40 protein-coding genes and 1 pseudogene (1 of these 41 running past the window's edge) are annotated in these 57,671 nt (G+C 67.0%); 8 read left to right on the forward strand and 33 right to left on the reverse strand.

Going from position 1 to position 57,671, the window contains the following annotated elements:
* Nucleotides 1–402 precede the first annotated feature (402 nt).
* Nucleotides 403–2,339: pseudogene (locus PNO31109_RS04680) on the forward strand (EAL domain-containing protein).
* Between the two features lie 68 nt (nt 2,340–2,407).
* Here PNO31109_RS04680 and PNO31109_RS04685 read toward each other — a convergent pair.
* From PNO31109_RS04685 to PNO31109_RS04695, 3 genes are all read right to left on the reverse strand, one after another.
* A complete protein-coding gene (locus PNO31109_RS04685; RefSeq protein WP_150554468.1) occupies nt 2,408–2,974 on the reverse strand; it encodes a winged helix-turn-helix transcriptional regulator in 567 nt (188 codons plus the stop codon).
* 224 nt (nt 2,975–3,198) lie between these two features.
* Nucleotides 3,199–4,743: a DHA2 family efflux MFS transporter permease subunit gene (locus PNO31109_RS04690; protein ID WP_241014142.1), complete on the reverse strand. Its 1,545-nt coding sequence runs from the start codon at nt 4,741–4,743 to the stop codon at nt 3,199–3,201.
* A gap of 152 nt (nt 4,744–4,895) precedes the next feature.
* Entirely contained in the window at nt 4,896–6,026 is a 1,131-nt protein-coding gene (locus PNO31109_RS04695) for an HlyD family secretion protein (RefSeq protein ID WP_244958127.1), read from the reverse strand.
* Nucleotides 6,027–6,218: 192 nt separating this feature from the next.
* On the opposite strand from PNO31109_RS04695, the gene PNO31109_RS04700 reads away from it, so the two are divergent.
* A complete protein-coding gene (locus PNO31109_RS04700) occupies nt 6,219–7,769 on the forward strand; it encodes an efflux transporter outer membrane subunit (RefSeq protein WP_150554471.1) in 1,551 nt (516 codons plus the stop codon).
* Between the two features lie 154 nt (nt 7,770–7,923).
* On the opposite strand, the gene PNO31109_RS04705 is transcribed toward PNO31109_RS04700, so the two are convergent.
* On the reverse strand, nt 7,924–8,958 hold the full coding sequence (locus PNO31109_RS04705) for a DNA-binding protein (protein WP_150554472.1): 1,035 nt from the start codon (nt 8,956–8,958) through the stop codon (nt 7,924–7,926).
* Nucleotides 8,959–9,072: 114 nt separating this feature from the next.
* Here PNO31109_RS04705 and PNO31109_RS04710 point away from each other — a divergent pair, with 114 nt between their 5' ends.
* Both PNO31109_RS04710 and PNO31109_RS04715 read left to right on the forward strand, forming a co-directional pair.
* Nucleotides 9,073–10,293: a site-specific integrase gene (locus PNO31109_RS04710; RefSeq protein WP_150554473.1), complete on the forward strand. Its 1,221-nt coding sequence runs from the start codon at nt 9,073–9,075 to the stop codon at nt 10,291–10,293.
* A gap of 253 nt (nt 10,294–10,546) precedes the next feature.
* A complete protein-coding gene (locus PNO31109_RS04715) occupies nt 10,547–11,680 on the forward strand; it encodes an NAD(P)H-dependent flavin oxidoreductase (RefSeq protein WP_150554474.1) in 1,134 nt (377 codons plus the stop codon).
* Nucleotides 11,681–11,816: 136 nt separating this feature from the next.
* On the opposite strand, the gene PNO31109_RS04720 is transcribed toward PNO31109_RS04715, so the two are convergent.
* From PNO31109_RS04720 to PNO31109_RS04755, 8 genes are all read right to left on the reverse strand, one after another.
* Nucleotides 11,817–12,542 carry an ABC transporter ATP-binding protein gene (locus tag PNO31109_RS04720; RefSeq protein WP_150554475.1) on the reverse strand — a complete coding sequence of 242 codons (726 nt, stop codon included), beginning with the start codon at nt 12,540–12,542 and terminating at the stop codon, nt 11,817–11,819.
* Between the two features lie 63 nt (nt 12,543–12,605).
* On the reverse strand, nt 12,606–14,594 hold the full coding sequence (locus PNO31109_RS04725; protein WP_241014135.1) for a branched-chain amino acid ABC transporter ATP-binding protein/permease: 1,989 nt from the start codon (nt 14,592–14,594) through the stop codon (nt 12,606–12,608).
* A 2-nt stretch (nt 14,595–14,596) separates the two neighbouring features.
* Nucleotides 14,597–15,475 carry a branched-chain amino acid ABC transporter permease gene (locus tag PNO31109_RS04730; RefSeq protein ID WP_150554476.1) on the reverse strand — a complete coding sequence of 293 codons (879 nt, stop codon included), beginning with the start codon at nt 15,473–15,475 and terminating at the stop codon, nt 14,597–14,599.
* A gap of 219 nt (nt 15,476–15,694) precedes the next feature.
* Nucleotides 15,695–16,912: an ABC transporter substrate-binding protein gene (locus PNO31109_RS04735; protein WP_150554477.1), complete on the reverse strand. Its 1,218-nt coding sequence runs from the start codon at nt 16,910–16,912 to the stop codon at nt 15,695–15,697.
* A 391-nt stretch (nt 16,913–17,303) separates the two neighbouring features.
* Nucleotides 17,304–20,777 (reverse strand): DNA translocase FtsK, encoded by a 3,474-nt coding sequence (locus PNO31109_RS04740; protein ID WP_370749777.1) that lies wholly within the window; start codon nt 20,775–20,777, stop codon nt 17,304–17,306.
* 286 nt (nt 20,778–21,063) lie between these two features.
* Entirely contained in the window at nt 21,064–22,077 is a 1,014-nt protein-coding gene (locus PNO31109_RS04745; RefSeq protein ID WP_150554479.1) for a WaaZ-like lipopolysaccharide core biosynthesis protein, read from the reverse strand.
* A gap of 452 nt (nt 22,078–22,529) precedes the next feature.
* Nucleotides 22,530–25,547 carry a putative bifunctional diguanylate cyclase/phosphodiesterase gene (locus PNO31109_RS04750; protein WP_150554480.1) on the reverse strand — a complete coding sequence of 1,006 codons (3,018 nt, stop codon included), beginning with the start codon at nt 25,545–25,547 and terminating at the stop codon, nt 22,530–22,532.
* A 219-nt stretch (nt 25,548–25,766) separates the two neighbouring features.
* Nucleotides 25,767–26,642, reverse strand: a complete 876-nt coding sequence (locus PNO31109_RS04755; RefSeq protein WP_150554481.1) for an N-acyl amino acid synthase FeeM domain-containing protein — start codon at nt 26,640–26,642, stop codon at nt 25,767–25,769.
* A 372-nt stretch (nt 26,643–27,014) separates the two neighbouring features.
* Here PNO31109_RS04755 and PNO31109_RS04760 point away from each other — a divergent pair, with 372 nt between their 5' ends.
* Both PNO31109_RS04760 and PNO31109_RS04765 read left to right on the forward strand, forming a co-directional pair.
* Nucleotides 27,015–27,503: a MarR family winged helix-turn-helix transcriptional regulator gene (locus PNO31109_RS04760; protein ID WP_150554482.1), complete on the forward strand. Its 489-nt coding sequence runs from the start codon at nt 27,015–27,017 to the stop codon at nt 27,501–27,503.
* A 136-nt stretch (nt 27,504–27,639) separates the two neighbouring features.
* Nucleotides 27,640–29,178 (forward strand): DHA2 family efflux MFS transporter permease subunit, encoded by a 1,539-nt coding sequence (locus tag PNO31109_RS04765; RefSeq protein WP_150554483.1) that lies wholly within the window; start codon nt 27,640–27,642, stop codon nt 29,176–29,178.
* Between the two features lie 73 nt (nt 29,179–29,251).
* Here the strand turns inward: PNO31109_RS04765 and PNO31109_RS04770 are convergent, their stop codons facing one another.
* Nucleotides 29,252–29,653: a hypothetical protein gene (locus tag PNO31109_RS04770; RefSeq protein WP_150554542.1), complete on the reverse strand. Its 402-nt coding sequence runs from the start codon at nt 29,651–29,653 to the stop codon at nt 29,252–29,254.
* Between the two features lie 254 nt (nt 29,654–29,907).
* Between PNO31109_RS04770 and PNO31109_RS04775 the strand changes: the two genes are divergently transcribed.
* A complete protein-coding gene (locus PNO31109_RS04775) occupies nt 29,908–32,598 on the forward strand; it encodes an autotransporter family protein (protein ID WP_150554484.1) in 2,691 nt (896 codons plus the stop codon).
* Nucleotides 32,599–32,623: 25 nt separating this feature from the next.
* Here PNO31109_RS04775 and PNO31109_RS04780 read toward each other — a convergent pair whose 3' ends face one another.
* The 11 genes from PNO31109_RS04780 to PNO31109_RS04830 form a co-directional block, all read right to left on the reverse strand.
* On the reverse strand, nt 32,624–33,883 hold the full coding sequence (locus PNO31109_RS04780; protein ID WP_174966271.1) for a GGDEF domain-containing protein: 1,260 nt from the start codon (nt 33,881–33,883) through the stop codon (nt 32,624–32,626).
* A 403-nt stretch (nt 33,884–34,286) separates the two neighbouring features.
* Nucleotides 34,287–35,135: an IclR family transcriptional regulator gene (locus PNO31109_RS04785; protein ID WP_150554486.1), complete on the reverse strand. Its 849-nt coding sequence runs from the start codon at nt 35,133–35,135 to the stop codon at nt 34,287–34,289.
* A gap of 283 nt (nt 35,136–35,418) precedes the next feature.
* Complete coding sequence (locus PNO31109_RS04790; protein ID WP_370749797.1) at nt 35,419–37,044, reverse strand: AMP-binding protein; 1,626 nt, start codon at nt 37,042–37,044, stop codon at nt 35,419–35,421.
* Between the two features lie 71 nt (nt 37,045–37,115).
* Nucleotides 37,116–38,873: an ABC transporter permease subunit gene (locus PNO31109_RS04795; RefSeq protein ID WP_150554488.1), complete on the reverse strand. Its 1,758-nt coding sequence runs from the start codon at nt 38,871–38,873 to the stop codon at nt 37,116–37,118.
* Nucleotides 38,874–38,932: 59 nt separating this feature from the next.
* Nucleotides 38,933–40,027, reverse strand: a complete 1,095-nt coding sequence (locus tag PNO31109_RS04800) for an ABC transporter ATP-binding protein (RefSeq protein ID WP_150554489.1) — start codon at nt 40,025–40,027, stop codon at nt 38,933–38,935.
* A gap of 35 nt (nt 40,028–40,062) precedes the next feature.
* A complete protein-coding gene (locus tag PNO31109_RS04805; RefSeq protein WP_150554490.1) occupies nt 40,063–41,145 on the reverse strand; it encodes an ABC transporter substrate-binding protein in 1,083 nt (360 codons plus the stop codon).
* A 122-nt stretch (nt 41,146–41,267) separates the two neighbouring features.
* Nucleotides 41,268–42,068: an enoyl-CoA hydratase/isomerase family protein gene (locus PNO31109_RS04810; RefSeq protein ID WP_150554491.1), complete on the reverse strand. Its 801-nt coding sequence runs from the start codon at nt 42,066–42,068 to the stop codon at nt 41,268–41,270.
* Between the two features lie 523 nt (nt 42,069–42,591).
* Nucleotides 42,592–43,017: a F0F1 ATP synthase subunit epsilon gene (locus tag PNO31109_RS04815; protein WP_150554492.1), complete on the reverse strand. Its 426-nt coding sequence runs from the start codon at nt 43,015–43,017 to the stop codon at nt 42,592–42,594.
* 118 nt (nt 43,018–43,135) lie between these two features.
* Nucleotides 43,136–44,188: an Ldh family oxidoreductase gene (locus PNO31109_RS04820; RefSeq protein ID WP_150554493.1), complete on the reverse strand. Its 1,053-nt coding sequence runs from the start codon at nt 44,186–44,188 to the stop codon at nt 43,136–43,138.
* A 26-nt stretch (nt 44,189–44,214) separates the two neighbouring features.
* A complete protein-coding gene (locus tag PNO31109_RS04825) occupies nt 44,215–45,705 on the reverse strand; it encodes a DASS family sodium-coupled anion symporter (protein WP_150554494.1) in 1,491 nt (496 codons plus the stop codon).
* Nucleotides 45,706–46,020: 315 nt separating this feature from the next.
* Entirely contained in the window at nt 46,021–46,533 is a 513-nt protein-coding gene (locus PNO31109_RS04830) for a hypothetical protein (protein WP_150554495.1), read from the reverse strand.
* Nucleotides 46,534–47,090: 557 nt separating this feature from the next.
* On the opposite strand from PNO31109_RS04830, the gene gor reads away from it, so the two are divergent.
* Nucleotides 47,091–48,452 carry a glutathione-disulfide reductase gene (gene gor / locus PNO31109_RS04835; protein ID WP_150554496.1) on the forward strand — a complete coding sequence of 454 codons (1,362 nt, stop codon included), beginning with the start codon at nt 47,091–47,093 and terminating at the stop codon, nt 48,450–48,452.
* 75 nt (nt 48,453–48,527) lie between these two features.
* On the opposite strand, the gene PNO31109_RS04840 is transcribed toward gor, so the two are convergent.
* The 9 genes from PNO31109_RS04840 to PNO31109_RS04880 all read right to left on the reverse strand — a co-directional run.
* Nucleotides 48,528–49,289: a phytanoyl-CoA dioxygenase family protein gene (locus PNO31109_RS04840; protein WP_150554497.1), complete on the reverse strand. Its 762-nt coding sequence runs from the start codon at nt 49,287–49,289 to the stop codon at nt 48,528–48,530.
* 84 nt (nt 49,290–49,373) lie between these two features.
* Complete coding sequence (locus PNO31109_RS04845; RefSeq protein ID WP_150554498.1) at nt 49,374–49,730, reverse strand: hypothetical protein; 357 nt, start codon at nt 49,728–49,730, stop codon at nt 49,374–49,376.
* Between the two features lie 183 nt (nt 49,731–49,913).
* On the reverse strand, nt 49,914–50,159 hold the full coding sequence (locus PNO31109_RS04850) for a hypothetical protein (RefSeq protein WP_150554499.1): 246 nt from the start codon (nt 50,157–50,159) through the stop codon (nt 49,914–49,916).
* A gap of 97 nt (nt 50,160–50,256) precedes the next feature.
* Nucleotides 50,257–50,499: a formate dehydrogenase subunit delta gene (locus PNO31109_RS04855; protein ID WP_150554500.1), complete on the reverse strand. Its 243-nt coding sequence runs from the start codon at nt 50,497–50,499 to the stop codon at nt 50,257–50,259.
* 76 nt (nt 50,500–50,575) lie between these two features.
* The gene (fdhD, locus tag PNO31109_RS04860; RefSeq protein ID WP_370749784.1) at nt 50,576–51,532 is read right to left on the reverse strand and encodes a formate dehydrogenase accessory sulfurtransferase FdhD; all 957 of its coding nucleotides are present in this window, start codon (nt 51,530–51,532) and stop codon (nt 50,576–50,578) included.
* A gap of 24 nt (nt 51,533–51,556) precedes the next feature.
* Nucleotides 51,557–54,442 (reverse strand): formate dehydrogenase subunit alpha, encoded by a 2,886-nt coding sequence (gene fdhF / locus PNO31109_RS04865; RefSeq protein WP_150554501.1) that lies wholly within the window; start codon nt 54,440–54,442, stop codon nt 51,557–51,559.
* A 29-nt stretch (nt 54,443–54,471) separates the two neighbouring features.
* The gene (locus PNO31109_RS04870) at nt 54,472–56,112 is read right to left on the reverse strand and encodes a formate dehydrogenase beta subunit (RefSeq protein ID WP_150554502.1); all 1,641 of its coding nucleotides are present in this window, start codon (nt 56,110–56,112) and stop codon (nt 54,472–54,474) included.
* Complete coding sequence (locus tag PNO31109_RS04875; RefSeq protein ID WP_150554503.1) at nt 56,105–56,587, reverse strand: NAD(P)H-dependent oxidoreductase subunit E; 483 nt, start codon at nt 56,585–56,587, stop codon at nt 56,105–56,107. Before PNO31109_RS04875 ends, PNO31109_RS04870 begins: the two co-directional genes overlap by 8 nt.
* A 259-nt stretch (nt 56,588–56,846) precedes the next feature.
* A protein-coding gene (locus PNO31109_RS04880) for a substrate-binding domain-containing protein (RefSeq protein WP_150554504.1) crosses the window boundary here: on the reverse strand, nt 56,847–57,671 show its 3' portion. The gene runs 249 nt beyond the window's last position; only the last 825 of its 1,074 coding nucleotides appear in the window; its start codon lies beyond the right edge, outside the window; the stop codon is at nt 56,847–56,849.

The raw sequence follows: 57,671 nt of genomic DNA on the forward strand, positions 1-57,671 counted from the left end.
TTGAACGCGGCGCAAGGAAATCCCGCGGAAATCGGGCAAAATCGAGGGCTGCCAGATACCGCCATATAGGCTCCCGCCGCCCGTCTGTCGCGAGCGCGAAAGCGCAACGCGCTGTGGATCACCCGGGTTCCCCCGGAGCACCGTGCGGGTGCGTTGCGCACGCGACGCCGCCTGATTCGTCCCTGGCCGGGGACGCCGACGGAGGGCGGATATGAACGGATTATTCACTATGGCATGGGCAGTGTCGAGCGTCGGCGAGGCATGCACGGACATTGGCCGGTCCAATGCGCTCGCCCGGCCGGCAAGCCCAGCCCCCTTGTCGGAAAAATTCCGACACCACGCTCAACTATTGGCTGCCCATGCCGATAACCAGTTAAGCGGCACTTTTCGGTCGGTTTTCATATGTCCAGTACGTACAGTGGTTGGCTCGTCGCGTTATCGCTTGCGGTAGCGGTACTGGCGTCGTTTACGGCGCTGGACCTCTCGGGTCGCATCTATCTCCTGATTCACCGCGGCATGCGCCACGCCTGGCTCGCCGTGGGTGCCGCCGCCATGGGAATCGGCATCTGGTCGATGCACTTCATCGGCATGATGGCCCTCTCGCTCTCCCCGTCCGGGACGCGGCTCGACAACGCCTCGGCCGTGCCGCTCGGCTACGACCCGACCCTCACGGCCGCCTCGCTCGCCATCGCCATGGGGATTTCGTGGGGCGCGCTGTGGCTCGTCGCGAGCGAACGCTTCACCCGATGGCGCCTCGCCATCGCAGGCGTCACGCTGGGCATCGGCATTGCCGCCATGCACTACACCGGCATGGCGGCCATGAAAATGAACCCGGCCATCGAATACGATCCGCGCCTGTTCGCGGCGTCGGTGGCCATTGCGATTGTCGCGGCCACCGCCGCTCTGTGGATCGCCCGAACGCTGCGCGACGGCAGCCTGCGCTACGTCCTGGCCAAGCGCGTGGGCGCCGCGCTCGTCATGGGCCTGGCAATCACGACCATGCACTACACGGGCATGGCCGCCGCCAACTTCGCACCGGGCGCCATCTGCGGCGCGGCCGCCGGCGTCAGCTCGCCGTGGCTCGCATGTTGATCAACTCCCGTCGCGACCAGCGTCGCTTTGCCGTGCTGTTCATGGATCTGGACGGCTTCAAGACGATCAACGATTCGCTGGGCCACAACGTGGGCGACGACGTGCTGCGCGCCTTCGCAAAGCGCCTGCGCAAGAACGTGAACGGCGACGACGTGGTCGCACGCCTGGGCGGCGACGAATTCGTCGTGCTGCTCGGGGCGCTGTCCTCGCCCCAGGTCGCCGGTCGCGTGGCGCAGCGTCTGCTCGACGACATGCGCGACGGCTTGCGCGTGGGCGACCAGTCGCTGCACGTCATGCCCAGCATCGGGGTGGCGGTGTTCCCGGACGATGGCGAGAGCATCGACGTGCTGCTCAAGCACGCCGACACCGCAATGTACGAAGCCAAGCGCGCCGGGCGCGGCACGTTCCGCTACTTCGAGCCGCGCATGAACGCCGCCGCGCAGCGCACCTGGGAGATTCAGCAGGCGCTGCACGACGCCGAGCAGGCGCAATACTTCTCGCTGCACTTTCAGCCGAAATATCGCGGCGACACGGAAGCGCTGGCCGGCGCCGAAGCGCTGCTGCGCCTCACGCATCCGACCTTCGGCGAGCTCCAGCCAGTCGACTTCATCCCGGTGGCCGAGCGTACCGGGCAAATCGTGCAAATCGGTTACTGGGTGGTGCGCGAGACCTGCCAGCACATCAAGACATGGGATGCCGCAGGGCTTCCGCCCGTAAAGGTCGCGATCAACCTCTCGCCGCGCCAGCTGGCGCAGTCGTCGCTGGTGGAGAACATCGTGACGATCGTCAACGAGGCCGGCGTCGCCTGCGACCGGCTCATGTTCGAGATCACCGAGACGGTGGCGATGTTCGACGCGCAACACACCATCGACGTGATTCGCGCGTTCCAGGACCACGGTTTCGAAGTGGCGATCGACGACTTCGGCACCGGCTACTCCAGCCTCGCCTACCTGCAGCGCTTTCGTGTGAAGCAGTTGAAGATGGACCGGTTCTTTACCAATGGCCTCGACACTTGCGGCCAGGAGGGCAGTGCCGTGGTGTCGGCCATCATCGCGCTGGCCCACTCGCTCGACATGGATGTCGTGGCCGAAGGCGTCGAGACGGCCTCACAGCGCGAAGCGCTCAAGACCCTCGATTGCGACGAACTGCAGGGTTTCCTGCTCGGCAAACCGCTCACCGGCGACGCCTTCGCCCGGCTGCTCGCCTCACTGCCAGGCGTGCCGGGCGCCGCCGCCGCGCTGGCGTAATGGTGCGGCAGGCCGGCCAAAACCGACTGAAACCTGCCGACATCTGCCGGCACCTGCCGAAACGGCATTTAGCGCCCCGCACCTCCCGGCGCTTGGGCGACACGTCCGCCATCGGTGCCATCGAAGCTGCCGGGCGCCTGTCCCGTCGCAAATGCCGCGGCCTGCGCAAGACGTTTGCGCATCGCTTCGCTCGCGGCGGGCCCGGCCGACGGGATATGGCGCTTCGGGTCCAGCCGCACGCCCGTCACGGCGTCGACGACCACCGGCTCGACAGCCTGGCCGGTCTCGCGATCCACCAGTTGCGCCGACACCCCCTCCGGCGCGAAATGCCGGTTGCCCCACGCCAGCAACGCCCACAACACCGGGCGGAAATCGCGCCCCGCGTCGGTCAGCACGTATTCGAAGCGCGGCGGCCGGTCGCAATACTGGCGACGCTCGAGCAGCCCTTCCTCCACCAGCGCATTCAGACGTCGCGTGAGCATGTTGGGCGCAATGTCGAGACGGCGCTGGAAGTCGTCGAAGCGCGTCGTGCCATAGCCGGCTTCGCGCAAAATCAGAATGCTCCACCACTCGCCCACTCGCTCGAGGCTGCGCGCGATGGGGCACTGCATGTCGCGAAACGTTTTTCGTTGCATCAGGAATTCCTCCGCTCGAGAGCAGTCGGCGGGGCCGCCCCACCCTTGCTATTACCATGCAAGTGAGCATAAGCGCGTCGCCGAGGACAGGCAAGCCCATGTCGGTCGCCATCGCACCGCATCCCGAGCAGGCGAATTGAATGCGACCCTCCCCTCAACAAAATCAAACACTTAAAAATCATTCCTGACACAACGCATTTAAAGTGAATTCTGCTGCCAACGGCTCAATGGGCGTCCGCGCCGGGGGCCTTGGGCGGTGCAACCCGATGCATGAGCGGCACCATCAGCGTCACACACACGAAGATTGCCCCCAGCCCACCATAGATGTCGCCAAAGGTGATCGTCTGCGCCTCGCGCAATGTCAACAGCCACAGTTGGCGAAGCGCCGCCGTGTGCGCGTCGGCGACATCGAGCCCGGCGGCATTCATGCGCGCGCCTACGCCCGCCAGCCATGCGCCGAGCGCGGCACTGCCCTCGCCCATGCGCTCGGCAAGACGGAAAAAGTGCAGATTGGTCCGGTCATTGAGCACGGTCGTGCATACGGCGATCCCGATCGCTCCGCCCAGGTTTCGCATCAGATTGAAGAGTCCCGAGGCAAGACGCAGCCGCGCCGGCGGCAAGCCGCCCAGCGTCAGCGTAACGATCGGGGCGACCGCGAACTGCTGCGCCGCTCCGCGCAACGCCTGCGGCAGCAGAAGCTGCGCCGCTCCCCAGTCGTGCGTCATCGGCGCGAACTGCCACATCGACAGGGCGAACGCGCCAATGCCGGCCATCATCAACACCCGCAGATCGACGCGATTCGCGAGCATGGCGTACACCGGAATCGACAGTAGCTGGAAGATGCCGGTCGAGAACACGGCGAGGCCGATCTCGAAAGCCGAGAAGCCCCGCACGCGCCCGAGAAACAGCGGCGTGAGGTAGATCGTCGCGAAAATCCCGATCCCGGTGGCAAACGAGAAGAAGCAGCCGAGAGCGAAGTTGCGGTCCTTCAGCGCCCGCAGGTCGACCACCGGCCGGGAGTAAGCGAGGCTGCGCCACACGAACGCGATGCCGCACAGGCCGGCGAGCCACGCCGTCGTGCGGATGGTATCGTCGCCGAACCAGTCCCAGCGCGGCCCCTCTTCCAGCGTATATTCAAGGCAACCAAGGCAGACGGCCATCAGCGCCATGCCGAGATAGTCGGCCCCGCGCAGCAGCGACCAGTCAGGACGGTCGATGCGCACGAGCAGCGGCACGGTGACCGTCACGAAGATGCCGGGCACGAGATTCACGAAGAAGAGCCAGTGCCATGAGTAGTTGTCCGTGATCCAGCCGCCGATGGTCGGCCCGAGCGTTGGCGCCAGCGAAGACAACCCGCCGACCACGGCTGCCGCCAGCACCCGTTGCGGCCCGGTGAAGAACGCAAACGCCGTGGTGAACACCAGCGGGATCATCGAACCGCCAAGGAACCCTTGCAGCGCGCGAAACGCAATCATGCTCTGGATATTCCACGCGGCGCCGCACAACAGGCTCGCGACCGTGAAGCCCGCGGCCGACGCGGCAAAGATCCAGCGCGTCGACATCACGCGCGAGAGCCAGCCCGACAGAGGAATCACGATGATTTCGGCAATCAGGTAGCTCGTCTGCACCCACGCCGTTTCGTCGGCACCGGCGGACAACCCGCCGCCAATGTCCCGAAGCGACGCGGACACGATCTGGATGTCGAGCAGCGCGATGAACATGCCGACGACCATGGTGGCAAAGGCGACGACCTTCGCCTGCGTCGACATGGCGCCGGCCGAGAAGCCGTCGCGCGGCGCGGATGGGCTCACCGAATGCGAATCGTTGGCCGGCGGGTTCGGTTGACCCGGCAACTCCGGGGGCAGGGTCGCGGGCGCGCTCGCCGCCGTCGCAGCGCCCACGGCGCCCGATGATGAAGCGCTCATCGCGCGGCCACCCTGGCAGGCGCAGACGCAGTCGGTGCGGCCGGTACGACCGGTTTGGCCGGTTTGGCCGGTTTGGCCGGTGGGGCCGATTCGTCACGGCCGCCTGCACGCGAATCCACTTCCGCGGTGACCGACAGACCCGGGCGCAGCGTGCCGAGCCGTGCGTCGGCATCGTCGAGTTGCACCCGCACGGGCACGCGCTGGACGATCTTCGTGAAATTGCCGGTGGCGTTTTCGGGCGGCAGCACACTGAACTGCGCCCCGGTCGCCGGGGCGAGGCTCGCCACGCGGCCGTGGAACACCCGTCCGGGCAACACGTCGGCCTCGATCCTTACCGGCATGCCGGGACGCAAACGCGCGAGCTGCCCTTCCTTGAAGTTCGCATCGACCCAGAGGCCGTGCGCCGGCACGACGGATAGCAGTTGCGTGCCCGCGGGCGCGTAGGCGCCCACCCTCGCCCGACGGTTGCCGACAGTGCCGTCGACCGGCGCTCGCAACACCGTGTCTTCAAGATTAAGCCGGGCAATGTCGCGCTCGGCCACTGCCTGGGCCAGGGCCGCCTGTGCCTGCCGCTTCTGTGCGGCGATCACGTCGAGCTGACGCTGCGCCGCCACCGCGCCGGCTTCGGCCCGGTCGCGATAGGCCACGACCTGCTTGTAATCGGCGTCCGCCTTCTGCGCGCTTTGCACCGATACGGCGGACTTGGCAACGAGATCCTGATAGCGCACCTGATCGTCGTGCGCGCGACGTGCGTCGGCCGCCACTGCCGCCACGCTCGCGCGCGCCTGCGCGATCACCGCCGTCTGCAGCCTCGCGGCCGCGTCGAGATTGGCGAGCAACGCCTGCTGCGCCGCGACGGCACCCTCCGCCTTGGCGAGCGCTGCGCGGTAATCGCGATCGTCGAGCCGCACCAGTACGTCACCCGCCTTCACCGACTGGTTGTCGGTGACGAGCACCTGGGCGATGTAGCCCGGCACTTTTGGCGCCAGCATCGTCACGTCACCGCCCACATAGGCGTCGTCGGTCGATTCGAGATACCGCGCCGTGGTCCACCAGTAGACGCCATAGCCAAGGACGGCCAGCGCGGCCACGACCGCAACGCCGCGCAGCGCGACGCGACGCGACATGGCGCGCCTGGCGGCAGTGCCGCCCGCCGGGGCGACGCCCGGGGTGGAGGAGCTTGGAGATGTCATGAGATCAATCCTTCTTCAGGGAGGGGGTAATGCGTCGCAAGAGGGGTTGCTTTCATAATGGAAGTGAGTATAGAGTCGTAACTATTATGTTGCAAGTTACTTGATTCAGTTACTTAATTCACTGCCATGCAAATTACGCACTCGACATCTGCCACCCCCCGCCCACCTCTTGTGCGCCGCGCATGGCTGGCGTTGGCCGCGGCGACACTGACCGGATGCGCGGTCGGCCCGGATTACACGCCACCGAAGGCAGAGTTGCCGGAGCATTTCGCCAACGGCGCGCGACTGGCACAGCTCGATATGGCCCCGGCGGCACGTCGCCCCGGGCAGCAGGACCCGCAGCCCCCTGCCGCGCTCGACGCGTGGTGGATACGTTTTCAGGACCCCGTGCTCACCAGCATCGTCGAACAGGCGTTGGCCCAGAATCTCGATCTGCAAGCCGCCATGGCACGGGTCGCACAGGCGCGGGCACAGGCGCGCGCCGCGGGCGCGCAGCCGCTGCCCTCACTCGCGCTCGGCGGCAGCGTGACGCGCGAGCATCAGTCATTGGAAAGGCCGCTGGGTTCGGTAGCGCGCACGGTGCCGGGCTATCAGCGCAACTTCACGAACTACGACATCGGCGCAGGCGCGAGTTGGGAACTGGACCTGTTCGGTGGGCTCGCGCGCACCGCGCAAGCAGCGGCGGCGACGGCACAGGCGGCCGAAGCGCAGCGTGACGGGGTGCGGGTGAGCGTCGTGGCCGAGGCTGCGGATGCCTATTTCCGGGTGCGGGCGGCACAGCGGCGCCTTGCCATCGCGCAGGACCAAATCGAGACCGATACGCGACTCATGGAAATCGTGCGGCTGCGACTCAAGGACGGCCTGGCCACCGCACGCGAACTCGCACAATCGGAAGCCCTTCTGGCGCAAGCCCGCACGACGTTGCCACCATTGCGCATCGAGCGCGAGACCCAGCTCAACCGGCTCGATGTCCTGATGGGCGCCGCACCGGGCACCTATGCGAGACGCATGAGCGAAGGCACGCAGCGCGACGACACGCTAGGCCGCGCCATCATCGTCCCCGCGATCGCGGACGCGGGCGCGCCCGTCGATCTGTTGCGCCGCCGCCCCGACGTGGTGGCCGCCGAGCGCCGGCTCGCCGCGTCGAACGCACGCATTGGCGCGTCGCTGGCCGAGTACTACCCGAAGCTTTCGCTCTCGGGGGCCTTGGGATTCGAGACGCTGGCCGGCGGGCGCGTGCCCAGCGCAGCAACATTCCAGCCGCTCGCCACATTGGGGCTGCGTTGGCGGCTTTTCGACTTCGGCCGGATCGACGCCGAGCTCGCGCAGGCGCGAGGCGCCAATGCCGAGGCGCTCGCACAATACCGGCTGGCGATGCTACGTGCGACGGAAGACGTGGAAAACGCGATCGTGGCGCTCGTCGAGCTGGAGCAGCAGCGCAAGGATCTGATGAATGCCGTGCAGGCGCAGACGCGGGCGCGAGACAGCGCGCAGGAGGCTTACACCGGCGGCGCGGTAAGCCTTTATGAAGTGCTCGACGCGGACCGTCAGTTGCTGGCGGTGCGCGACGCCGATGCGCGTGCGCAAACCGACAACGCTCGCGCGGCGGTGGCCACGTTCCGGGCCTTGGGCGGTGGCTGGGAAGTCTCGACGCAGGCGCTGGCGCAATCGCGATGAATCGCGCCTCGGAGCGCGTTCGCACCGAAGGCCCCGCCCTCGACGTGCGAATTCGGTGCTTTGGCCCGGGCGCCATATCGAGTCCGGGGCCCAGGCGGGGTCGCGAAAGCCGCCGGGGCGCCACGCCGCTCCCGGCACACAACCTTCCGGGGGGTCATATCCGCCGCGCTTTCCGAAGGATCGAGGCCGCGCCGGGACCGGCGCTGCCGACGCGGCGCTTGCGACTGACCGCCATGTTGCGGCCGGCCGCCGCTGCCGCAGGCGACGCGAGCATCGACTGATACGTCGCGGCCAGCGCCTCCTGCGCGCTCACCTGCTCCCGCAGTCGCGCGATGACGGCATCCTGCAACGCTTTGGCCGAGCGCATCTCGTGTTGCGCTTCGGTCATGGCAGCCAACCCGGCCTGCGTCTCCTGCAATTCCCGTTGCAACTGCCTTCGCTCTTGCTGGAGCGATTTGACGGATTCGCGCGCCGCGTCCAGTTCCAGCATCCAGCGACGTTCGCTGGCGTCGGCGCGTTCGACCAGCTTTGCTCGCTCGGCGTCCCATTGCGCGCGGTGTTTCGCATGCGCCTCCTGCGCGGCCTGTGCCGCATCGCGTGCGGCGGCGAGCGCCTGGCGCGACGCCACGGCGTCCGCTTGCGCGTCGATCAGCAGCGCCTGCGCCCGACGCGCCTGGGCTTGCGCCTCGTCGCGCGCCTGCCGCGCATCTGCCGCCGCCGTCTCGGCAGACGTCACCCGTTCGTGCAACACCGCCCGCGCCTGTTCCAACGCTTCGCGCTGCGCCGCGAGCTCAGCGCCTCGCGCATCAAGCTCGGCCCGTTGTGCGGCCGCCTGCGCTTCCAGGGCCTTGTGCCCCTCGTGCAGCGCCAACGTCCAGAGATCGAGCGCGGCCCGAGCCACCGGCTCCGGCATCGCCGCGCCATCGGGAAGCGTCGCGCCCCCACGCGCCGCGCACCCCATGCCCTGCAGTCGGGCGCCCAGGCCCGCAAACCAGGCATCGAGATAGGGACTGACGGTATTGGGCGAGCCGCGCCCCAATTGCTGACGGATCCGCTCGATGGTCGGACGCTGCCCGGCCATCAGCAGCGCATCGGCCGCCGTCCAGACGTCCTGCTCCGTGATGCCTCGGCCGCCCTGTCGCGGCGACGACATCTGCGGATTCGAATTCGACGAAGGAAGCTGAGCCATGAACGAAAACTCCTTGATAGCGGGGCCGTTGCCAAATAACCCACGATAATGGAAGATTATCGCAAGCTATTTTGATAATACGTTATATTTTTTACATTTTACATATGAAATCATATGTTCGGTAAGCAAAATACGCCGAATGCGCTCTCGCGGGGATATCGGGCGCGAGATGCCTCGTCTCCAAGCATCACGCAGTCGCGCCCGCCCCGGCTTCTCGACCCGGCATCGCTCGATGCCGACGCCCGGGCCGCGGCGCAAGCACTCGTGCGCGAAGGCGAGTCGGTCAATACGCAGCAGAGCTATCGATCCGCCATGCGGTATTGGATGGGCTGGTATCGTCTGCGATATGGCCAGACGCTCGTCACGCCGCTATCGCCGGCGGCCATCGTGCAATTCGTCGTCGACCACGCGCAGCGTCAGGGCAAAGGTCACGGCAAAGGTCAGGGGCAAGACGAGCTGACGACCGAAATGCCGGCCGAGCTCGATGCCGAACTCGTCGCACAAGGGCTTAAAGCGCGCCCCGGACCGCCCTCGCTGGCAACGCTGCTGCACCGGCTGAGTGTCATCGGCAAGCTGCATACGTCGCGAGGTCTGCCCAATCCCTGTGCGGAGCCCGCCGTCCGCGAGCTGCTCGCGAAGACGCGCCGCGCGTATGCCAGACGCGGTGTCCGAACGGCCCAGAAGGACGCCATCACGCGCGAGCCGCTGCGCGCCATGCTTGCCACCTGCGACAACTCGCTGCGGGGCAAGCGCGACCGCGCATTGCTACTGTTCGCCTGGGCCAGCGGCGGGCGCCGTCGCTCGGAAGTCGTGCGCGCGACATGCGAGAACGTGCGGCGCACGGGGCCGGATCGCTACGTCTACACGCTGGCCTGGTCGAAAACGAACCAGCAAGGCGCAGACCTGCCGGAAAACGAGAAGCCGGTGACCGGCGCCGCGGGCGTCGCGCTCACCGACTGGCTCACGTCTGCCGGTATCACGCAGGGCGCCATCTTCCGCCGCGTGCGGCGTGGCGGGCATGTGGGCGAAGCGTTGACCGAAGCGGCGGTGCGCGACATCGTTCGCGAGCGCTGCGCGCTTGCCGGGCTCGAAGGCAACTTCTCGGCGCACTCGCTGCGGGCGGGCTTCGTGACGGAAGCGGCACGGCAGCAGGTGCCACTGGCCGAAACCATGGCGATGACGGGCCACACGAGCGTGGCCACGGTCATCGGCTACTTCCGGCGTGCCGACATGCAGCGCTCGCGCGCCGCCGACCTGATGGGAGAGGACGTCGGCTGCGGCGCGCACGCAGGGGCCGACGCCACTCACGGCGGCAGCCCCACTCGCATGGGATAACGCACGGGCCGACAAACCAATGACGGGACGCACGACGGCAGAACGGCAGAACGCCGGAACGACTCCCCGCCCTCGAGGGAACGACAGGACCGAGACCGCGCCTGAGCCGGGTGACGCCGATCGCTGGCCTGCATAAAGATGCATATTAGTGGTATCTTTTGGTGCGTTGCGCACGTATGCCATAGTGAACATACTGCGTGCTGTGACTGCTGCGGTTCCCCCCGTTTCCGAACACACCAAGGTGCAGATCGTCATGTCCAATTCCCATGCCGCCCAATCGCGCAATCGCGCCCTCATCGAGCGTTTCGGCTTGCTCGCCCCGATCATTCAGGCCCCGATGGCCGGCACGTCGACGCCCGCGCTGGCCGCTGCCGTCTCCAACGCCGGCGGTCTCGGCTCGATCGGTGTGGCGGCCATGGGCGCGGAAGCCGCGCGCAAGGCCATCCGGGACACGCGCGCGCTGACCAGCAAGCCGTTCAACGTCAATGTGTTCTGCCACGCGCCGGCCAGGCTCGACGCGGCGCGCGACGCCGCATGGCTTGCCTACCTGGCACCGGAATTCGCGCGCTTCGACGCGACGCCGCCGGCAACGCTCAGCGAAATCTACAAAAGCTTCGTGGTCGACGAGGCAATGTTCGCGGTGCTTCTGGAGGAGCGTCCGGCCGTGGTGAGCTTCCATTTCGGGCTGCCGTCGCAGGAGAAGATCGACGCCCTACACGCGGCCGGCATCACGCTCTTTGCCACGGCGACCAATCTCGCCGAAGCCAGGGCCGTCGAAGCGGCCCGGGTCGACGCCATCGTTGCACAAGGCTACGAGGCCGGCGGTCACCGCGGCCGCTTCGAAGATCTTGGCGATGGCGTGCCGAGCGACGACGAACAGCTCGGCACGCTCGCGCTCGTGCGGTTGATCGTCACGCACACGTCGGTGCCGGTGATCGCGGCGGGCGGCATCATGGACGGTGCCGGTATCGCAGCCGCGCTCGCGCTTGGCGCGCAGGCGGCACAACTCGGCACGGCGTTCGTGGCCTGTCCCGAATCGTCGGCAGACGCCGCCTACCGCGAGCGCATGACGAGCGCGCAGCAGCCCCGCACCGCCCTCATTCGCGCGATTTCGGGACGTCCCGCCCGCGGCTTCGTGAATCGCCTCTACGAACTGGAACAGGCGGCCGGTCGCCCCGCACTGCCCGCCTATCCCGTGACTTACGATGCGGGCAAGGCGCTCAACGCTGCGGCCAAGGCCAAGGGCAACGGCGACTACGGCGCGCAATGGGCCGGACAGGCCGCGCCGCTTGCCCGCGCCATGCCGGCGGCCGAGCTCGTCGGCGTGCTACGCACCGAGCTGCGCGAAGCGTTCGGCTCGCTGCGCGAACTTGCCGCCACGTTCTGACCGGCCGGACGACGGGCCGCAGCGCGGTGCGAGGGGACAAGGCTCGACGCGCGCACCTCCCTTGCCCCGGAAGCACGACGGGCAGCCATGAGGCTGCCCGTCGTCATTGGCGGGCCGCTCGCGCGCCCGTGACATCTCAGTGACCGCCGCCGCCCAGATACGCCGCGCGCACGGCATCGTCGTTGCGCAGGCGCTCGGCCGGGCCGTGCACGGAAATGCGCCCGTTCTCTAGCACATAGCCGTAGTCCGCAACGCCAAGCGCTGCCGCGGCGAACTGCTCGACGAGCAGCATCGTCACGCCCTCCGCCTTGAGATTGCCGATGATGCGGAACACTTCGTCGACGAGAATCGGTGCGAGCCCCATCGACGGCTCGTCGAGCAGCACGATGTCCGGGCGCAGCATGACCGCGCGCGCCATGGCGAGCATCTGCTGTTCGCCGCCGGAGAGCGTGCCCGCCAGTTGATTGCGGCGCTCCTTGAGCCGCGGAAACAGGTCCATCGCGCGCTCGAGGTCCGCGGCCACGTCGCCGCGGGGACGGCTGCCCGTCAGGCGAGCAAAGGCCCCCAGCCGAAGATTGTCCGTCACCGACATCGTCGCGAACACACGCCGGCCTTCGGGTGAATGCGCCAGCCCGAGCTTGGCGATGCGATGCGAATCGAGCCCGTCGATGCGCTTGTCGCCCAGCGTGATTTCGCCCGACGTCGGCTTGATCATGCCCGACACCGCGCGCATGGTGGTGGTCTTGCCCGCCCCGTTCGAGCCGATGAGCGTGACGACCTGACCGCTCGGCACATCGATGTCGATGCCGTGCAGCACCTGCACCTTGCCGTAGCCGGCCTGCAGATTACGAATGGAAAGCATAGTGGTTCCGTTTGTTCGTCGTTGCCGCGCGAGGCAGCGCGAGGCGAGCCGTCGCGCGTGTCGTCAGTGCGCGGTCGATGCGCCACCCAGATACGCTTCGATCACCTTCGGATCGGCCTGAATCTGCGCCGGCAGCCCTTCGGCGATCTTCTGCCCGAAGTCGAGCACGGACACCGTCTGGCACGTGCTCATCACCACGTCCATGTGGTGCTCGATCAGAATGACCGTGATGCCATGGTCGCGGATCTTGCGGATGATCGCGAGCAGCTCCCGTATATCGGGCGCCGTAAGACCGGCGGCCGGCTCGTCGAGCAGCAACAGGCGCGGATCGAGCGCCAGCGCGCGGGCGATTTCGAGCAGACGCTGCTTGCCGTAGGGCAGATTGCGCGCCTCCTCGTCGGCAAGCGCCGTCAGCCCCACGAACTCCAGCAGTCGCATGGCGCGCGCGCGAGCGCCGTCCTCCTCACGCTTGTAGCGCGGCAGCCGCAGCGAGACGTCGACCAGCGTCGAATCGAAGGTGTGATGCAGGCCCACGAGCACGTTCTCGAGCGCCGTCATTTCGCCAAAGAGCTGCACGTTCTGGAACGTGCGCGCCACGCCCGATAGCGCAATGTCCGACGACGTGCGCCCGGCCAGCGACTGTCCGGCGAACTCGATGCTGCCCGCCGTCGGCACGTAGATGCCCGTGAGCACGTTCATCATCGTGCTCTTGCCGGAGCCGTTCGGGCCGATCAGCCCGTGGATCGTGCCGCGCCTGACGGTGAGGTCCACCTGGTTGAGCGCCTTCAGGCCATCGAACTGCATCAGCAACTGGCGCACCTTGAGCAGCTCTTCCGGCCCGCTCGCCGCTGCGGCGAGCACCGGATCGGCGCCGCCGGCGCTCGCTTCGTCGACCTGGGTCGCCGACACGGTCACCGTGCGGCGGCGATGCAGGATGCGTGAGCGCAGAAAGCCGATAATGCCGTCGGGCAGGTAATACACGACGAAGAGGATCATCAGGCCGAAGATCGTCAGGCGCCAGTCCGTGATGCTCTCGCGCCACCACGTGACGCCGGCCAGAGCAATCGTGCCGACGATCGGCACGGCTGCCTTGGCGAGCGTTGTGCGCGCCTTGGCGATTGCCGCAACGGCGACGACCGCCGTCACCGCCGCGATCACCGTCGCGACGATGCGAAAGACGCCGATGTCGTCGAGCAGCTGCGGCAGCAGCACGATGATGGCCGCGCCCAGCAGCGAGCCGCTGCGCGTCTTGCGCCCGCCCATGATGACCGCGAGCAGGAACAGGATCGTGAGCTCGAAGTTGTACGTATTGGGCGAGATGTACTGCTCCGAGTAGGCGTAGAGGCTGCCCGCCAGGCCGGCAAACCCGGCGCTGATCACGAACGCATACACCTTGTAGCGGTACACCGACACGCCCATGCAGTCGGAGGCGACCGGCGAATCGCGCAGCGCTTCGAATGCGCGCCCGAGGTGCGACTTCAGGATACGGTGCGCCACGAGCATGCTCAGCAGCAGCAACACGGCGACGAGCCAGTAGTACTCGACTTCATCGATCGGATGCCCGCCGATGAGCGGCTTCGTCAGCTTGATGCCCAGCGGCCCGGCCGTGAGGAAGTCCATTTCGTTGATGAGGATCTGGATGATGGTGCCGAACGCCAGCGTCACCATGGCCAGATAGGGGCCGATCACGCGCAGCGCCGGCAAGGCGAGCACCGCGCCGAACGCCGCCGTGATCAGAATGGCGGCGGGCAGCGCCAGCCACAGCGTGAGACCCAGTTTCGCGAAGAATACGCCCGCCACGTAGGCGCCGATGCCGAACAGGCCCGCGTGGCCCAACGACACCTGCCCGGTGTAGCCCACGACGATATCCAGCCCGAAAAGCAGGATCGCGTAGATCATGATCGTCTCGATCATGTGGATGTAGTATGGATTGCCGACGGCTAGCGGGAAGCCGAACAGCGCCACGATCGCGAGGATCGCGGCGAGTTTCGTGCCCACACGCAGGCCGCCGAGATCGCGGTCCGCGCGAGCGGTGGAGGTCTGTGCGGTCATGGTTACACCTTCTTGATGGCGGTCTTGCCGAACAGGCCCGCCGGCTTCACGGCCAGCACAAGCAGCAGCAGCACGAGACCCGGCACGTCCTTGTACCCGGTCGAGAGATAGAACGCAGTGGTGGTTTCGGCCACGCCGAGGATCACGCCGCCGACGAGCACGCCCATGCCGCTCGAGAGCCCGCCGATGATTGCCACGGCAAATGCCTTCAAGCCGAGCACCGCGCCCATCGTGGCGCCCGTGAGGGTGAGCGGCGCCACGAGCACGCCGGCGAACGCGGCGGCCATCGACGAGAGCGCATACGAGAACGTAATCACCAGGCTGGTGTTGATGCCCATCAGGCCGGCGGCGTCGCGGTCGTTGGCGGTCGCCACGACGGCCTTGCCGTATATCGAACGCCGGTTGAAGAACTCGACGGCGGCCATCATGAGCAGTGCGCCGGCGACCACGAGCAACTCCATCGGCAGCACGTTGGCGCCGACGAGCTTGACCGGCGCTTCGGGAAGCGGTGACGGAAACTTCAGATCGTCGCGGCCCCACACGTTCTCCGCGACGTTGCGAAAGATGATGCCCAGCGCAATGGTGGACATGATCCAGCCGAACTCGGACTTGATTCTCAGCGCCGGTTTGACGCCGATGCGCTCGACCAGCGCGCCTTGCACCAGCCCGAACAGGCAGACGATGGGAACCATCAGCCAGTAGTTCAGACCGAGGGTGTCGACCAGTGTGAGGCCGACCAGCGCGCCGAGCATGAGCGCTTCGCCCTGGCCGAAGTTCAGGGTGCCGGACGTCGCGAAAGTCAGTTGGTAACCGAAGGCGATCACGGCGTAGATCATCCCCAGCGCGATACCGCTGTAGATGAGTTGAATCAGGATGGTCATGCGTTCCTCTCTCGCGAGTGCGAGCCTACGAGCGATGCACGGGAGGCATTCGGGACGCTCGCCTTGCGCCGGTCCCGCGTGCCGGCGCAAGGCGTCGGGTATCGATACGGCGCGTGCGCCGCGCCGCGCTGCGCCGTCATTGGCGCGCGGGACGCGAACGACACGCGCCGTCGTTCACCCGTCATGGCTGCAGGATGCAGCGCTGGATGGAAATGCGGCTTACTTGCTGGCCGTCTTCTCGCGGACCTTGCTGCCGGCCTTCAGATCGCTGTCGTAGGCGTACACCACGCGACCGCCCTTCACTTCGCCGAACACCGGAATGTTGGCGGTGATGGCATCGTGATCGTCATGCGTGAAGGGGTGGTCGTAAGTCGTGACCACGCCCTCGACCGGCGTCTTCAGGTCTTCCAGCGCAGCGCGCACCTTCGGGCCGTCCGTGCTGCCGGCCTGCTTGATCGCCGCGGCGAGCAGGTAGATCGAGTCGTAGCCCTGCGCCGCCGAGACCGCCGAGTCGATACGGTTGTTCTTCGGCTTGAACATGGCCAGATAAGCATCGATGAACGCCTTGCGCTTGGGCGTGTTCGGCTCCTGGATGAACGTCTGGGGCATGCGCGCACCCTCGCCGTTCACGCCCGAGTTGTCGATGTAGTTGGCCATCGCGAGCGTCCAGCTGCCGACGATCGGCAGCTTCCAGCCGAGCTTGGCCATGCCGTTGGCGATCTGCGCCAGTTCCGGGCCGATGCCGTAGGTGAGGATCACGTCGGCGCCGGCCTGCTTGGCCTTGAGCAACTGCGCCGTCATGTCGACGTCCTTGATGTTGAACTTCTCGACGGCGACCGGCGTGATCCCCTTCGACTTGAGCGCCTTTTCAAGATCCTCGCGGCCGAGCTGACCGTAGTTGGTCGAGTCCGCCAGGATCGCCGGCTTCTTGAAGCCGCGACGCGTGATCGCCTCCTCCACGATCATCGGCGCCTGGATGCTGTCCTTGGCCGAGTTGCGGAAAACGTAGTTGTCAGGGTACTGGGGCGGCTTGAATTGCTCGGTAATGACGGTGCCCGTGGCCACGTTGTTGAACACCGGAATCTTGGCGTCCTGGTAGAAGCGCTGCGAGGCGAGCGCCACGCCGGTATTGATGTAGCCGACCGTGGCGACCACCTTTTCCTTGTTGATCAGTTCCTGCGCGACTTGCACGCCGCGCTCGTTCTTGGCTTCTTCGTCGCGCTCGACGAGCACGATCTGACGGCCCAGCACGCCGCCGGCCTTGTTGATTTCCGCGGCGGCCAGACGCACGCCATCGCGCATGGAAACGCCCATCGACGACGAGCCGCCGGTAAACGGGCCGGACACGCCGATCTTGATCGGATCGGCCGCGATGGCCATGGAGGCAGACAGCGCGAATGCCACGGCGCCCGCCATGAGCTTGAATCGGAATTGCATAAGGGTCTCCTTCGGTGCGATGCGTTTCGATATGACGCTTTTTTACTGCGATTTCCTGGTGTCGCAGGCCCTGCCGTGGGATGCGCGACTCACGGGTTGTCTTCCCCGTCTGCACCGCCCCGGTCTTGTAATTCGTGTCAGGGCGATACCATCAAGCACGCGTCGAACGACCAACCTAGCGCGCCGATTATGTGATCGCTGAGTTTCGCCCGCAAAGGCGGGAATACCCCTATCGGCACGGGGGTTTGCGGCCCGTCATCGCGCATTGGCGCGGGTTTGCGGAGGGTTTTGGCGGCGCGCGCCATGTATGGCGCGTGTCCGGAGATCGGCACGGAGTGCCAAAGAGTTCGACTTGAAATGCGGGTCGTAAGGGAGATGTAAGCGACGGCGATTAGTCGCCCGGCGCGATCACTTCGCGGGCGCCGTTACGGCCCATCGGGCTGACCAGCCCGGCGGTTTCCATCTGTTCGATGAGACGCGCGGCCCGGTTGTAGCCGATGCGCAATTGACGCTGCACCGCCGAGATCGACGCACGCCGCGAACCAAGCACGAACGCCGCCGCTTCGTCATAGAGCGGATCGGCTTCGGCGTCGCCTGGCGACTCGCCGAACAGATCGCCCGGGGCCGCCTCGGCCGGATCGCCGGCGAGGATCGCTTCGTCGTACTCGGGCTCGCCGTATTGCTGCCAGTGCTGCACCACGCGATGCACTTCGTCATCGGCCACGAACGCGCCATGCACGCGCTGCGGATAGCCCGTGCCCGGCGGCAGAAACAGCATGTCGCCCTGGCCGAGCAGCGACTCCGCACCCATCTGATCGAGGATGGTGCGCGAGTCGATCTTCGACGAGACCTGGAACGCCACGCGCGTCGGAATGTTCGCCTTGATGAGGCCGGTGATCACGTCGACCGACGGGCGTTGCGTCGCGAGAATCAGATGAATGCCGGCCGCGCGGGCCTTCTGTGCAAGCCGTGCGATGAGTTCCTCGATCTTCTTGCCTGCCACCATCATGAGGTCGGCCAGCTCGTCGATCACCACCACGATGAAAGGCAGGCGATCGAGCGGCTCCGGGGCGTCGGGCGTGAGCGAGAACGGGTTGCCGATCTTCTTGCCGGCGGCCCGCGCCGCGTCGATCTTCTCGTTGTAGCCAGCCAGATTGCGCACGCCGAGCGCCGACATCAGCCGGTAGCGCTTTTCCATCTCGCCAACGCACCAGTTCAGTGCGTGCGCGGCCTGCTTCATGTCCGTGACGACCGGCGCGAGCAAATGCGGAATGCCGCCGTAGACCGACAGTTCCAGCATCTTCGGGTCGATCATGATAAGGCGCACGTCGTCTGGCGTGGCCTTGTACAGCAGCGACAGGATCATGGCGTTGACCGCCACCGACTTGCCCGAGCCGGTCGTGCCGGCCACCAGCAAGTGCGGTGCCCGGGCAAGATCGGCCACGATGGGCTCGCCCGTGATGTCCTTGCCCATCGCCAGCGCCAGGCGCGAGCGGTGCGAGTCGAACGCCGGCGCGGTCAGGATCTCGGACAGGCGAATCATCTGGCGCTGCGCGTTCGGCAATTCGAGGCCCATACAGGTCTTGCCTGGGATCGTCTCGACCACGCGAATCGAGGTGACGCCCAGCGCCCGGGCCAGATCCTTCATGAGACCGACGACCTGCGCGCCCCGCACGCCCACTGCAGGCTCGACTTCAAAACGCGTGATGACCGGGCCGGCCGACGCACCTACCACCGTCACCGGGACCTTGAACTCGGCGAGCCGCTGCTCGATCAGTTGTCCGACGGCGGCGAGCGTCTCGTCGGATACGACGTTCGCCACGTCTTGCGACGTCGCCGGACTGAGCAGGTCGAGCGACGGAAGGTCGTAGGCGATCGGCTCGCGCGGCGTTGGCAGCTCGCGCGGTGCGTCGGCGGTAAAAGCGGCTTCGCGTGGCGCCGTCGTCGGCAATGCGCCATACGCTGCGGCGTCCGGTTCGGCGCGAGCCCAGGTGCCGTCGGCGCGCAAAACGTAGTGCGGTTTGGTGGTCGATCCGCTGGCTTGCCCCGCGGGTTCATCCGACTCGGACGCGCGCCCGGGCGCGGTCTCCGGTGCGCACACGGTCGCCGCCGCCACCGTCGCCGGCTCTTGCACTTGCACGCTCGCCAGCACATCGGCGAACAGGAAGGGGCGGCGCGCGGCACCAGCCGGTTGTCCGGGCGGCGGCGCGATCAACACCATTGGCGGAACGTCCAGCACCTCCGCGCGCGCCCGCGATTCGGTCTGCGCCGCTTCGCGCAACTGGGGCGTCTCGTCCACGGCGGGCGCCGGCGGTGCTGCGTGCGCAGCGACATGGTCGGCCGCCTTCGCGATGGCGCTGCCGCCCACGACGGTCACCGGCGCTTCCATTGCGGAGGACCACTCGCGCAAGTCACGAAGCAGTGCTTCGGCTTCCTCGCGCAAGGCGGCGAGCGCCTGCATCCTCGCCTGTTGCGCGACGCGCGCGGCTTCCTGCTCGGCGAGCATTGCCGGCGTGGGCGTTGATGGCGCAGCGTCAGGCGGCTCGTCGGGCGTTGCCTTCGGGGACAAATCGAGCGGCGAGAATTCCGCGACGTCGGACGTGAGCGGCGATGCGGCGTCCATCGCGGACCACGAGGCTGCGCCCCGGATCGGTGGCGCCTCGGGCGAACTCATGCCGTCACTTGCCACGCCCGGCATGCCGCCATCAGCGGCCAAGAGAGTATCGCGAGAAGCCGCGGCGACGACCGATGAGTGCGTCGCGACGGGCGACGCGCCACGCGGGGGCACATCCTCCAGCCCCAGCTGCGGTTGGCGGAACGGGCTGTGGACGATCGTGCCGCGCAGGTGGGCCGGGGCCACCCCGACCGGGCGGCGATGACCGGGGGCGCCGTCAGCAGTCGACGTCAAATGCAGAGCGCCGCCGGATGCCGGCTGCGTGGCGTCACCGACTGCCGCGACCGAGGGCTTCTGCGCCGTCAGCGAAGATGTGCGCTGGGCGGTCGGTGCGGGCATGGCACGAGGGCCGGAAGCACTGGAAGCACTGGAAAGGCTGGAAGCCGCGGACGCGCCGCGTCGCGCTGCCGGACCGCGCGCGTCTTGCGCGCGCAGACTCGGCTCGGCACGGACCCACTCGGGCGCCGTGATCGTATCGCCACGCGCGGTGCGCAACACATAGGCGCCACGCGGCAGTACGGCGCGCGCGCCTGCCGTGGCATGGGGCGAAGCGGCAGCCGCTGTTGCCGCGCCGACCGCCGGCGCAGCCGCACGTCCGACAGCGGGCTCCCTCCTCGCCACACGCGCCGCGCCGGCGCGCATGAACGAAGGTTCGGCGCGCGGTGCGCCTCGCGTAGCGAGCGGCGGCGGCTGCATCGCATCGAGCCGCGCGCGCTCTTCGTCGGTGAGCTTCCAGCGCGGCTGCGCGGCAAGCCCGCGCCGGCGGGGCGTTGCCCCTTCGGTCAGATGCCCCGCGTTGTGATGACCCTGCCCCAACGTTGGTGTGAACCGCTCGCCGCGTTCGCCACGCTCGTGTGGCCCGCCGAACGACAGTTGCGACATTTGCGACAGTCCCCGCACCGGTTCACCGGCACTGCCGGCAAAACGCGTCTCGTAAGGGGATTCGTCGTCATCGTCCGCCGTGGGCTTCGCACGCGCGAACATGCCCCACCACGTGGTGCCAAAGACGAGCGGAAGAGAAAAGAGAAGGACAACGCCGGCGAGGCCCATGGCGAGCGTGCCGCCGAGCGCCAATTGCAGGCCGTGGGCGAGCGACTGGCCGACGCTGCCGCCGGCGGTGTTGCCTTCGCCGCCCGTCAATGCGGCCAGCGTGGCGCTCGACACCATCGTGAGCGGCACGCCAAGCAACATGCGCAGGGTGCCGGGGCCGAAGAGTCGAATCTCACCGCCAAGCAGACCCCGGACGCCAGGCCAGCACAATGCCAGCAACCAAAACGTCGACAGTCCGAACCAGCCAAACCCCATAATCGCTCGTGCTTCAGGAAAACCCGGAGTGCGATTGTAGCAGGTAGGCCACCGCCGGGCGGTCCGAATGGCGCGATCTGACGCGGTCTGGCGCGGTCTGGCGAGATTTGGCGCGCTCCACGACTGACGGACCAACGCAGCGGCCGGCGGCAGACCGAGACCTGGCGCGTCGTCAGTGCGTGCCGGTCGGGCGCAGCATGGGCGACGCGGTGCCATCCGCACCCTGGACCATTGCGGGCGACACGGCTTCGCCGGGCACCACGAGGCTCAGATTGCGGCGGCGCAACGAACGCCAGTCGACCTTCGGGAAGATGTCCTCACCCAGCGCGCTCACGCGCGACAGGTTCTCGACGCGCACGCCGCGCGCGCGCAGCACCTCGGCGGCATGCCGGAACGACGGCTCGATCAGGCTCGCGAATTCGGCATCGAGACGCGTTGGCGCCCGCGTCTGCATCGTCTCGTAGAAACGCGGCGTGTGCGCCGCGTCGCGCAGATCGACCCCGTGCAGATACAGCTCGGTAAAACCGAGCCATGTGGCCACTTGCAGCGCGAAGTAGGCTACCGTGCCACCGTGAAAGAAGCCGTTGTCGATGTCGAAGCTGAACCCGAGACGCCCGTGCTCGCCGAAGAACGCCGCGCTCGCCGCCACGCGCGCGTTGGCGCGCAGCGACGCGGGCGTGCGCGCGGCTTCGAGGCCGCGTTTGAAGATGTCGTCCACCAGATAGAACCGACAGCCGAACGCCGACGGCGGATACCTCTCCAGCAGCCGCGCCAGTACCACCGGCGTGACGAACAGCACGAGATCGCGCGCGATGATGCGGCGCGCCAGGTCGGGGCGCTGCCTCACGAAGCCTGCGTCGAGAATGCAGTAATAGTCGAACTTGACGGGCGCGCGATCAATGAGCGCAATGGCCCCGTTCACGCCCATGACGTGATGCATCGGCAGCGCTTCATAGTCGATGTCCGCCACCGACGGTCCGCTCGCAATGATATGGCACGGCGTCTGACGCAGGCGTTGCAGGTCCGCGCGCCGCGCCAGCGGCACGGGGCGTCCGCGCCAGGTGAAGCGCTCGATGGCCCCCACGCCATCGCGCTCGATTCGCGCATGCGGCCACAGCCGCTCGTTGTGCCGCCACTTCGCCGTATGGCTGTAGCGATACGCGAGTTTCAAAATAGACGAAATCATTGTCGTTCTTTTGGTTAGGTGTTCCGGTCGCGCCGCAGGCGCCTTCCGGATGCCCGCGGTCCTAACCCCGTTGCTCGTCGCGTGTCTGTGTTTGGCCGAGCGGCCGCGGGCCGGTGCATCGCCGCGTTCCCCCTGAACCCGGCTGCAGCCCACGGCGCATGGGGACATGGCCCCATCACGTCGATGGTCAGATTCTGCCCCTTGGCATGCCGAGGGACAAGATTTATTCCAAATGGAAATCTTACGTCAGGTTACGCTCCGATGTCGGGGCAGGACATGGGGCTTGACATGAAAAAGCCCCATTCGCGGGGCTTTGCGGGCATTGCACCCGTCAGAATCGATAGTGGCGGCCGGACATCGAGAAAGAGAGCATTGCGAAAAATGCGGACAATACAGCCGAACGTTGCGCATTCCCGAGCATGGCGGCGGAGTGCGCCGGGCGCCGGCTCCCCTCAATGCAGGGCCGCCCTGCCCCCCGCCCGCGGATAGAACGCCTGACCGAGCTGCACGAGCAGCGACGCGAGTGCCGGGTCGCGCACGAAGCTGGCGGCCGAATCGGCAGTGAGAATCGCCTCCGGGGTCTGCGGTCGCGCGATGAGAAAGCCCTGGACGTAGTCCACGCCGAGCTCGGAGAGCGCTTCGAGCGTGGCGGCGTCCTCCACCCATTCGGCCACGCTGCGAATGCCCAGATTCTTGGCGAGCGCGACGATCGCCTCGACGATGGCCAGATTGGCCGGGTGCGCCGCCATGCTCTTCACGAAGGCGCCATCGATCTTGATGGCGTCGACCGCCAGGTCCTTCAGATAGGAGAACGAGCTGAAACCGGCCCCGAAGTCGTCGAGCGCGATCCGCCCGCCCAACTGATGAATACGATCGACGAAACGCCGCGTGTTGTCCAGATCGTGCAGCGCCACGGTTTCGGTGATCTCGATGCACAGCAGCTCGACCGAGCGTTCGTGCGCGGCCAGCGTGGCGAAGATGTCGCGCACGAAATGCTCGTCGTTGAGCGACGCGCCCGAGAGGTTCACGCAGACGAACTGCGTCTTCGCGAGCCGATCGCGATGCGCGTCGATCCACGCCAGCGTGTTCGTCAGCACCCATTTGTCGATCATGCCGATGCTGCCGTTCTCCTCGGCCGCGCTGATGATGCGTGAAGCGGGCACGATGTTGCCGTCCGAGTCGCGCATGCGCAGCAGCACCTCGAAGTTGAGCGACTCGCCCGGCGAGGCCATCTCCATGATCGGCTGCATCTCGAGGAAAAGCGTATTGGGCGCAAGGCCGGCGTCAAGCGCGTCGATGAGCCGAAGCTCGGCGAGCCGCTCGCGGAACGCGGCCGCCCCGCGCTCGTAGACGACCAGGTCGCGCCGGCTCTTCTTGGCTTCGCGGCACGCACGATCGGCCGACGAGATGGCGTCGGGCACGCGCATGTCGGTCGTGAGCTCGATCACCCCGGCCGACGCCCGCACCTGGAACGCCCGCTCGCCGATCTGGTACGGCTCGCCGGCGATGGCGTCGACGAGCCGGCGTGCGATCGCGGCCGCCTCCTTGATCGTGGCGTCCCGGAAGACGACGATGAACTCGTCGCCGCCCGTGCGCCCTACGCTCTGGTCGGCGGACAGCCTTGCACGCATGCGGTCGCACGCCTGGCGCAGCACCTCGTCGCCCGCGGCGTGGCCGAACAGGTCGTTGACGAGCTTGAAGCGGTCCAGATCGAGGTAGGCCAGCGCGGCGGGACGTGCGTCGGACAACGTGCGAATCGCCTCGCCGAGCGCCTTCTCGATACCGCGCCGGTTCGATACGCCGGTAAGCGGATCGTTTTCCGCGAGGTAGCGCAATTGTTCCATCGTGCGGGCGCGCTCGGTAATGTCCTGCAGCGAGCCCTCGATGCGCCCGTCCGCGAAGATCGCCTTGACGAGATAGCGGCTCGTGCGTCCGTCGTCGCGCGGCAACGAGAGAATTTCCAACTCCGACTCGTCGCTGTGCTGGGCAACGTCGAGCAGCATGCGCCATGTGCTCTGGCCGAAGAACTGGTCCCAGCGGTACGTGCGGGCCTCGATATTGGGAATGCCCAGCATGGTGTGCAGCGCCGCGTTGCCGCGCACGAACACCCCCTGGTCGTTGAGCGTGAAGAGCCCGACCGGCGTCACGTCGTAAGCGTTACGCAGCTCGGCCTGGGCCTCGAGCTTGCCCTGATGCTCGGCGCGCATCTGCTCGGCGATCGCCAGCGCCGCCATCAGGCTCGAGAACAATGCCGCGGTCACGCTGTTGAGCGCCGAGGATAGCGCGCGTGCGTTGAACGCCGCGGCGATCACCTCGGAGAACGTGGCGAACAGCACGATGGCGAGCGACGCGCTGTACCACACCGCCACGCGCGAACGGGTGATCACGAGAATGCGCGCGAGCAGAATCAGTACGATGACAATGCCCAGCGCGGCCACGCTCCACAGCACCGGGATGAAATGCGCATACGGCAGCGCAATCGCCGCGCAGCACAGCACCACGCCGGCCCACTGCAGCACCATCACCATCCAGCGCAGCCCGATGCGACGCAGCTCGCGCTTGAAGAGCTGCGTGAAGAGCGAATATGTCAGCACGTAGTAGACGGCGAACGTCGCCTTGCGCACGAGCGCGTCCCAGTCGGTCGGGATGGTGCGCTCGAGCCACTGCGTATCGGCGCCGAGCGAGTTCGCCGCGAGGCGCAGGTTACCGATGAGCCAGGCGGCGAACAGCACGTACAGCCATTCCTTGTTGATGATGGCCGTCACGAGCACGAACGCCGAGAGCGTGAGCAGGCCGCCTTCGAGCAACCCGTTGCTGCGCTGGAATTCGGTTTCGGAGACTCGCAATTGCGCGGCAGGCCACGCCACGAGGGTCAGATGCGCCGGCCCGGAGAACGTGCCCTGGCAAAGCAGGCCGACGGGCGCCGTGAGGTGGCCGAGATCGATGGCAAAGCCGGCCTTGGAGACGCGAATCGCCCCGCTCACGGCGGCGCGATCGGCGCGCCCGATGGCCGGCGCCTCGGGATCACGCCAGCAGGCCAGCGTCTGCGCATGGCGCGAAGGGAATTCGACGACCGTGTGCTGATCGCCGCCCACCGGCAGCACGTTCACCCGGAACCACACAGGCGCTTCGGAGAGCTGTGTGCTGAATTGCGAGACGGCGGGTGCGCGTTCGAGCGAGTTCGACACCATCGCGGGGCCGAACGTCGTGGGCAAATCGTTTTGCGCCTGGAAGGTAAGCGGCGTGGCGCCGCGCACGGTGAACTGGCTTTCCTGGAACAGCAGCACGATACCCGAGAGCAGCATGATGGCTGCAGGCACGGCGTACAGGGAGATGCTGCGAAAAAGTTCGTCGAGCCTCGTGGTGACGCGCCAACGCCTGCGCGAACCGGAGAGTTCTGCCAACTCGTCGGTGAAATCGTTCGAATTGCGGCCGTGATGGTCACGCTCGTTGCCGAGTTCCCCCGCCATATGACTCGTCTGCCCTTGTCTCGTTGGTCGCCCCCGCGTTTGTCGCCGGGCAAGGCGGCGGTCCTTGCCCGCCTTGCCGGCCGGGAGGGCCCCGTCCCGTGCCGCCGGTCGACCCGGCGGACACGGGCAGGTATTTCTCTCCCGTCTTGCTCGCTACCGCCGTCGCTGCAACCACCCAACCCTGCGCACGACGGGATAACGTTATTTCCAATAACGGCATCACACCGCCAGGCTGTAGCCCGATGCTACGCATCCTACCGCGTCGGCACCAAAAGATAAATCCCGCAAACGCGCGCCAACACTGGATTCGACCGGGGCCGACGGTTCCGCAAGCGGTGCTCCCAGGCGCAGGTCCGGGTGATGCGTGAGGCACATGTAGTCGAAGAGCGGGTGCCCCGCGGCCTGCCAACGCGAACGTGCCTGCGCGACGTCGAGCGCCAGCACGCGGTGCCCAATGCCACCCACGTGCGCCATCGGAATGAGCGCCTGCGACGGAAACACGTCGACGAACATCAACGCTTCGTACTGCCGGTGCAGCGGCGGACGCGCCGTAATCACCATCCAGTCGATGCCGCTGAGCATGCAATATTGATAGAACGCCTTGAAGAGCGCGGTCTTGACCACACGCCCCACGGCCCCGGCGGCTACGCCCAGGCGCGTGGCCTCGGCCAGTGCCGCGCTGTCGAGCCAGTCGGGCAACGGCGCGGAAGCTTCCAGATGCAGCGGCTGATAACGGTTCGTCTGAATGCGCATGGTGCCGATCACCGCCCCGTCCAGACGCGCGCGCGCCACCAACACGACAGCGCCCGGCTCCCGATCGCTCGGCTCGGGCTCGCTCAGCGTGGCCGCGAGTTCGGGCAGATGGCGGCCATACGCCGCGCTGCGCATCGCCGCAGCGTCGCGCAGCGCGGCCTCATCGCCGGCAATCGTGATCACGAACGGCAAACGCTCTTCACGCATGCCCGCCGTCGGCAGCGCTGCGCACAGCGCGGCCACATCGACTGCTGCCGAAGGGGACGTGCGGTGAGGTTGACCGTGCGAGCGGTCCGCTTCTGTCATCGACAACACATCCGAAGCTTGTGAAAGATCAAACATGATTGACACTCCTTAGAGTCAAAAAAGAGGCTGGTGCCACGCGCGGGCTGTCTCGCCGATGCGTCGCACCATTCCTTTCTTGATCCGCCGGGGCAATGTGTCAAGTGCTTATTTTTGCTAGCTTTTTCACACTTCCGAGATCTTCGCTCGCCCGTCTTTCGATTCGCCCTGCCAACCGCCGGGAAACGCCCGTCGCGCCGGGTAAAACCGCGTTTTTGCCCGGTCGCCGGTCGCCCGGTGTCACCTATTTGCCACAGTTGCCGTTCGACGAAAGACTCTGGCAAAATAATAAACCTGTTTACTAATTTGCCGGCCCAAGGGTGTTTTTTCCTGCTTTCTCCAGCTTTGTCCCGGCCCCGGCACGAACCCGACATGCCGAAAATCGATTGGTCATCCCGTTTCGGCACGCTGGTGCACGACGTGGCCCGCGTTCATTCGCGGCTGTTCGACCGGCGTGCCCGCGGCAACTTCGATCTCACGCGCGCCCAGTCGCGCGTGCTGGTCATGCTGCACCGCTACGGGGTTCAGACGCAGGCCGAACTGGCCGAACGCATGGAGTTGACGCCGATGGCGCTCGTCAGACTGCTGGACCGGCTGCGCGAAAAGGGGCTGGTGCGCCGCGAGCGCGATCCGAAGGACAAGCGCGCCCATCTGCTGTATCTGACAGACGCCTCCGAGGCCAAGATCGACACGATCGTCGCCTTTGCCAACGTCACGGAGCGCGAGGCGCTGCAGGACCTCACGCCTGCCGAGCGCGCCGAGCTCACCCGCCTGCTGGGCAAGGTGCTCGCGAATCTCACGCGCGCCGAGGCCGAATGCCCCGCGCCTGAGCGGCGTCTCGGGCAGACCGATCCGGAATAAGGCCATCGCGAGGAGACGACGGACGGCGCCTGCGCACCACGTGCGCCAACGGCATGGCCGCCGGGCGCGCGCAAAAACAACGGCAGCGACCACGACAACGACAACGACAAACGCAAGGACCACCAGAGGATTCGCCGTGTCATCCCCACAAACCACTGACGATCCGGGCAGGCATCGGGCGCTCGTCAGCGTATCCGTCATGCTGGCGACCGTGCTTCAGACGCTCGACAGCACCATCGCCAACGTTGCGCTGCCGCACATGCAGGGCAGCCTGTCGGCCTCGCAGGACTCGATTACCTGGGTGCTGACGTCCTATATCGTGGCCGCGGCCATTGCCACGCCGCTCACCGGCACCCTGTGCGCGCGCTTTGGACGGCGGCGCGTCTTTCTGTGGTCGGTCGCCGGCTTCACCATCGCCTCGGCGCTGTGCGGCATGGCGCAGTCGCTCTCGGAGATCGTCGCGGCCCGGCTGCTGCAAGGCATTTGCGGCGCCGCCCTCGTGCCGCTCTCGCAGGCGACGATGCTCGACATCAATCCACCGCACAAGCACGGCTCGGCAATGGCGGTGTTCGGCATGGGCGTGATGGTTGGCCCGATTCTCGGCCCGTCGCTCGGCGGCTGGCTCACGGACAGCTACAACTGGCGTTGGGTCTTCTACATCAACCTGCCGATCGGGCTCATCGCGTTCCTCGGAATTGCCGCCTACCTGAAGGAGCCGCCCGAGCAAAAAGCGGGCAAATTCGACACGCTCGGGTTCGTTACGCTAAGCCTCGCCATCGGCCTGCTGCAGTTGCTGCTCGATCGCGGCGAGCAGCAGGACTGGCTGAACTCGACGGAAATCTGGCTGGAAATGCTCGGAGCCATCGTCTGCTTCGCCTATTTCGTGGTCCATACGTGGACGGCCGGCGAGCACTCGTTCTTCAATCGCGCCCTGCTACGGGACCGAAACTTCAACACGGGCGTGGTCTACATCTTCGTGGTCGGCATCATCCTGTATGCCACGCGCGCCCTGCTCCCTCCCATGCTTCAAAGCCTGTTCGGCTATCCCGCGATCCTGACGGGCCTCGTGACAGCGCCTTCGGGCGCGGGAACGATGGCGGCGATGCTGGTCGTGGGGCGCCTCGTGGGCAGGGTCGACGTGCGCTATCTGCTCGGCTTCGGCTTCGCGTTGACCGCGTACTCGCTCTATCTGATGGCTGGCTACTCGTTGACGCTGAGCCCGTCGGACATCGTCTGGCCTGGCGTGATCCAGGGCTTCGGACTGGGCTTCGTCTTCGTGCCGCTCACCACGGTGACGTTCGCGACACTGCCCGGCACGCTGCGCGCGGACGGGGCGGCAATCTACAGCCTGTCGCGCAACATTGGCAGCAGCATCGGCATTTCGGTCGTGCAGACGCTGCTCACGCAAAACATGCAGGTCAATCACGCGCAGCTCTCGGAGCACATCACGCCGTTCACCCAGGGGCTGGAGAGCTACGCACAGACATATGGCCCGGCCGCGATCGCCGCGATCAACGCCGAAGTCACCCGGCAGGCGGCGATGATCGCCTATCTGGACGACTTCCGCCTGATGATGGGGCTCACGGTCCTCGTCATGCCGCTGCTGCTCTTCATTCGCTTGAAAAAGAAAGCGCCCGGCGAAGTCGACGAAATGGTGCACGTGGCGGCCGACTGATTCGCCGTCCGGGTTCGGACCGGCGGCCTGCGGCATGGGCGGGCGAGGCCGCCGTCAGCGCATGCCAATCGTCTCATGCCGGGCCACGCGAGCGCGGCGGGCCGGACTTGCGCGGCCGGCGGGGTCCGCGCGGGCGCGGCTCGATCCCGATGCGCGGGTCGCCCGCCAGGACCAGCGCCACGGCGCGCTGTGCGACCGCCTCGAAAGACGGATCCGACTGCGGCACGTACAGCCACTTCCCCAATACCGGATGCGCACGCAGCGCCGGCATCTCCCGGATCAGCGCCGCATGATGCACGTGAGACGTGCATACGAGCAGGCCGTCCCACGGCGCATCCTTGTCAATCACGGCGAGGCACTGCAAGCCGTTCAGGTACGCCGCGTCGGCGCCGAACATCCGCTTGTGAATGTACGTCTCGTTGCGCTCGAACGCATCGAAGATCCAGAGAAGCGAATTACGAATGGCGGCAGGCATCGGCGCGAAGGGTTCGGATGTCAAGAGCGCGGCGACTGAAGTCGACGACGCCATTCTATGGGCGCAATGTCCGCCGGGCAATTCCGGTATGGCGCCGGGAGTTGTCCCGATATTTCAATCGGCCGGCGTCTGGCGCACGCGTGTCGGGCCTGCAACGTAAGGATTTGAAAGATTTCGGCAAAACCATTATTTTTGACGCACTCGGATGCACCCGGCGAACCGCAAACGCCCCCCAAATTCTCTGGGAGTCCAACATGCAGACTTCGCGCGTCGATGTTGAGCAGGCCGAATCGCTACGCTGTTCATTGCCCCTCAAGCCGCTGATCGTGGCGCTTTCGCTTTGCGTGATCGGTCAAGCACGGGCCGCCTGCGACAACACGGCGCCCGCGAGCGGCACGACCGTGACCTGCACCGGCACCGACGGCGCCGTCGCAGCGCAAGCCGGCAGCACGGGCGTGACCGTCAACGTGGCGCCAGGGGCCACCGTCTCCTCGACGCGCAGTTCGCCCAATGCGGCCACTATCTCGGTGGACACGGCGAGCACGATCACGAATGCGGGTGCCATCGACCTCACCGGCACGAGCGCCAGCGGCCGCGGCGCCGCCATGCTCGGCGCGAACGACGGGAACACGCTCGTCAACACTTCGACAGGGGTCATCACCACGACGGGCGCCTCGAACGACGGCATGGCGAGCAACGGCAACGGCGGCACGCTCGTCAACCACGGCGCCATCACCGTCAGCGGACCGAACGCCTTCGGCATGACCGCAGCCTGGGGACAGTCGTCGGGGCTGGGGCTGAACAGCGCGTTCACCAACACGGGCACGATCACGGCAAACGGCTCGGGTTCGCGCGCCATCAGCGTGGTCGGCGGGCAGAGCACGGTGACAAACTCCGGCACCCTCGTCACGACCGGCGGGACGGCGTCGAACCGCTCCTTCACCGTGTTCATGCAGGGCAACAACAACCAGCTCACCAACAGTGGGTACATCGAGGCGCGCGGCGTGAGCAGCGACGCCGTGGTGTCGAACACCGCGCAAGGCTTCACGTCGTCCATCGTGAACCAGGCAGGCGGGCAGATCATCAGCCGGCAGGGCTTTGGCGTGCGAACCGTCAACGGCACCATCTCGATCACGAACGCGGGGCTCATTCAGAGCGACGCGGGAACGGCCATCGCCATGAATGCGGCGGCGCGCTCGAACACGCTCACGCTGCAAACCGGCTCGCAGATCATCGGCACCGCCGACGGCGGCGCGAGCGCCGTGAGCCGCCTGATCCTGCAGGGCACCGGCACGGCGAGTAACGCCTTCGTGAACTTCGGCACGCTGCTCGCGCAGGGCGACAACTGGACATGGACCGGCAGCGGCAATTTCACGACGGCACAGCTCCAGAGCGGCGTGCTGGACCTGCGCAGCACACTCGGCGGCGCGGCGACCACCGTCGCCTCGGGCGCCACGCTGACCGGCACGGGCACGCTGGCAGGCAACGTGACCAACGCCGGCACCGTGCACCCCGGGGACGGCGCCGGCAACGGGACATTGACCATTGCGGGCGGCTACACCGGCCAGAACGGCACGCTGGCCATCGACACGGCGCTCGGCAACGATGCCTCGCGCGTCGCTCCGCTTACCGTGAGCGGCGGCGCCATTGGCGGCAGTACAACGCTCGTGGTGAACAACCTGAACGGCCTCGGCGCCTTGACCACCGGCAACGGCATTCCGGTCGTCAATGCCGTCGGCGGCGCCACGTCGGCGGCGTCTGCGCTCACGCTGGGCGGGCCGGTCAGCGCCGGTGCCTACTCGTACTTTCTATACAAGGGCGGCACGACGCCCGACAGCACGCAGAGCTGGTTCCTGCGCTCGACCGTCCCCGCGGCCACTACCGCCACGGTGCTCGACCCGGCCAGCGGCCAGACGGTCAGCACGGTGCTCACGCCAGTGGCGGCCAGCGGCAGTCCGGCCGTGGCCGCCGTGGGCGAAGCCCCGGCGCCGATCTATCGCGTCGCCGTTCCCGTGTACTCGGAAATGCCCGAAGTCGCGCGAGCGGCCGGCTTCGCGCAGATGGGCACGTTCCACGAACGGCAGGGCCAGCAAGGGTTGCTTACCGAAAAAGGGTGGCTCACCAGCGGCTGGGCCCGCGTCTGGGGCCAGACGGAACAACTGCGCGCGAAGGGCGACGTCTCCCCCCAGTTCGACGGCAACATCGGCGGCGTGCAACTCGGCCACGACCTCTTCGCTCGCCGCACGGACGGCGGCCATAGCGACCACGTCGGGATTCTCGGCGGATGGACCCGTGCGTCGGGCGACGTGCAGGGCTTCGCGCTCGGCACGAAAGACATGCACACCGGCTCGCTCGGTCTAGACATGTACAGCGGCGGGCTGTACTGGACGCATGTGATGCCGGGCGGCGCGTACACCGATGCAGTCTTCCTCGCCTCGAGCCTGCAATACGAATCGAGGCCGGTCAATGGCGTGAACCGCAGCACGCATGGCACGGGGCTGGCCGCGTCGCTCGAGACAGGTTGGCCGATCGCACTCACGCCAACGCTCTCGCTCGAGCCGCAGGCGCAACTCATCTGGCAGCGTCAGTCGCTCAATGATCTGAGCGACGACGTCTCGACCGTCTCGTTCGCCAACACGAATAGCTGGCTCGCCCGCGTGGGCGCCCGGCTCGAAGCAAACTACGACGGAGATCGGGGATTGTTGCGGCCGTATCTGCTGTTCAACCTGCTGCACCGTTTCGGCAACGACGGGCGCGTGGTCTTCGGCGGCACGACGCCGGTCGTCACCAGTGCCAACAGTACGGCCGCGCAATTCGGCATCGGCGTGGCGGGACGCTTTAATCGTGCTGCGAGCGTCTACGCCACCCTCGCTTATCTGACGCAGCTCGACAGCACGCGCCAGCAAAGCGTCTCGGCTACCCTGGGTCTGCGCTGGACGTGGTAAGCCATCGGGTTCGCACGGCGCGGGCTCATCCGCGGGCGGCCGTGCGCAGCGATGACGCCTCCGGGCCCGCCTCGTGCATTGGCGTGACGGTCCCCGGCGGCATGACAGTCTCCGGCGTGTAGCGCATGCAGCGATTGCGGCCGGCCGCCTTGGCCTGATACAGCGCACGGTCGGCGCGCTGCACGAGCGACGCCAGCTCGCCACGCGAACGCTCGTCGCATGCGATGCCGATGCTCACCGTCGCTCCCACCGCCTCGCCCTGCACGGTACGCGCCGCGCGCTCGAACGCTTCGCGCACGCGCTCCGCGATGGTCTGCGCCTCGGCCGCGCCCACGCCCGGCAAGAAGAGCGCGAACTCCTCGCCGCCATAGCGCCCGAAGATGTCGTCCGCCCGCAATTGCTGGGTGGCCGTGCGCGCGAACAGCAGCAGCACCGTGTCGCCGAACGGATGCCCTAAGGTATCGTTGATCCGCTTGAAGTGATCCAGATCGAGCAGCAGCAAGGCGACCGGCGAGCGCGCGGCACTGTGCCTGCGCATCTGCTCACGCGCCAGACGCGTGAATTCCGGGCGGTTGTATGCCTGCGTGAGCCCGTCTCGGGTGGCCGCGCGGTGCAGTGCGATCTCGGAGCGCTCCTTGCCGAGCGAGACCATGAGAAAGCTGGCGACCACGATCAGCACCAGCATTTCGGTGGTCGCGACCTGGGGGCCGAACCACGCGAGAAAGACGGGGTCGGCCGGACCGAGCCAGACCAGCGCGACCGCGCGCGCCGTATAGAACGCACCATGCAGCACGGCGACCACGGCCAGCACGATGCTGCTCGGCAGGCGTCGTCCGGATGCCTGCCAGAACTCCCTGGCCGCCATCAGGCTGTAGAGCGCGAGCAGCGCGAAGAACAGCACGCCGCCGCTCCAAGCGTCGAGCGGCCGGGCGAACAGCCATGTGCCCCACAGCAGCACCGCCGGGCCGCCAAAGACGGTCACCCATTGCACGCTGCGCGCGTAGAAGCGGCGCGCGCCGCTCCACACCATGGCGAACGCGAGCGTCGCGACCGCGTTGCCGAGCGGATACAGCACCGCGAGCCGCGAGCTGCGCGCGGCAAGCAGATAGAGCACGGGGGAAAATGTCGCGAGCAGGAAAGCGAGGCTCCACCAGCGCGGAGACTCGGCCTCGTCGCGACGCAGTGCGTCGAGCATGAACAGGATGCCTGTCGCGATGCTCAACAGGAAAGTGACGAACTGCAATGTCGGCAGGTCCAGCGCCGGTAGCGACAAACCAAGAGCCATGCTCCATCCCCCGTGCGCATACCCTCGCCCGGGCGCGGCGGCCCGATGCGCAATGCGCGATGTGAAGTACGGGGAAGGAAAACCTGCGCGAGACGACGGCGGTTTGGCAAGGCGGGTCGGAATGTCTGGCAGTGACTTGCGCGCCGATGGCGGCGCACCGTGTGGCCGCCCCGGTCCGGCCATCGGTTTCTCTGAGGAATCTCCAGCACATCGTGACCGACGCCGCGCCTTCCCTGCCGCTCGCTAGTCGCGAGCGGCGTTGCGCGCCGCTGGAGTTCCCGGAATTCAACCCTGCTCCCTACCCATGCGGCGGGATTCTAGCACGCCACGATGAGAATACCGGCCGCCCCGGGGTCGGCAGACGCTCCGAGCGGAAAACACCCCGCAACGCTGCCGATGTGCCTCACATGTCCTGACGGCGCCGCGCGGACAACGCGCCGGCCGTCTGGATGACCAGATCGGCGAAGCGTCGTTCGTCGCGCCCGGCGTTCCAGCGCACACGCGGCACCGCAATGTTGATGGCGCCGATGGCGCGTCCGTCCTGATTGACGACGGCCGCCGCGGTGGAAATGTCGCCCATGAAGTACTCGTCCTCGGTATGCGCATAGCCCTGCTTGCGAATCCTGGCGAGGCGCTCCTTGATTTTGCGCGGGTGGGCCACGGTCGCGGGCGTGAACTGCACGAGATGGGTCCGCCCGAGGATATCGTCGATCTCCTCTTCGTCGAGTGTCGCCAGCATGGCCAGCCCCGGCGCCGTGCAATAGGCCGGCAGGCGCGAGCCGACGATGACGTTGGCATTGAATACGCTGCGGCTCACGATACGCAGCACGAACACGATATCGGTGTCGAGACGCACGGTGAGGTTGGTCGCCTCCTCCGTTTCCGCCGCGAGTTGCTGCAGATATGGGGCCGCGCGGCTCACCAGCTCGTTGGAGACGAGGTAGTGATAGGTGAAGTCGAGCAGTTTGGGCGAGAGTTCGTATTTCTTGCTCTGGGGATCCTTGAGCAAATAGCCGAGCGCGGACAGCGTGAAGGTAAAGCGTTGCGCCGCGCTGATGTCGAAGCCCGTGGCGGCGGCGATTTCGGAGAGCGAAAGATGGCGCTTCGAGCCGTCGAACGCAGTCAGCACTTTCATCGCCTTTTCCACGGACTGAACGTAGAGCGTGGAATCGGCAGGCGAACCGGACGCCGCCGGGACGTCGACAACGGCGGCCGCTTTGGCGCGGGTGCGAGGTGTTTTGGTGGTGGCCACAGTAAGGATGAGATTGGGGCGGGCGGTTCCGGATTATCTCATAAACATAACCATCTATCTTTATGCAATAAGATCGAAGTGACTCATCGTCGCGAGGCCATTCGGGTCTTCCCCGCCATGCGCCGCCGCCCTGTCACCCACCTGGCCGGAGCGGTCGCCCCTTCGCCACTTCGCCACTTCGCCACTTCGTCCCTTCGCGCCGCTCGGGCGCCGCGCCGCTCGCTGTAAAAAAGAGGCCTCGCGCGGGCCACCCGCTGCCCCGCCGGCCGGCCTCCCGTGCCCGTTACTCTGGTGACTTTGCCGAGGCCGCATCCCAGGCCTGCGTCGTGTCGCGCGACAGCAAGTGCTTTCGAATGCGCTCCGACGGCGTGGTCTCGAAACGTGCCGTCTCGCGATAGTAGCGCGGCCGCTGATAGCTGGCGAGCTTGTCCGCCGCCCATGCCGACAACGCCGCCCACTCGAGCGCCTGCCCTTCGCGGAATTGCACGTACAGCATGATGTCCTGCTCGCCAATGTCGCTTGCCACACCGATCGCCGCACACGCCGCCACCGCCGGATGACGCGCGAACACCCGCTCGATCTCCCACGCGGACACGTTCTCGCCGCGAACGCGCATGCTGTCGGTGCGGCGGCCGATGAATACCAGGCTCCCATCCGCGCTGCGCCGCGCACTGTCGCCCGTGAACAGCTTGCCATCGCGCAGCGCCTTGGCCGTCGCCTCCGGATTGTCGAGATAGCCCGGCAGGAACACCCCTTCCACTTCGCTGGACAACACGATCTCGCCCGGTTCGCCGTCGGCCACCGGGGCGCCGTCGTCATCGAGCAATTCCAGCGTCAGCCACGGCAGCGGGTGACCGATGGAGCCCGGCACGTCGGCGTCGTTAAGCGTCGCGAAACTCGAACACTCGGTCATGCCGTAACACTCGCGCAACGCGCACTGCAGGCGCTCGCTCGTGGCGCGCCAGGCGCTCGCCGAAACCCCCGCCCCCCACGCCACGCGCAGGCTGTTTCGCGCCGGCTGCGCTTCGCGCGGCAGTTGCATCAGGATGTCGAGAATGCCGCCCAGATAGTGCAGATGCGTGGCTTGCGCCGCCTCGCACTGCTGCCAGAAACGACTCGCGGAAAATCGCTCCGCGACGTGCATTTCGACATCCGCGAGAAACGGCAGCAGCAGCATTTGCGCCCCGCCGATATGGCACAGCGGCTCCCACAGGAACAGTCGGTCGCCGTCGCGCGCATCGGCCACCTGCAAGGCCGCCTCGCTCGCAATGCGCATCATTCGGTGCGTGAACAGCACGCCCTTGGGGGCGCCGGTCGTGCCCGACGTGTAGATGACACACAGCACGGACGCGGGCGTCACCTCGGCCGCGCGCGGCACGGCGCCCGCGAAGGCGCCGGCCTGGGTCATGACCTCGGACAGCATGCGGCGCACCACCGTCGGGCCGTGATGTCCCGGCTGCCGGGTGGCCAGCGCCACACCGGCGTCCAGTACCTCGGAGAATGCCGGTTCGGCGATCAGCAGCTTCGGCTTGGCGTGCCCGAGCAGATACTCGATGCCGTCGCCCTTGAGCCGCGTGTTGACAGGCACCCACACGAGTCCCGAGAGCATCAGCGCATAGATGAGCGCCACCTGGGCCGCGCTGTTGCCGAGCATGACGGCCACGCGATCGCCGGGCACGAGCCCCTGCGCCGCCAGCCATCCCTGCATGGCGCCCACGCGTGCGGCCATCTGGCCGCGGTCGATTGCCTCGCCCTCGAACACGACGACCGGTTTGGCCGACGTGCCGCGCAGACCCGCCATGAGCAGCGGCACGACGTCGAGCCGGTCGCCCTCGGTCCGCTGGGGAAAGTACTGGGTATAAGGATGTGAGGCGTAAGGATGCGAGGCGGTTTGCGCCGCGTTCGGCATCGGGGCGGTCTGTGCGCCTGTCGGCGCAACCCGGGCAACATTGGACATGGACATACGGAATTCCGCGGATATCAATAGCTCTTGCGTTTGAAGATCGAAGACAGCCAGACGACGAAGGCCATCAGGAATACCAGCGACGTCGCCACGGCAGCAAGCGTCGGCGTGACGGCCAGTTGGATGTCGTCCCACATCTGCTTGGGCAGCGTGGTGTTGATGCCGCCGGACACGAAGATGGCGATGGTCAGATCATCGAACGACACGATGAACGCGAACAGAAAGGCCGACCCGAGACTCGCCGCGAGCAGCGGCAGCAGCACGGTGCGCACCCGCGTGAAGGCCGAGGCGCCGAGCATCTTGGCGGCATCGTCGAGTCGCCAGTCGAAGCGCTTGAAGCTCGCCGAAAGCGTGACCACCACGTAGGGAATCGCCAACACGGTATGGCCGATGACGAGGCCCGCATTGGTGCCGGCCAGCTCCCACCGGGCGAACAGATAGAGCAGTCCGACGGCCACCACGATGCGCGGCACGATGAGCGGCGCGATGAAGACGGCGAAGAGCGGCTTGCGCCAGCGCGACGGCAGGCGCACCAGCGCCAGACTCGCCCCGAAGCCGAGTACGAGCGCGAGCGCGGCCGTGGCAAACCCCACGCCGAGCGAGCGAAGCAGCGCGGCTTGCCACACGCTCGACTCGAGGAACGCCACGAACCATTTCAGCGTGAACAGTTGCGGCGGAAACGCCACGAACGATTGCCGGGTGAAGGCCAGCGGCACCACGAAGGCAATCGGCAACACCAATGCCAGCACGATCACCCAGGTGTATGCCTTCAGGCCGACATCGCCATGTGTGCTCTGCGCCCGGCCATGCGTGAACGAGAGCTTGCCCGCCAGACGCCCGAGCGCCATGAGTACCGGCACGAGACGGCCGCCCTGCCCGCCGCCGCGCCGCTCGGGCGCCTCGCCGGCAAGCGACGAGAGCCCCACCACGCGGTCGTAGACGAAGAACACGACGATGGAGCACAGCAGCAGCACGGTGGAGAGCGCCCCGGCGAATCGCAGATCGAACAGCTCGAGCACAGAAGAAATGACGAGCTGTGCGACCATCGACTCGCGCGGCGAACCAAGCAGCGCTGGCACGATGAAGAACCCCAGGCTCGTGATGAAGACCAGCAGCCCGGCCGCTGCCGCCCCCGGCCCGGAGAGCGGCAGGAACACGGTGAAAAAGCCGGTGGCGCGGTCGGCGCCGAGCGTCTGCGCCGCCTGTACGAGCTGCATGTTGATGCCGCGCATGATCGGCAACATCGTCATGACGGCAAGCGGCAGCATGGCGTGGACCATGCCGATCAGCACGCCGGTCAGCGATGGCGCGAGCGTTCCCGCGCCATCGAGCAGGCCGAGATGCGTGGCGACGGCGGTGAGCAGGCCGGTCTTCGAGAGCAGCAGCATCCAGGCATAGGTCTTGACGAGATAGCTCGTCCAGAACGGCAGCACGATCCACAGCAGCCAGCGCTCGCGCGAACGTGCCGACAGGCGCGCCAGCAGATACGCCACCGGATAGCCGAGCAGCACGCTTAGCGCCGCGGTGAGAAACGCGATCCAGAAGGTGGACGCGAGCACCTTCACGTACACGGCTGAGTGCGTCATCCGGGCGAACTGTGCCATCGACAGCACGCCGTCGCCGTCGTACAGCCCGCCTTGCAGGATTTCGACGACCGGCACGATGAAAAACACCGCGAGAAACAACAACGCGGGCAAGGCCGGCAACCACCGGGCCAGATGCTTTGGCCAGGTAAAACGGGCCCCCGCCTGAGGCAGGCGTTGAACAAGCCACATGGCAAATACTCCAGAAGCTAACGACTTGGCAAATTTCCGCGAGGCAACGCGCCGGGATCTCAGCGCGTGAGCAGCGTGGCGCGCGCGTGATCCCATGCGAGCCCCACGCGATCGCCCACACGCGGGCTCAACTCGCGCGGACAGCGCACCGTGAAAGCCGCGCCCTCCCCGTGCGCTGCGTCATCGGTGCGGGGCGAGGCGTCCCCACCGAGAGAGACGATCGCGCGTGTGTCCGAACCGAGGAAGACCACTTCGCGGATGGTGCCGGCGAGTGCTCCTTCCTCCGGCGAGGTCAGCCGCGCCGCCTCGGGCCGCACCAGCAGGCTGGCCTCACCCGCCGACGGCAGGTCCGCGCCCGGGCCGACCGGCACGAGGCGATTGCCTACGCGCAACGCCACGCGGCCGTCGGCCGTTCGTTCCACTACGCCGTCGAGCAGGTTCGAGTGTCCAAGGAAGTCGGCGGCGAAGCGCGTGGCCGGCCGGTCGTAGAGCTGTGCCGGCGTGCCGATCTGCTCGATGCGCGCCTGGTTCATCAGACAGATGCGGTCGGAGAGCGTGAGCGCCTCGTCCTGGTCGTGCGTGACGTAGATGAACGTTGCGCCCAGTTCCTGATGCAGACGGCGAATTTCGAGCTGCATGTGCTCACGCAGCTTCTTGTCGAGCGCACCGAGCGGCTCGTCGAGCAGAATGATCGACGGACGGAACGCGAAGCAGCGCGCCAGCGCGATGCGTTGCTGCTGACCGCCCGAGAGCTCGGACGGCAGTCGCTGCGCGAACGCCTGCATCTTCACCATTGCCAGCGCCGCGTCGACGGCCGGCGCGAGTTCGGCGCGCGGCAGCTTTCGCATGCGCAGCCCATACGCCACGTTCTCCCAAACGCTCATGTGCGGAAAGAGCGCATAGCTCTGGAACACCATCCCGATGCCCCGCTTGCCCGGTGCGTCGTGCGTGGCGTCGCGCCCGTCGATGAGCAACTGGCCGGCGCTGGGCTCGACCAGCCCCGAAATCATCTGCAACAGCGTGGTCTTGCCCGAGCCGGAGGGCCCGAGCAGCGTAAGAAACTCTCCGGCCGCGACCCGCAGATCGGTCGGCAGAAGCGCGGGGGTCTCGCGATAGGTCTTGGCAAGACCGACGGTTTCCAGTTTGGTACTCATGTTCTGCTCATCCTGCTCCGGTGACGCGCGACGACTTACGACAAAAGCCATGCGTTGAAACGCTCAGTGGCCTTCGTGCGGTTCTCGGCCCACCATTGCGGACTCGGCAAACGCATGCCCTTCAGGTTCGCAGGCGCGGTCGGCAGCAACGGCGCACGGTCCTTCGGAATGGCGTCGAACGCCTTGAGGTTGGTCGGGCCATACGCAAGGTCCTGGGTAATCAGCGCCTGCCGCGCCGGATCGCCGCAGAAGCGCACGAACTGACGCGCGAACTCGGCGCGCGGCGTGCCCTTCGGAATGCCCCAGCCTTCGATCGAGTACAGGCCCTGGTTCCAGACGATCTTCACCGGCGCCTTGTTGTCGATGGCCGCCTGGGCGCGGCCGTTCCACGTCGACATCATGTCGACCTCGCCGCTCTGGATTGCCTGCATGGCCTGCGCGCCCGACGTCCACCACAGATTGATGTGCGGCTTGATGCGATCGAGCGACTTGAACGCGCGATCGAGATCGAGCGGATATAGCTTGTCGATGGGTACACCGTCGGCCATCAGCGCCTGCTCGAGCGTGTCGAGCGGGCTGCGGCGCAGCGAGCGGCGACCCGGGAAACGTTTCACGTCCCAGAAGTCGGCCCAGGTTTGCGGCGCTTCCTTCGGGAATTTGTCGGTGCGATAGGCCAGCACGGTCGAATAGACGTCCACCCCGAGCCAGTCGGCCGTCACCGCCTCGGGCATGATGCCGGGGAAGTCGCCCGCCTTCATGCCGACGGGCTCGAGGAAACCCTTCGATTCGAGATACGGAATGTCGGCCGAGAGCGTGAGCGTGGTCACGTCCCATACGAAGTTTTTCGTCTGCACCATGGCCGCGAACTGCGCCACCGGCTGCGAATCGCGTGCCACGCTCACCACCTTGATGCCGGTGGCCTTCTCGAACGGATCGTAGAACGCGCGGCGGTAGGCTGCGGTGTAGGGACCGCCGGGGTCGGAGACGATCAACTGTCTTGCCTGCGCATGCGCGAGGCGCGATGTCGCCATCGGCAACGCGCCGGCGAGCGCGGCGGCGCCGGCAAACTGCAACAGGCGACGGCGGGACGGATTTTGCGGGTCGTGCGAATAGGACATGAGTAACTCCGCTAACGTGTGGACAGGCGCGACAGGCGTGCCCGGTCATGGTGAGCGCCGCGCGTTGCCGGCTCGGCGGCCGGGATGCGCGGCGAGCCGCCGCTCGATGGCGGCCCTGATCGTCAGGCGCTGGCCGTGCCGCTCCTGGCCGCGCGCTTGGCAAAGAACTCGGCCATCATGCGCGCCGGCTCGCCCGACTCGTAAGACTCGCGCTGGATGCGCATGCCGGCCGCGATAGCGTCCTGGAACGTGCCCTCGGTCATCTCGCGAAAACGCTGCTTGTCCAGGCGCATCGCCACCGGCGGCTTGCCCGCCAGTTCGGTCGCCACCTCCAGCGCCTTCTCGAACACCTTGTCTTCGGGCACCAGATGGTGGATGAGCCCCAGGCGATGACATTCGTCGGCATCCATCAGGCGGCCGGTGAGCGTGAGTTCGATCGTGCGCGACAGACCGAGCATGTGATTCATGATCCACGGACCGGTCGTGCTCGCGATGCCCGCGTTGATCTCCGGCTGCCCCATGCGCACGCCCGGGTGACCGACGCGAATGTCGCCCAGCAGCGCCACCTGGAACGCCGAGCCGGCGGCCGTGCCGTTGAGCGCCATCACCAGCGGCTTTTTCAGGCTGCGAATCACGTCGTAGTAATGCTCCCAGCCTTTGATCCATTCGATCGCGGTGTCGCCGTCGAAGTGCTTCGCCTCGCCCAGGTCCTGCCCGGCGGAAAAGGCGCGGCCCGCGCCGGTCATGATCACGGCGGCCACGCCGTCGTTGGCGTTGTAGCGCTCGAGCGCCGCAATGATCAGTTCGCGCATGGCGATGGTCCAGGCGTTGAGCGCCTGCGGACGATTCAAGGTGATCACCGCCACCTTGCCGACCTGCGTGAAGAGGACTTCCTGCTCCGTTTGCTTTGCTGTCTCGCTCATTTGAACTCCAGGGGCACGAACGCGTGCGTTGAAAGACGATCTTGCGACCATCGCAAAAATCGCTAAATTTTTATCTCAGTGCAATAACTATTATTTGAGAGCAATATAGTTATTTCAAAAAAACGGCGCAAGCCGATTCGCTTCAGGGTTTACCTCAGGCGGGTTGCACCTCGGGCGCGACGAAAAGGCGGCGATGCTCCCGGTGGACTGGCGATGGAGCGCGCTGGACTGGATGGGCGGGGGATCGGGGCGAGCGCGGACGACGTCAGAAAGATGTCGGCGCGAGGAGGAGCAGAAGCAGAAGGAAGAGCAGAAGGAGGGGGATCGCGCGACGAGACGTCAGCGAAAAAACGCGTTGCGGCGCCGGCGCGGCCGGCGGCCCGGACAGAACGGACAGAACGGACAGAACGGACCGAGCGGACGAATGAAGGAACGGGCGCCGGCGGGAGATCGGGATGGCGACGCACCGCGGGTGCGGCACGTCACATGACGCAAGGCAGCGAGTCCGGCGTTGCGCTCCCCCCTACCCGGCCTGGTTCTGTTTGCGCATGCGTTTGATGGCCTGCAACTGTGCGACGGCCTCGGCAAGCTCGGCTTGCGCCTTGGCGTAATCGATGTCGTCCGATTGCTGCTCGAGCAATGCCTTCGCTTGCTCGCGCGCGCGTTCGGCACGCGCCTGATCGAGACTGTCGGCGCGCATGGCCGTATCGGCGAGGATCGTGACCCGATCGGGCTGGATTTCGACGAAACCGCCCGCGATGTACAGGAACGTCTGCGAGCCGTCGGCCGCCTCGATGCGCACCGTTCCCGGACGGATGCCGGTAAGCAGCGGCGTGTGCCCGGGCAGCACGCCGAGCTCGCCCGCCGTGCCCGGCACTTCGACGAAGCGCGCTTCGCCCGAGAAAATCGAGCGCTCGGTGCTGACGACGTCCACCTTGATCAATGCCATGCGTATCACTTCTCCCGGCAACGCCTCGCGGGCGTTACCATGCTCATGCCTGTTTCACGGCGCGCCGGCCCTTGCCGGCGCCGTTTCGCCACGAATGCGCCGCCGGGCGCTGCCGATTTCACAGTGTACGCGGCGGCGCCACGCTCAACTCGGCCGCCATCTTCACCAGCGACTCCCATATGGGCGCCGTCAGATCGATGTGATCGTGATGTTTCCTGCGATTATCCGCTTCGTATTCGCCCGGATACTGCACGCGGTCGAAGCCGGGCTGCGGCGGGCACGACGTCAGGTACTCGATAAACGCCTCGACTTCGTGCGAGCGCCAGGTGGCCGAGAAGTCGACCTGCGGATTGAGCACAATGGCGAACATGTTGTTCGTGGCCACGCCCGCGCGCGGGTGTTCCGGCTGAATGGTGCCGCCGCCCGAGAGCACGCCGGCGAGCAGTTCCGCCACGATGCCGAGTGCGTAACCCTTGTGCGCGCCAAACGGCAGCAGCGCGCCGAACGGCTCCGTGAAGAGCGTGTTCGGATCGGTCGACGGGTTGCCGTAGCCGTCGATGAGCGATCCCGGCGGCGCCGGCTTGCCTTCGGCCGCCAGCACGCGCGCCTTGTTGATCGCGATGGCGCTCGTCGCCATATCCACCACGAGCGGCGGACGATTGTTCGGCAGCGGCCCGGCGAAGCACAGCGGATTGGTCGTCAGGCGCGGTTCGCTGCCGCCATAGGGCGCCACCATCGGCTGCCGGTTCGTCACGTTGGTAAACGCCATGAACACCAGCCCCTGCAACGCGGCCATTTCGCCGTACTGGCCCATCCGGCCCAGGTGATGGCTGTTGCGCAGCGTCAGGATCGACACCCCCTTGTCGAACGCGCGCGCGATCGCATGCTCGAGCACGAACTTGCCCACGTGCTGGCCGAAGCCGCGATTGCCGTCGTAGAGCAGCAGGTTGCCTTGGTCGGTGAGCACCGTGGGGCGGCCGGTCGGATTGACCTGGCCGTCTTCGAGCACCTTGCGATATGTCGGCAGAATGGACAGGCCATGGCTGGCATAGCCGACGCGATCGGACTCGACCAGATGCTGCGCGACGTCCAGCGCAATGTCCTCGGGCACGCCCTGCGCGAGCAGCAGTTGCTTGCCGAAATCGGTGGCGTCTTTCAGAGGGATACGCATGATGGCTCCTTTTCGATTGCCATGACTCACAACCAGCCCAGCCAGCGCCAATATGTCGCGCCGAAGAGCAGCAGCATTGCGTAACCGATGATCGTGACCACGATGCCGACGCGCGCGAACTGCTTCGCGGTGAAGGTGTCGGTGCCCAGGCACACCATGTTCTGCGGCGCGTTGATCGGCAGGATGAAACCGAAACTCACCGTGAAGCCGAGCAGCATCGTCATGCCGAGCCGGTTGAAGTCGCCGGGCAACGTCTGCAGCACCGAAATGAGGATCGGCAGCATGGCCGAGGTGAGCGCCGTCGCACTCGCGAAGCCGAGATGGATTAGCACCAGGAACGCCGACAGGATGGCGAAGACCCACAGCGTCGAGAGCGAGTCGAGGCCGGTTGCCGCCACCACGTGATTGCCGAGCCACTGCCCCGCCTGCGTGGTGAGGAGCGCGGTGCCGAGACTGATGCCGACGCCGAACACGATCACGGTGCCCCAGGGAATGCGCGACTGCACGTCCTTCCAGGTCATCACGCCGAAGCGCGGTAGCATCAGCACGACCAGACCCACGTAGGTCACCGACGTGGTGTCGAAGCGGTGCAGCTTGCCCTCCGTCGCCCAGAACAGCAGCAGGCCGATCGACACGGCAAGCAGACGCTTCTGGGCGCTCGTCATCGGTCCCATCTCGCGCAGTTGCGCCTCGACGGCCTCCTTGCCTCCTGCGATGGCGTCGGCCTCGGGCGGCATCATTCTGAGCACGAGCACCACGAGAATCACCGACATGATGATGGCCCACGGCGCGCCGGCCACCAGCCATTCCGCCCAGGTGATTCGGGAGCCGAGCATCTTGTCCATGAAGCCGACGGTCAGCAGGTTCTGCGCGGCCGCCGTCTGAATGCCAATGTTCCAGATGCTGGTGGCCTGCGCCACGATGATCATGATGCCGGCGGCGATGTTCGAGCGCCTGTCCACGCCGAACGCGGCGATCACGCCCATCATGATTGGCACCACGCACGCGCTGCGCGCGGTGGCGCTCGGCACGACGAGCGAGAGCAGGATGGTCACGGCGATGGCGCCGACCATGACACGGCGCGTACTGGTGCCGATCCTCGAGAGCGTGACGAGCGCGATGCGTCGATCGAGCCCGGTGAGCGTCATCGCCGCGGCGATGAACAGCGCGCCAGCGACCAGTGCGAGCGCCGAGTTGGAAAAGCCGGCCAGCGCCATGCTGATGGCGCGCGACGTGCCGTATTCGACGCCGGGGTCCTGCACGGTCGGCGCGGTGCCCACGAGAAACGCCATCAACGAGGTGATGATGATGGCGCTCGCTTCGTAGGACACGGCTTCGGTGATCCATACGACCACCGCGAACGCGAGAATCGCGAGCATGCGATGGCCCGCTACGGGCAGGTCGTCCGGCATGGGAATCAGCAGTACGGCGATCAGGACGATCGCACCCGCCATCAACCCGATGGGAACCGCTTTCTTCTGGGGAGGACTTTGCACAGAGACTTCAGGCGTGCTCATAGGGGGCTCCAGAACGGATTGGCATGCCGGCAGTCGGCATGTCTTGATGAGATGCCACGCTTGAACTGCGGGTTAATCCTAACCGCATCGGTCCTGGCGAAGCAAGCGTGGAACAGACGACCGGGTCGAAAGCACGGCCGGCGCGACACGGCACACCGCGCGAGGGCGTGGCGGGGGCCGGGCAGGCGTGGGTGGGAGTGCGGATGGGAGTGCGGGTGGGGGGCTGGCAGGCAGCGCTGCGCCGTGCCGCGACCCGGGCGGCGCAGACGACGCGCCGGCTCGGGCGCCCCCGGCGCTCGAGCGAATCGAACCGGCTTAGAAATGGAGTCCGAAGTACTCCGGGGCGCCGGCAAACCACTGCGGGCTCGACACGTTGGTCGCGAGCGCGTGATGCCAGACGGTCTGGTAAAGGCCGGTGAGACCCGCCCGGGGTCCGGTGATCAGTCCCGGTGCCGGATGCGCGACACCCGCATTGCCGAGCGTGCCGTTCAACGTCCGGCCGCTCACGATGATCGGCTCGGCCGCCCAGGCGCCCGCTTCTCCGAAGACGTCGTGCCACGGCGCCGGCGCGGCGCCGACGAGTGCAGGCGGTGGAGACCCGGGCGGCGCGAAGGCCGGCGCCCGGGCCGCACGCTTCGCGCGCGCAGCCCGGGACGGCCGGGCACCGTGCGTGACGCTGGCCGCCGTGGGCTTCTTGATGACCGGCGACCCCGGTGAACCCGGAGTCCCCGGCGGATTCGCGGCATGTGCCGATGCCGGTATCCACACAGAACACAGCAACGCCAGCGCCATCATGGCGCCCATGAGGCGGGAGTGCGACTTCGTCATGACAACCTCGAGTGCCGGCGGTACGTCCCGCCTGTATCGCCCTACCTGCAGCAACTTTCGGGCCACTCAGGACAACCCTTTGATTCGTATGCACTTCCAACCTCACCGTTCGTGTCATGCCGGAGCGACGCCCGCGAAGTGTTTCAATTTGGAAACATCGACGTGCCGAGATGCCGTCGCAGCAATACGCCCTGAACGGCCTCGTGTGCCACCCATGCGCGCCGGGAAACACAGATCGACTACCGACGCCTTCGATTCTCTGCCTGCACTCCCTGCGGGGCATTGATGCGCATCAACAAAAGCGCACACCCGTGCGAAAACCCCGATTGACGAATCGGATCACGGACGAAAGTCGCAGCGCCGACCCATGCCGTGTAAGGAATTTCGGGAACGACGATCGGCGCAGTCCGAATCCTCGACGAACCGGCCGGCCGAGCCGGCGCGGCACGCCGCTCTCTGGCACAATCGCTCAACGTCAGCCATGGCGGCGCACTCGCGTCGAGGCGCGCACTCGTGCGAGCGAGCGTGGTGGGCCGCCAGACAACAAGGAGTCAGCAATGCCTCAGTTCGATGTGGATCTTTTCGTGATCGGCGCCGGTTCCGGCGGCGTGCGCGCGGCGCGCGTGGCGGCGCAGTACGGCGCGCGAGTAAAGGTAGCGGAGGAGTATCGCGTGGGCGGCACGTGCGTCATTCGCGGCTGCGTGCCGAAAAAGCTGCTCGTCTACGCGAGCCGGTTCGCCGACGAGTTCGAGGATGCCGCCGGCTTTGGCTGGCAAGTGCCCTCGCCCGCCTTCGACTGGAAGACGCTCATTGCGAACAAGGATCGCGAAATCGCCCGGCTCGAAGGCATCTATCGCACCAATCTCGAGCGCGCGGGCGCCCAACTCATCGAGGCGCGCGCCGTCGTCGAGGGCCCGCATACGGTCGTGCTGCCGGCCACGGGCGAGCGCATCACGGCGCGCAACATCCTGATCGCCACGGGCGGGCGTCCCGCCGACCAGCCGCATTTCGTGGGACGCGAGCACGCCATTTCGTCGAACGAAGTCTTCCATCTGGCCGCGCTGCCCGAGCGCATCACGATCATCGGCGGCGGCTACATCGCGATCGAGTTCGCGGCCGTCTTCGCGGGACTGGGCTCGAAGGTCACGCTCGTGCATCGCGGCCCGCACCTGCTGCGCGGCTTCGATGAAGACGTGCGCACCACGCTCGAAGCCGACTACAAGGCGCGCGGCATCGAGATCCTGCTCGAGCGCACGGTAGCACGGGCGGACAAGGTGCAGGACCGGCTGCGCGTGACGCTGTGCGACGGTAGCACGCACGAGACGGATGTACTGCTCAGCGCGGCCGGGCGCGTGCCCTACACGCAGGGGCTCGGGCTGGCCGCGAGCGGCGTCGCCCTGAACGAGCGCGGCGCCGTGATGGTCGACGAGTTCTCGCGCACCAACGTACCGTCGATCTTCGCCGTGGGCGACGTGACCGACCGCGTGAACCTCACGCCGATGGCGATTCGCGAAGGCCAGGCGTTCGCGGACACCGTGTTCGGCGAGCGGCCGACGCGCGTGGATCACAAGCTGATCCCGACGGCCGTCTTCGGCACGCCGGAGATCGGCGTCGTGGGTCTCACGGAGAGCGAAGCGCGGGCGCAATATGCGCAACTCAAGGTGTACAAGGCGAGCTTCCGCCCGCTCAAGGCGACCTTGTCGGGACGGCAGGAAAGGACACTGATGAAGTTGCTGGTGGACGGGGCGACCGACAAGATCGTCGGCGCGCACATGGTTGGCGACCACGCCGGCGAGCAGGTGCAGTTGCTCGGCATCGCGCTGTCGATGGGCGCGACCAAGGCGGACTTCGATCGCACGCTTGCCGTGCATCCGACGTCCGCCGAGGAGTGGGTCACGATGCGCACGCCCGTGGCGTGAAAGGGGTGGAGTCCGCGCCGCGTCCTCAAAAGGGCCTGACACCGGACACCGAAGCACCGGACCGCCGAACTGGCCTCAGCGGCCGAGCGGCACCTCACCGGCCGACGCCGAGCGCGTGCCGGGCACAGGGGGGTTGCTCTCGCCGCGATACGCGAACACGACGGAAAACTTGGTGGCACCGCCCTCATTGCGGCCGGCCGCGTGAAACAGACCGCTGTGGAACAGGACGACGTCTCCCTGAGCGAGCTCGACCTGCCTGCCGCGAGCGACGAGCGACTGATTGTCCGGTTCGTCCGGACGAAGGAAATCGAGCGCGTCGAGCTGGTGCGGCTGGAGCTGTTCGCGATGCGAGCCCGGGATGAAGCGCAACGCACCGTTTTCGCGGGTTTCCGGCCCAAGCGCGAGCCACACCGAGACGAGCGAATTGTGCGGAAACGACCAGTAGCGGATGTCGCGATGCCAGCCAGTGGCCGTACCGAAGTGCGGATGCTTGGTCATCACGCAGTTATGGTGCGCCAGCGTGAGCACGACGTTTTCGCCGAAGATCTGCGCCAGCGACTCGACGAGGTCCGGGCGCGTCGCCCAGCGGCGCAATGTATCTGCCCGGTCGTAGGCCTTGAGCAGGCGCCGCACGGTTTGTCCGCCTTCGGCCTCGCGCGAGGCCGGCGCGCCGGCATAGCCCACGTCCGCCTCGAATTCGAGCGGCCCCGACGCCGCTGCCAATTGCGCTCGCGCGTCGGCGAGCATGGCCTCGCACTCGGCCTGCGCGACATAGCGCGGGAGGATCAGATAACCGTCGTTACGGAACGTGTCGAGTTGCGATGCGGTAAGCGCCATGGCGGTCGGCGAAGCAGGCGGGAAATGGCTGGTTGGCGAAAGATTCGACGATGAAACGGTGGACAGCGTGATCACGCGGCCGACTCAGGCAGCGCGTTTGCGTCGTCGGGGCGCAAGCTCGGCGGCCGGCTTGGGGTCGGGCTGCGGCACGTCCGTCCCCGGCAGCGTAGCCTGCGGGTTGCCGGCAGGACGCGGCGTGTCGACTACGCTGCGCAGACGGTCCAGTTCACGCGTGAGTTTCGCCAACTGGTATTCGAGCTGGCAATTGCGGCGGTACAACGTGCGCATCTTCTGGCTGAGCGCCTGCGTCTGCGTCCAGTACTCCGGATACATGACGAATCGCCCATCCGGACGCTCGACGACGCCCAGCCCGCTCTGTCCCATCACGTCGATGGTCTCCAGCGCGTAGCGTCGAACTTTTTTTACCGTACCTGCCGCCATTGATTTCCTACAGTCCCTGCCTGAGAGAGTCAGGCGCGGCATTTTGCCACGAATTCGGCCCGGCCGGGCGGCAAACCCGCGCCGGGCCGGCTATTTATTTTCGGCCGTCGGCCCCGTGCGGCGGGGCTGTGCGGCGGATCTGTCCGGAATAGCACCCGATCGGCCGCCTTTGTGCCGCCATCGTCAGGGCTTCGGCGTCTTGCCCGTGTCGATCGACACCGGGTCGCTTGCCGGAAACGTCTCCTTGAGCCCCTCGTCAAGGCGCTTGCCCTGGGCGGTGCGCGACGCGGGCACACGCTTGGGTTTGTCGACGCCAATGGAGACCGGGTCGCTTGCCGGAAACGTCTCCTCGAGCCCTTCGTCGAGGTCGCGTTCCACTTCGTCTTCCTGCTGGGGACGCTGTGGGCTGGGCTTGCGGGTATCGCTCATCAAGTCCTCCGCTGGTGAAGGTCACGCCCGGTGCGCGACCGTTCCCCACACTATACCGCGAGCAGCGTACCTCGGCGTGAGCTGCCGGCGCCGCCGCTCAGGAAACCGGGCCGGCGGGCGCCAGGCGTTCGCGGTGGCGGGACAGCGCCTCGCGCACGAGCGCGTGCATGGCGTCGGCGGCGGGGGTGTCGGCCATCGCCAGAATGTGGGCGCGCATGCGCGGGTCCCAGAACTTGCGCAGATGCGCAGCGACTTCGGCCACCGCTTCCTCGCGATCCGGCAGGGACTCGAAGAAGTCGGCAATGCGATTGGCCATGCGCACGAGGTTGTTGCCGTCCATCGGAAATCTCGCTCCTGGGGGTTATGCTGCCAGCGTTGTCAGCGCTATCCGTGTTCTCGGTACTTGGGAGCCGGACTCAGCCGCCGCGCTCAAGCGCCGCACCGCCGGTATAGATGACGCATTGCTCACCGCGCACGAAGCCCACGAGCGTGAGGCCGGCAGCGCTCGCCGTGCGCACGGCCAGGGCGGTGGCGGCCGACACGGCGGCGACCATCGGAATGCCGACCTGCGCGGCCTTTTGCACGATCTCGACGCTGGCCCGGCTCGTCATCAGGACGAAGCCGGCGTCCAAGCGTAGATCCTGCCGCGCGAGTGCGCCAATGAGCTTGTCGAGCGCGTTATGGCGCCCCACGTCCTCGCGCAGGCACAGGATTTCGCCGTGCGGCGAGCACCACGCCGCGCCATGAACGGCGCCGGTCACGGCGTTGAGCCGCTGATGCGCCGCCAGACCGGCGTGTGCGGCGGCCAGCGCCGCGTGCGAAACCCGCAGCGGCTCGCCGGCCGCCGGCAACGGGCGCAGGACCTGATCGAGACTCTCCGTGCCGCACAGGCCGCAGCCGGTGCGCCCGGTCAGGTTGCGGCGGCGTTCCTTGAGGCCGGCAAAGGCGCGCGACGACACCTCGAGATGGGCGGTGATGCCCTGCGTCGTTGCCGAGACGTCCACGCCATAGCATTCGCGGCGATCATTCAGAATCCCTTCGGACAGCGCAAAGCCGACGGCGAAGTCCTCGATGTCGGCCGGGCTCGCGAGCATCACCACGTGCGAGATGCCATTGAATTCCAACGCCACCGGGACTTCCTCCGCGAGCTCGTCGCTCGCGTGTTGCCAGGCGCCGTGCCGAAAGCGACGCACGTCGAAAGACGCATGCGTCGTGAAACGCTCGGGGTCGAGCGCGGCAGGCGCCACGTCGCACGAGGCGCCCACCGCGTTCATGGTGCTCATGGTCCCCGCGAGCCCATTGCCGTGCGGCTCGCCATCGAGAAAAGTGTCGCGACCGGCGGCCCGGTCGCGCAAGGGGTTGGACATCGTCAAACACGGACTCCGGAAAGCGCCGCCCTACTTCGCCGGAACCGGCTCGGAGGGGTTGCGGGCCGCATCGAGCAACTCGAGCTGCTTGCGGTTGAACGTCGAATATTTCGCCTGCCACGCGGACGGCTGCACCACGGGCAGCACCTGCACCGCCGTGACCTTGTACTCGGGACAGTTGGTCGCCCAGTCCGAGTTGTCGGTCGTGATGACGTTCGCTCCCGACTCGGGAAAGTGGAACGTCGTATACACCACGCCGGGCTGCATGCGCTCGCTGATCGATGCGCGCAACACCGTCTCGCCCGCGCGGCTGCGAATGCCGACCCAGTCGTTGTCCTTGATGCCGCGCTCCTGAGCGTCGTGCGGATGGATCTCGAGCCGGTCCTCGTCGTGCCAGTGGACGTTGTGCGTGCGGCGCGTCTGCGCCCCCACATTGTATTGCGAGAGGATGCGCCCCGTGGTGAGCAGCAGCGGGTAGCGCGGTGTGACCTTTTCGTCGGTCGGCACGTAGCGCGTGATGATGAAACGCCCCTTGCCGCGCACGAAACCATCCACGTGCATGATCGGCGTGCCCTCGGGCGCCTCCTCGTTGCACGGCCACTGCAGGCTGCCCAGGCGGTCGAGCTTCTCGTAGCTCACGCCCCGGAATGTCGGCGTAAGCCGCGCGATCTCGTCCATGATCTCCGACGGATGCGAGTACGGCATGTCGTAGCCGAGTCGCTTGGCCAGCGCGATCGTCACTTCCCAGTCCGCCATGCCCGGCACCGGCGCCATCACGCGGCGCACGCGCGAGATACGGCGCTCGGCGTTGGTAAACGTGCCGTCCTTCTCCAGGAACGTCGTGCCAGGCAGCAGCACATGCGCGTACTTGGCCGTCTCGTTCAGGAAGATGTCCTGCACCACGATGCACTCCATGGCCTGCATCGCCGCGGCCACATGCTGCGTATTGGGGTCGGACTGGACGATGTCCTCGCCCTGGCAGTACAGCCCCTTGAAGCTGCCGTGGATCGCCGCGTCGAACATGTTCGGAATGCGCAGCCCCGGCTCGGCCTGCAGCGTCACGCCCCAGGCCGCTTCGAATTCCCCGCGCACCAGCGAGTCCGCAACATGCCGATACCCCGGCAGCTCGTGCGGGAACGACCCCATGTCGCACGAGCCCTGCACGTTGTTCTGCCCGCGCAGCGGATTGACGCCGACGCCCTCGCGCCCCACGTTGCCTGTCGCCATCGCCAGGTTGGCAATGCCCATGACCGTGGTCGAGCCCTGTGCATGCTCGGTCACGCCCAGGCCGTAGTAAATCGCCGCATTGCCGCCTGTCGCGTACAGGCGCGCCGCGCCGCGGATCTGCTCGGCGTCCACGCCTGTCACGACGGCGACGGCTTCGGGCGAGTTCTCGGGCTGTGCCACGAATTCGCGCCACTGCGCGAACGCACGGTCTTCGCAGCGCTCGGCGATGAACGCCTCATCGAGCAGTCCCTCGGTGACGATCACGTGCGCAAGGGCGTTGATCATCGCCACGTTGGTACCCGGGCGCAACGGCAGATGGAACGCCGCCAGGATGTGCGGGCCGTCGACGATGTCGATGCGCCGCGGATCGATCACGATGAGCTTCGCGCCCTCGCGCACGCGGCGCTTGAGCCGCGAGGCGAACACGGGATGGCCGTCGGTCGGGTTCGCCCCCATCACAAGAATCACGTCCGAATGCTCGATCGATTTGAACGTCTGCGTGCCGGCCGACTCACCGAGCGTCTGCTTGAGCCCGTAGCCCGTCGGCGAATGACACACGCGCGCGCAGGTGTCGACGTTGTTGTTGCCGAACGCCGCGCGCACGAGTTTCTGCACCAGATACGTCTCCTCGTTCGTGCAGCGCGAAGACGTGATGCCGCCAATGGCGTCGCGCCCGTACTTCGCCTGAATACGGCGAAATTCCGAGGCGGCGTAGTCGAGTGCCTCGTCCCACGACACTTCGCGCCACGGGTCGGTGATCCGGCGGCGGATCATCGGCTTGGTGATGCGCTCCTTGTGCGTGGCGTACCCCCACGCGAAGCGGCCCTTCACGCAGGCGTGGCCCTCGTTGGCGCGGCCGTCCTTGTACGGCGTCATGCGCACGACCTCGCCCCCCTTCATTTCGGCCTTGAAGGCGCAGCCCACGCCGCAGTAAGCGCACGTCGTCACGACGGCGTGCTCTGGCTGGCCCATCTCGATGACGGTCTTCTCCTGCAGCGTCGCGGTCGGGCACGCGGCCACGCACGCACCGCACGAGACGCACTCGGAGTCCATGAACGGCTGGTCCTGACCGGCCGAGACGCGCGCCTCGAAGCCACGCCCCGAGATCGTGAGCGCGAAGGTGCCCTGCGTCTCCTCGCAGGCGCGCACGCAGCGGTTGCACACGATGCACTTCGACGGATCATAAGTGAAATACGGGTTTGACTCGTCTTTCGCGCTGTGCAGATGGTTCTCGCCGTCGAAGCCGTAGCGCACCTCGCGCAGCCCCGTCACGCCGGCCATGTCCTGCAGCTCGCAGTCGCCGTTGGCCGCGCACGTCAGACAGTCGAGCGGGTGATCGGAGATGTAGAGCTCCATCACGTTGCGGCGCAGCGCCTGTAGCTTGGGCGATTGCGTGCGCACCTTCATGCCCGGCTCCACCGGTGTGGTGCACGACGCGGGATAACCGCGGCGTCCCTCGATCTCGACCAGACACAGCCGGCAGGAGCCGAACGGCTCCAGTGAATCCGTTGCGCAGAGTTTGGGGATGTTGACGTCGCTGCCCGCCGCGGCGCGCATGATCGACGTGCCGGCCGGCACGGTCACCGCCTGACCATCGATCTCGAGCGTGACGCTCGTCTCGCTCTGACGCAGCGGCGTCCCCATGTCCCGGTCGTGGCCCGGCCTGACGTATGCGTTCGGATGAATCATGTGTCGTCCTCCCTGCCCGCGCCGATGCGTCAGGCGGCTTCGGCGCATCCGGCGCCATCGGGCAGACCGAAGTCCGCCGGGAAATGTTCGAGCGCCGAGCGCACCGGGAACGGCGTCATGCCGCCCATGGCGCACAGCGATCCCGAGACCATCGTGTCGCACAGGTCGTGCAGCAGCTTCACCTGCCGCGCGGAAGTGTCGCCGCGGCGGATCCGTTCGATCACCTCGACACCGCGCGTCGAGCCGATACGGCACGGTGTGCACTTGCCGCACGACTCGAGCGCACAGAACGCCATCGCGTAGCTCGCGAGCCCCGCCATGTCCGCCGTGTCGTCATGCACCACCACGCCGCCGTGGCCCACTACCGCGCCGAGCGCGGCATACGCCTCGTAGTCGAGCGGGACATCCCATTGCGCTGGCGGCAAGTAGGCGCCCAGCGGGCCGCCGACCTGAATGGCCTTGGCCGGACGACCGCTCGCCGTGCCGCCGCCGAACTCGTCGAGCAAGGTATTGAGCGTCACGCCGAACGCCAGCTCCACCAGTCCGCCGCGGCGGACGTTGCCCGCGAGCTGCACCGCCAGGGTGCCCTGCGAGCGACCCACGCCGTATTCGCGATAGGCCTGTGCGCCATGCGCGAAGATGAATGGCACGCTGGCGAGCGTGATGACGTTATTGATGAGCGTCGGCGCACCGAACAGGCCGCGCAGCGCGGGAATCGGCGGCTTCGCGCGCACCACGCCGCGCTTGCCCTCGAGGCTCTCGAGCAGCGCTGTCTCTTCGCCGCAGATATAGGCGCCGGCCGCTTTCGCCACGCGCATCTCACACGGTCGGCCCGACCCGAGCACGTCATCGCCGAGCCAGCCTTCGCGGCGCGCGATGGCGATGGCGGCCTCGAGCGCGGCGATGGCGTGCGGGTATTCGCTGCGCACGTAGATGATGCCCTCGCTCGCCCCGACGGAAAGCGCCGCGATGATCATCCCCTCGATCAGCACGAACGGATCGCTCTCCATGATCAGGCGATCGGCGAACGTGCCAGAGTCACCCTCGTCCGCATTGCAGACGACATACTTGCGCGGCGCCTGTGCGCGGCTCACCGTGCGCCATTTGATGCCCGCGGGAAACGCCGCGCCGCCGCGCCCGCGCAGGCCCGAGTCGAGCACCATCTGGCACGCGGCCTGCGCGTCGAGCGCCAGGCAGGCTCGCAGGCCCGCGAGGCCGCCGTGCGCCTCGTAATCGGCCGGATCGAGCGGATTCGTCACGCCAACGCGCGCGAACGTCAGACGCTGCTGACGCGCAAGATAGGGAATCGCATCGACCACGCCCACGCACGCCGGCAAAGCGGCGCCCCAACTGCCGTCGGGCGTCTGTCCGGACGGGACTTGCGCGGCCTCTTGCACGGCGCGCGCCGGCCATCCGCCGTCGAACAACGCGCTCACCTGAGCGGCCTGCACGTTGCTGTAGCCGATGCGCCCTGCCGGCGTCTCGACTTCGACTAGCGGCTCGAGCCAGAACAGGCCGCGCGAGCCGTTGCGCACGATATCGACCGCGACGCCGCGCCGGGCCGCTTCCCTGGCGACAGCCGCCGCCAGCCGATCGGCGCCCACCGCGAGCGCGGCCGAATCGCGCGGAATGTAGATGCGGTACGTCGTGCGTGCGCCGGCCTCAGACATGGGCGCCCTCCGACTGATGGACGGCCTCGGCCAGCAAGGCGTCGAAGCGCTCGGGGCTCACACGGGCGTGCAGCTCGCCGTTGATGGTCACCGCGGGCGAGAGCGCGCACTGCCCGAGGCAGTACACGGATTCGACACCCACGCCGCCCCGGGGCGCGCCATCGACGCGCGCGCCCGTGCAGGCCTCGACGTGTGCGACGAGCGCTTCGCCATCGCGGCTGCGACACGCTTCCGCGCGGCACACCTGCACGACGGTCGCCGGCGGCGGCGCGGTGCGAAAGTGGTGATAGAACGTGATCACGCCGTGGACTTCGGCGCGAGAGAGATTCAGCGCGGCGGCGATGGCCGGCACATGGGCCGGGTCGACATAGCCTTCGCTGTCCTGCAGGGCATGCAGCAGCGGCAACAACTCGTGAGCGCGGCCAGCGTGGCGAGCCAGCAGCGGCGCGAGCGTCGCATGAGGGGTAGACACCATCTCGAACGTCTCCTGGGGGCGAACGGCGGCTCATATGTTCTACATTGCATATGATGACGACACGTTTCTGGGGGCTCGGCACTTAGGACATTAGTCCAAACGGCGCGGCTCAACAAGCCTCGTGGAAACACCGATGGCATCTCATCTCCCCGATTTGCTGCGCGGCAGCATGCCGGCGGGCCGCGAGCGGCGCCGACCGGGCCGTCCGCCCAGCCTGTCGTTGTGCGTAAAATATGCAATAAAAAGCATATGAAAAATGTCAACCCAACGAGGGGAACGCCTCCGACAACGACGTCACGGTTCCGGTTTCCGCTTCGCTGTAGCCGGGAATCGCGTGAACGGCCTGGCGGTATTGCGCGCTTTGCAGAATCTCCAGCAATCCCCGCACGTGCGCGGACTCTGCGGCGCTCTCCGGGAACATGAGGCAATAGCGCTCGGTGAGGATGGGAATGAAGTCGAGGCCGAACTGGCTTGCTGCCGCTTCGATGGCGAGCCCGGCGTCGGCGCGCCCGCTCGCGATATAAGCGGCGACGGCGGCATGGGTGAATTCGATGTTCTCCGCCCCCGCGACGGCCGCCGGGTCGATGCCGTCGCGCGCGAGCAGCAGATCGAAGATGATGCGTGTGCCCGAGCCGCGCTCCCGGTTGGCAAACCGCGCGCCGGTGCGCGGCAGATCGGCCAGCGTGCGAATGCCCAACGGGTTGCCGCGCGCGACGATCAGGCCGAGCCGGCGCGAGGCCACGTCGGCGACGCGATACGCCTTGCCTTTGAGCAGCGGCATGTACTGGTCGAGCACCGGCTCCGCGAGCGCGCCGATGGGGACATGGAAACTCGCCACTTCGCATTCGTGCTTCGCGAGCGCGGCAATCGCCTCCATGCTGCCGCGATAGCTGACGTCGATGGGCAGTCCCGCGCGGCCCGCGAACTCGACGAGCGCTGCCACGGCGAGTCCGTGACTGGCGAAGAGCCGCAACTGGTCGGCATTCTGCAGGAGAAGGTCGTCGAGTTCGCTCTGCAACTCGGACGCCATGGTCTCCAGAAGCGGCCCGAGCCGCGCCTGCAAACGCTTCTGTCCCCACAGCAG

This window comes from Pandoraea nosoerga (assembly GCF_902459585.1).
GTDB classification, from domain to species: Bacteria; Pseudomonadota; Gammaproteobacteria; order Burkholderiales; family Burkholderiaceae; genus Pandoraea; species Pandoraea nosoerga.

Coding starts and splice junctions, on each gene's coding strand:
- PNO31109_RS04805 (WP_150554490.1), bottom strand. CDS start 41,145: ATGTCCTATTCGCACGACCCGCAAAATCCGTCCCGCCGTCGCCTGTTG.
- PNO31109_RS04730 (WP_150554476.1), bottom strand. CDS start 15,475: ATGACCATCCTGATTCAACTCATCTACAGCGGTATCGCGCTGGGGATG.
- PNO31109_RS04820 (WP_150554493.1), bottom strand. CDS start 44,188: ATGCGTATCCCTCTGAAAGACGCCACCGATTTCGGCAAGCAACTGCTG.
- PNO31109_RS04790 (WP_370749797.1), bottom strand. CDS start 37,044: ATGCCGAACGCGGCGCAAACCGCCTCGCATCCTTACGCCTCACATCCT.
- PNO31109_RS04720 (WP_150554475.1), bottom strand. CDS start 12,542: ATGCTTTCCATTCGTAATCTGCAGGCCGGCTACGGCAAGGTGCAGGTG.
- PNO31109_RS04850 (WP_150554499.1), bottom strand. CDS start 50,159: ATGAGCGATACCCGCAAGCCCAGCCCACAGCGTCCCCAGCAGGAAGAC.
- PNO31109_RS04725 (WP_241014135.1), bottom strand. CDS start 14,594: ATGACCGCACAGACCTCCACCGCTCGCGCGGACCGCGATCTCGGCGGC.
- PNO31109_RS04800 (WP_150554489.1), bottom strand. CDS start 40,027: ATGAGTACCAAACTGGAAACCGTCGGTCTTGCCAAGACCTATCGCGAG.
- PNO31109_RS04710 (WP_150554473.1), top strand. CDS start 9,073: ATGTTCGGTAAGCAAAATACGCCGAATGCGCTCTCGCGGGGATATCGG.
- PNO31109_RS04830 (WP_150554495.1), bottom strand. CDS start 46,533: ATGACGAAGTCGCACTCCCGCCTCATGGGCGCCATGATGGCGCTGGCG.
- PNO31109_RS04755 (WP_150554481.1), bottom strand. CDS start 26,642: ATGTTTGATCTTTCACAAGCTTCGGATGTGTTGTCGATGACAGAAGCG.
- PNO31109_RS04795 (WP_150554488.1), bottom strand. CDS start 38,873: ATGTGGCTTGTTCAACGCCTGCCTCAGGCGGGGGCCCGTTTTACCTGG.
- PNO31109_RS04840 (WP_150554497.1), bottom strand. CDS start 49,289: ATGGCGCTTACCGCATCGCAACTCGACACGTTCCGTAACGACGGTTAT.
- PNO31109_RS04815 (WP_150554492.1), bottom strand. CDS start 43,017: ATGGCATTGATCAAGGTGGACGTCGTCAGCACCGAGCGCTCGATTTTC.
- PNO31109_RS04750 (WP_150554480.1), bottom strand. CDS start 25,547: ATGGCGGGGGAACTCGGCAACGAGCGTGACCATCACGGCCGCAATTCG.
- PNO31109_RS04855 (WP_150554500.1), bottom strand. CDS start 50,499: ATGGACGGCAACAACCTCGTGCGCATGGCCAATCGCATTGCCGACTTC.
- fdhF (WP_150554501.1), bottom strand. CDS start 54,442: ATGATTCATCCGAACGCATACGTCAGGCCGGGCCACGACCGGGACATG.
- PNO31109_RS04770 (WP_150554542.1), bottom strand. CDS start 29,653: ATGCCTGCCGCCATTCGTAATTCGCTTCTCTGGATCTTCGATGCGTTC.
- PNO31109_RS04705 (WP_150554472.1), bottom strand. CDS start 8,958: ATGGCTCAGCTTCCTTCGTCGAATTCGAATCCGCAGATGTCGTCGCCG.
- PNO31109_RS04775 (WP_150554484.1), top strand. CDS start 29,908: ATGCAGACTTCGCGCGTCGATGTTGAGCAGGCCGAATCGCTACGCTGT.
- PNO31109_RS04715 (WP_150554474.1), top strand. CDS start 10,547: ATGTCCAATTCCCATGCCGCCCAATCGCGCAATCGCGCCCTCATCGAG.
- gor (WP_150554496.1), top strand. CDS start 47,091: ATGCCTCAGTTCGATGTGGATCTTTTCGTGATCGGCGCCGGTTCCGGC.
- PNO31109_RS04825 (WP_150554494.1), bottom strand. CDS start 45,705: ATGAGCACGCCTGAAGTCTCTGTGCAAAGTCCTCCCCAGAAGAAAGCG.
- PNO31109_RS04690 (WP_241014142.1), bottom strand. CDS start 4,743: ATGTCGACGCAGGCGAAGGTCGTCGCCTTTGCCACCATGGTCGTCGGC.
- PNO31109_RS04845 (WP_150554498.1), bottom strand. CDS start 49,730: ATGGCGGCAGGTACGGTAAAAAAAGTTCGACGCTACGCGCTGGAGACC.
- PNO31109_RS04685 (WP_150554468.1), bottom strand. CDS start 2,974: ATGCAACGAAAAACGTTTCGCGACATGCAGTGCCCCATCGCGCGCAGC.
- PNO31109_RS04695 (WP_244958127.1), bottom strand. CDS start 6,026: ATGTCGCGTCGCGTCGCGCTGCGCGGCGTTGCGGTCGTGGCCGCGCTG.
- PNO31109_RS04875 (WP_150554503.1), bottom strand. CDS start 56,587: ATGGTGTCTACCCCTCATGCGACGCTCGCGCCGCTGCTGGCTCGCCAC.
- PNO31109_RS04810 (WP_150554491.1), bottom strand. CDS start 42,068: ATGAGCGAGACAGCAAAGCAAACGGAGCAGGAAGTCCTCTTCACGCAG.
- PNO31109_RS04745 (WP_150554479.1), bottom strand. CDS start 22,077: ATGATTTCGTCTATTTTGAAACTCGCGTATCGCTACAGCCATACGGCG.
- PNO31109_RS04740 (WP_370749777.1), bottom strand. CDS start 20,777: ATGTTGCTTGGCGTGCCGCTCACGATGGTGTCGAGCGCCACGCTGGCC.
- PNO31109_RS04870 (WP_150554502.1), bottom strand. CDS start 56,112: ATGTCTGAGGCCGGCGCACGCACGACGTACCGCATCTACATTCCGCGC.
- PNO31109_RS04780 (WP_174966271.1), bottom strand. CDS start 33,883: ATGGCTCTTGGTTTGTCGCTACCGGCGCTGGACCTGCCGACATTGCAG.
- PNO31109_RS04700 (WP_150554471.1), top strand. CDS start 6,219: ATGCAAATTACGCACTCGACATCTGCCACCCCCCGCCCACCTCTTGTG.
- PNO31109_RS04760 (WP_150554482.1), top strand. CDS start 27,015: ATGCCGAAAATCGATTGGTCATCCCGTTTCGGCACGCTGGTGCACGAC.
- PNO31109_RS04735 (WP_150554477.1), bottom strand. CDS start 16,912: ATGCAATTCCGATTCAAGCTCATGGCGGGCGCCGTGGCATTCGCGCTG.